At 41.3% G+C, this 57,671-nt stretch carries 42 protein-coding genes (2 of these 42 only partly in view); 26 read left to right on the top strand and 16 right to left on the bottom strand.

The genetic code is table 11. From position 1 onward, the window contains the following. On the bottom strand, positions 1–148 hold the start of the coding sequence (locus AC1DYB_RS17695) for a DUF58 domain-containing protein (protein WP_477436912.1). The gene continues 728 nt to the left of window position 1, outside the view; 148 of the gene's 876 nt are visible here — the first part of the coding sequence; the start codon lies at positions 146–148; its stop codon lies off the left edge, out of view. Positions 149–385: 237 nt separating this feature from the next. Further along, positions 386–1,381 carry an AAA family ATPase gene (locus AC1DYB_RS17700; RefSeq protein ID WP_477436913.1) on the bottom strand — a complete coding sequence of 332 codons (996 nt, stop codon included), beginning with the start codon at positions 1,379–1,381 and terminating at the stop codon, positions 386–388. Between the two features lie 163 nt (positions 1,382–1,544). Here AC1DYB_RS17700 and AC1DYB_RS17705 point away from each other — a divergent pair, with 163 nt between their 5' ends. The 4 genes from AC1DYB_RS17705 (at position 1,545) to AC1DYB_RS17720 (ending at position 5,949) form a co-directional block, all read left to right on the top strand. Next, complete coding sequence (locus AC1DYB_RS17705) at positions 1,545–2,171, top strand: DUF4159 domain-containing protein (RefSeq protein WP_477436914.1); 627 nt, start codon at positions 1,545–1,547, stop codon at positions 2,169–2,171. 63 nt (positions 2,172–2,234) lie between these two features. Then, positions 2,235–2,861 (top strand): RDD family protein, encoded by a 627-nt coding sequence (locus AC1DYB_RS17710; protein WP_477397657.1) that lies wholly within the window; start codon positions 2,235–2,237, stop codon positions 2,859–2,861. A gap of 110 nt (positions 2,862–2,971) precedes the next feature. After that, positions 2,972–4,606, top strand: a complete 1,635-nt coding sequence (locus AC1DYB_RS17715; protein ID WP_477436915.1) for a TldD/PmbA family protein — start codon at positions 2,972–2,974, stop codon at positions 4,604–4,606. Positions 4,607–4,611: 5 nt separating this feature from the next. Then, entirely contained in the window at positions 4,612–5,949 is a 1,338-nt protein-coding gene (locus AC1DYB_RS17720; protein ID WP_477436916.1) for a TldD/PmbA family protein, read from the top strand. A gap of 71 nt (positions 5,950–6,020) precedes the next feature. Here the strand turns inward: AC1DYB_RS17720 and AC1DYB_RS17725 are convergent, their stop codons facing one another. Together AC1DYB_RS17725 and AC1DYB_RS17730 are read right to left on the bottom strand one after the other, a co-directional pair. After that, positions 6,021–7,712 carry a sodium:solute symporter family transporter gene (locus AC1DYB_RS17725; protein ID WP_477436917.1) on the bottom strand — a complete coding sequence of 564 codons (1,692 nt, stop codon included), beginning with the start codon at positions 7,710–7,712 and terminating at the stop codon, positions 6,021–6,023. A gap of 274 nt (positions 7,713–7,986) precedes the next feature. Beyond that, positions 7,987–8,868, bottom strand: a complete 882-nt coding sequence (locus tag AC1DYB_RS17730; RefSeq protein ID WP_477436918.1) for an inositol oxygenase family protein — start codon at positions 8,866–8,868, stop codon at positions 7,987–7,989. Positions 8,869–9,039: 171 nt separating this feature from the next. Between AC1DYB_RS17730 and AC1DYB_RS17735 the strand changes: the two genes are divergently transcribed. Further along, the gene (locus AC1DYB_RS17735; RefSeq protein WP_477436919.1) at positions 9,040–10,071 is read left to right on the top strand and encodes a LacI family DNA-binding transcriptional regulator; all 1,032 of its coding nucleotides are present in this window, start codon (positions 9,040–9,042) and stop codon (positions 10,069–10,071) included. A gap of 89 nt (positions 10,072–10,160) precedes the next feature. Here the strand turns inward: AC1DYB_RS17735 and AC1DYB_RS17740 are convergent, their stop codons facing one another. Further along, the gene (locus tag AC1DYB_RS17740; protein ID WP_477436920.1) at positions 10,161–12,455 is read right to left on the bottom strand and encodes a GH92 family glycosyl hydrolase; all 2,295 of its coding nucleotides are present in this window, start codon (positions 12,453–12,455) and stop codon (positions 10,161–10,163) included. A 222-nt stretch (positions 12,456–12,677) separates the two neighbouring features. Further along, on the bottom strand, positions 12,678–13,736 hold the full coding sequence (locus tag AC1DYB_RS17745) for a proline iminopeptidase-family hydrolase (protein WP_477436921.1): 1,059 nt from the start codon (positions 13,734–13,736) through the stop codon (positions 12,678–12,680). A gap of 161 nt (positions 13,737–13,897) precedes the next feature. On the opposite strand from AC1DYB_RS17745, the gene AC1DYB_RS17750 reads away from it, so the two are divergent. From AC1DYB_RS17750 to AC1DYB_RS17785, 8 genes are all read left to right on the top strand, one after another. Next, entirely contained in the window at positions 13,898–14,380 is a 483-nt protein-coding gene (locus AC1DYB_RS17750) for a VOC family protein (protein ID WP_477436922.1), read from the top strand. 151 nt (positions 14,381–14,531) lie between these two features. After that, positions 14,532–16,406, top strand: coding sequence for a CocE/NonD family hydrolase (locus AC1DYB_RS17755; RefSeq protein ID WP_477436923.1), 1,875 nt, complete (start codon positions 14,532–14,534; stop codon positions 16,404–16,406). Between the two features lie 214 nt (positions 16,407–16,620). Continuing rightward, the gene (locus AC1DYB_RS17760; protein WP_477436924.1) at positions 16,621–17,454 is read left to right on the top strand and encodes an ABC transporter ATP-binding protein; all 834 of its coding nucleotides are present in this window, start codon (positions 16,621–16,623) and stop codon (positions 17,452–17,454) included. A 7-nt stretch (positions 17,455–17,461) separates the two neighbouring features. Continuing rightward, the gene (locus AC1DYB_RS17765) at positions 17,462–18,358 is read left to right on the top strand and encodes a hypothetical protein (RefSeq protein WP_477436925.1); all 897 of its coding nucleotides are present in this window, start codon (positions 17,462–17,464) and stop codon (positions 18,356–18,358) included. A gap of 23 nt (positions 18,359–18,381) precedes the next feature. Then, positions 18,382–18,753: a GntR family transcriptional regulator gene (locus AC1DYB_RS17770; protein WP_477436926.1), complete on the top strand. Its 372-nt coding sequence runs from the start codon at positions 18,382–18,384 to the stop codon at positions 18,751–18,753. 13 nt (positions 18,754–18,766) lie between these two features. Then, positions 18,767–19,543: a GIN domain-containing protein gene (locus AC1DYB_RS17775; protein WP_477436927.1), complete on the top strand. Its 777-nt coding sequence runs from the start codon at positions 18,767–18,769 to the stop codon at positions 19,541–19,543. A gap of 1,000 nt (positions 19,544–20,543) precedes the next feature. Continuing rightward, the gene (locus AC1DYB_RS17780) at positions 20,544–21,050 is read left to right on the top strand and encodes an RICIN domain-containing protein (RefSeq protein ID WP_477436928.1); all 507 of its coding nucleotides are present in this window, start codon (positions 20,544–20,546) and stop codon (positions 21,048–21,050) included. Between the two features lie 252 nt (positions 21,051–21,302). Then, positions 21,303–22,280, top strand: a complete 978-nt coding sequence (locus AC1DYB_RS17785) for a GlxA family transcriptional regulator (protein WP_477436929.1) — start codon at positions 21,303–21,305, stop codon at positions 22,278–22,280. A 129-nt stretch (positions 22,281–22,409) separates the two neighbouring features. Here AC1DYB_RS17785 and AC1DYB_RS17790 read toward each other — a convergent pair whose 3' ends face one another. The 10 genes from AC1DYB_RS17790 to AC1DYB_RS17835 form a co-directional block, all read right to left on the bottom strand. Further along, positions 22,410–24,008 carry a glycoside hydrolase family 43 protein gene (locus AC1DYB_RS17790; protein ID WP_477436930.1) on the bottom strand — a complete coding sequence of 533 codons (1,599 nt, stop codon included), beginning with the start codon at positions 24,006–24,008 and terminating at the stop codon, positions 22,410–22,412. 14 nt (positions 24,009–24,022) lie between these two features. After that, the gene (locus AC1DYB_RS17795) at positions 24,023–26,299 is read right to left on the bottom strand and encodes a glycoside hydrolase family 3 N-terminal domain-containing protein (RefSeq protein WP_477436931.1); all 2,277 of its coding nucleotides are present in this window, start codon (positions 26,297–26,299) and stop codon (positions 24,023–24,025) included. An 81-nt stretch (positions 26,300–26,380) separates the two neighbouring features. Continuing rightward, positions 26,381–29,341, bottom strand: a complete 2,961-nt coding sequence (locus AC1DYB_RS17800) for a discoidin domain-containing protein (protein ID WP_477436932.1) — start codon at positions 29,339–29,341, stop codon at positions 26,381–26,383. A gap of 109 nt (positions 29,342–29,450) precedes the next feature. Then, positions 29,451–30,680, bottom strand: a complete 1,230-nt coding sequence (locus tag AC1DYB_RS17805) for a DUF4998 domain-containing protein (protein ID WP_477436933.1) — start codon at positions 30,678–30,680, stop codon at positions 29,451–29,453. A gap of 19 nt (positions 30,681–30,699) precedes the next feature. Beyond that, complete coding sequence (locus AC1DYB_RS17810; RefSeq protein ID WP_477436934.1) at positions 30,700–31,935, bottom strand: DUF4959 domain-containing protein; 1,236 nt, start codon at positions 31,933–31,935, stop codon at positions 30,700–30,702. Positions 31,936–31,982: 47 nt separating this feature from the next. After that, on the bottom strand, positions 31,983–33,899 hold the full coding sequence (locus AC1DYB_RS17815) for a RagB/SusD family nutrient uptake outer membrane protein (protein WP_477436935.1): 1,917 nt from the start codon (positions 33,897–33,899) through the stop codon (positions 31,983–31,985). A 13-nt stretch (positions 33,900–33,912) separates the two neighbouring features. Then, complete coding sequence (locus AC1DYB_RS17820; protein ID WP_477436936.1) at positions 33,913–37,413, bottom strand: TonB-dependent receptor; 3,501 nt, start codon at positions 37,411–37,413, stop codon at positions 33,913–33,915. Between the two features lie 162 nt (positions 37,414–37,575). Beyond that, positions 37,576–38,769 (bottom strand): FecR family protein, encoded by a 1,194-nt coding sequence (locus AC1DYB_RS17825; RefSeq protein WP_477436937.1) that lies wholly within the window; start codon positions 38,767–38,769, stop codon positions 37,576–37,578. A gap of 98 nt (positions 38,770–38,867) precedes the next feature. Next, a complete protein-coding gene (locus AC1DYB_RS17830; RefSeq protein WP_295713678.1) occupies positions 38,868–39,458 on the bottom strand; it encodes a sigma-70 family RNA polymerase sigma factor in 591 nt (196 codons plus the stop codon). A gap of 315 nt (positions 39,459–39,773) precedes the next feature. Continuing rightward, complete coding sequence (locus AC1DYB_RS17835; RefSeq protein WP_477436938.1) at positions 39,774–40,766, bottom strand: helix-turn-helix transcriptional regulator; 993 nt, start codon at positions 40,764–40,766, stop codon at positions 39,774–39,776. A gap of 95 nt (positions 40,767–40,861) precedes the next feature. Between AC1DYB_RS17835 and AC1DYB_RS17840 the strand changes: the two genes are divergently transcribed. The 13 genes from AC1DYB_RS17840 to AC1DYB_RS17900 all read left to right on the top strand — a co-directional run. Then, entirely contained in the window at positions 40,862–42,961 is a 2,100-nt protein-coding gene (locus AC1DYB_RS17840) for a TonB-dependent receptor plug domain-containing protein (protein WP_477436939.1), read from the top strand. A 36-nt stretch (positions 42,962–42,997) separates the two neighbouring features. After that, positions 42,998–43,606, top strand: coding sequence for an HmuY family protein (locus AC1DYB_RS17845; protein WP_477436940.1), 609 nt, complete (start codon positions 42,998–43,000; stop codon positions 43,604–43,606). Positions 43,607–43,667: 61 nt separating this feature from the next. Further along, positions 43,668–44,507, top strand: a complete 840-nt coding sequence (locus tag AC1DYB_RS17850) for a heme/hemin ABC transporter substrate-binding protein (RefSeq protein WP_477436941.1) — start codon at positions 43,668–43,670, stop codon at positions 44,505–44,507. 2 nt (positions 44,508–44,509) lie between these two features. After that, entirely contained in the window at positions 44,510–45,556 is a 1,047-nt protein-coding gene (locus tag AC1DYB_RS17855) for a FecCD family ABC transporter permease (RefSeq protein ID WP_477436942.1), read from the top strand. Then, positions 45,553–46,335 carry a heme ABC transporter ATP-binding protein gene (locus AC1DYB_RS17860; protein WP_477436943.1) on the top strand — a complete coding sequence of 261 codons (783 nt, stop codon included), beginning with the start codon at positions 45,553–45,555 and terminating at the stop codon, positions 46,333–46,335. The genes AC1DYB_RS17855 and AC1DYB_RS17860 overlap by 4 nt, the downstream gene beginning before the upstream one ends. 18 nt (positions 46,336–46,353) lie before the next feature. Beyond that, complete coding sequence (locus tag AC1DYB_RS17865) at positions 46,354–47,385, top strand: hemin-degrading factor (protein WP_477436944.1); 1,032 nt, start codon at positions 46,354–46,356, stop codon at positions 47,383–47,385. Between the two features lie 77 nt (positions 47,386–47,462). Beyond that, positions 47,463–47,783, top strand: a complete 321-nt coding sequence (locus AC1DYB_RS17870; protein ID WP_477395097.1) for a DUF6686 family protein — start codon at positions 47,463–47,465, stop codon at positions 47,781–47,783. A gap of 141 nt (positions 47,784–47,924) precedes the next feature. Then, on the top strand, positions 47,925–49,418 hold the full coding sequence (locus tag AC1DYB_RS17875) for a hypothetical protein (RefSeq protein ID WP_477436945.1): 1,494 nt from the start codon (positions 47,925–47,927) through the stop codon (positions 49,416–49,418). 43 nt (positions 49,419–49,461) lie between these two features. Beyond that, positions 49,462–50,748 carry an aminotransferase class V-fold PLP-dependent enzyme gene (locus AC1DYB_RS17880; protein WP_477436946.1) on the top strand — a complete coding sequence of 429 codons (1,287 nt, stop codon included), beginning with the start codon at positions 49,462–49,464 and terminating at the stop codon, positions 50,746–50,748. Positions 50,749–51,160: 412 nt separating this feature from the next. Then, on the top strand, positions 51,161–54,094 hold the full coding sequence (locus AC1DYB_RS17885) for a TonB-dependent receptor (RefSeq protein WP_477436947.1): 2,934 nt from the start codon (positions 51,161–51,163) through the stop codon (positions 54,092–54,094). A 41-nt stretch (positions 54,095–54,135) separates the two neighbouring features. After that, positions 54,136–55,578 (top strand): hypothetical protein, encoded by a 1,443-nt coding sequence (locus AC1DYB_RS17890; RefSeq protein WP_477436948.1) that lies wholly within the window; start codon positions 54,136–54,138, stop codon positions 55,576–55,578. Between the two features lie 23 nt (positions 55,579–55,601). Further along, the gene (locus tag AC1DYB_RS17895; protein ID WP_477436949.1) at positions 55,602–56,627 is read left to right on the top strand and encodes a hypothetical protein; all 1,026 of its coding nucleotides are present in this window, start codon (positions 55,602–55,604) and stop codon (positions 56,625–56,627) included. A 12-nt stretch (positions 56,628–56,639) separates the two neighbouring features. Continuing rightward, positions 56,640–57,671 carry the 5' portion of a metallophosphoesterase family protein gene (locus AC1DYB_RS17900; RefSeq protein ID WP_477436950.1) on the top strand. Its footprint extends 183 nt past the window's final position, so 1,032 of the gene's 1,215 nt are visible here — the first part of the coding sequence; it begins with the start codon at positions 56,640–56,642; its stop codon lies beyond the right edge, outside the window.

Raw genomic sequence — 57,671 nt, forward strand, 5'->3', positions numbered from 1 at the left:
CGCCAGGCTGGTAACTGCGATACTGGCTAAATTCCAGACCGGGGCCTTTAACTTTACTTTTATTAAACCCATTCATAAAGCCATCAATAACCGTTTTCGCCAGTAATGGCAAATCCTTAATGGTCATTAATACTTTCGGATCAAGCATTTTGATTTTGGATTTGGGATGTTCGATTTTGGATTTATTTGTCTGAATAATCTGAATAATTATTATCAAGCTTAGGTCGTTGCGTCGCCCTTACCTCTGACGTGTTAAAAAAAACTTTTGTCATCCTGAACGCAGTGAAGGATCTATTATTCGCCATGCTTTTTCGCCCTGCACAGTCTGCGAATAGATCCTTCGTTCCTCAGGATGACAAACCTTTAAAATTCACAACAACGTGTCTTAAAGTGCCTTCGGCCTGACTATCGCCCTTATCAACTCCGCAGTTACTTTATCTGATGTTATATCCTCTGCTTCGGCCTTAAAGTTCATCAATATCCGGTGCCTTAAAACAGCCGGTGCCATAGCATGAATATCTTCCATTAAAACCGCGTATCTTCCTTTTAATAATGCACGTGCCTTTGCGGTTAATATCAGCGCCTGCCCTGCCCGTGGGCCTGCTCCCCAGCGAACCCATTCTTTTATATAGTTCACGCTGGTAGTATCGGGGCGTGTGGCACGGATCATCTGGCTTACATATTTTACAAGATCTTCGCTTATCGTTACCTGCCTAACCAGGGCCTGTGCCTGTATAATTTCTTCGGCGGTAATAACTGCTTTAACATCCGCTTTTTTTGTGCCCGTTGTTCTGTTCAATACTTCAAATTCCTCCTGCTCGGTTGGGTATCCAATTTTTATCAGCAATAAAAAACGATCTAACTGGGCTTCTGGTAAGGGATAAGTACCGGCCTGTTCAATAGGGTTTTGGGTTGCAAGAATAAAAAAGGGTTTATCCAGCGGATAAGTTTGCCCGCCATACGTTACTTCAAACTCCTGCATTGCTTCCAGCAAAGCCGCCTGTGTTTTTGGTGGAGTTCGGTTTATCTCATCAGCTAATATAATATTGGCAAATAAGGGTCCTTTGTTAAATTTAAAGAAACGTTTGCCGGTAGCGTGATCTTCTTCCAATATTTCTGTACCGATGATATCGGTTGGCATCAGATCGGGCGTAAACTGAATGCGCCTAAACGCTAAATGCAGCGCCTGCGACATAGTTTTTACAATGAGTGTTTTGGCCAGGCCAGGTACACCTTCTAATAAACAATGCCCTCCGGCTAAAAATGCTACGAGCAGTTCATCCAATATGGCATCCTGCCCTACAATTACCTTTTGTATTTCGCTTTTTAACTGCGGTAACTTGGCAAGCAGAGCTTTTATCTTAATTTCGGTCAGTTCCAAATTCAATACGTATTTAAAGTACCGTCACAATATATTACCCTTTTAAGTAATTACCATTATTTTTTATTAAAAATCAAATAAAGTATCTAAAACTTTACAAGCTAAGCAAACAAAAGTGATTTCAGCATAAAATATTGTACTACTTTTAAGCTTTTTAAACAAGATGGCATTCAGCGGAAAATTTACGTTTACCAGGTTAAGTTACCATTCCGGCGATTGGGATACCGATCAGCGCATGCCATCAAACCTGCTTAACTCTTTGCTGGAATATACTACCGTTCCCATCGAACAGCAGGAAAAGGTAATCCCTTTAAGCAGCGATGACATATTTCAGTATCCATTTTGCTATTTGAGCGGGCATAAACTGGTACAATTTGACACCCGGGAACGGGCCAATTTTAAAAAATATGCCGAGAACGGTGGTTTTATTTTTGTAGATGATTGCAACCATGATATAGATGGACTGTTTGCTAAATCATTCGAAGCGCAAATGGGATCATTGTTTGGACCGACGGCACTTAAAAAGATTCCCAATAACCATAAAATATATCACTCCTTTTTCTCTTTTGATAAAGGACCGCCAACCACCAGTTTTGAATTAAATGGCTGGGGCGACGACCTTGTGCATGATTACCTGAAAGCAATAGAAATTAATGGTCGTATTGCAGTGTTGTACAGCAGTAAAGATTATGGTTGTGAATGGGATTACGATTTCAGGAATAAACGTTTCCTGGCCGAAGATAATACCAAGTTTGGTGTAAATATTATTATGTACGCCTTAAATTATTAACACCTATAGCTTGCCTTTAATTTGTATTTTCATTAATTTCCCAAAACCTAACCAGGCAGATTAATGATCAATGAATACTATTTATTAAAGCAGGGTGAAAAAGAAGGTCCGTATACCCATATCGAAATAATGGATATGGAAATTGAGGCCTATCAACTTATACTTTCGCCTTTGGCAGATGATTGGCAGAGCGCAATTGATATGCCTGAATTTGAAGAATATTTTAAATCATTAGGGATATTTTTACCTGATAAACGCAACGTAGCTAATTTTGGCTGGCGTTTACTCGCATACATCATTGATTACGTGATATTGATTTTACTGGCTGCCATAATAGGCGGTTTAGTTGGCGTATTAGAAAGCCTTACATCCATATACATCAATTCAGATAATGAAAACGAGATTTGGATAACCAGGTTGATAGGTGTAATAATGTTTATGCTATACCATAGTGCGTTTGAATCAACAAAAATTCAGGGAAGCATTGGCAAAGCACTATGTAAATTAATAGTGGTTGATATAAATGGCCGGCGCATTAAATTTGGCAGGGCTTTGGTTCGTAACCTTAGTAAAATTTTATCCGGTTTATTTTTTGGTTTTGGATTTTTCAATATTTTATGGAGTACGCTAAAACAAGGCTGGCATGATGAATTGGCAAAGACTTATATTGTAAGGAAGATCAATTATTAATTTGCCAGGCAGTTTTTCAATGGCTTTCGTACAAAAAAATCAATTAATCTTAACTAACACTTAATATCCAAACTTCACTCTTTATATTTAGGAACTAATACTGACTGACATTGAAAAGAAAAGATTTCCTTTACCTCACCGGAATGGGCATTAGCGCATCCATGCTTAGCAGGATCCCCGTTTTCGGTTCGCCCGTGTTACCCGGCCACGATATGAGCCCGGTAGATGTGGCCTTAAAAAAACGAATGGCCGATGTGGCTTTAAATGCAGCCCGGTCTAAAGGCGCAACTTATACCGATGTGCGTATAGGTCGTTACCTTAACCAGTTTGTGGTTACCCGCGAAAACAAAGTGGAAAATATTGTTGATACCCAATCATACGGTATGGGGATCCGCGTTATTGCAAACGGTTGCTGGGGATTTGCCGCTACAGACAAGCTGGATAACGATAGCATAGCCAAAGCTACCGAACTGGCCGTATCTATAGCCAAAGAAAATGCCCGCATCCAAACCGACCCTGTACAATTAGTGGCGCAAAAAGGCCATGGTGAAGTAACCTGGAAAACGCCGATTGAAAAAAACGCCTTTGAGGTACCGATGAAAGAAAAAACAGATCTTTTGCTTTCTGTTAATGACGCTGCTATGAAAGGTGGAGCCAATTATGTAAATTCCATACTGTTTTTGGTAAACGAACAAAAATACTTCGCTTCTACAGATGGTTCATACATCGATCAGGATATCCACAGGATCTGGCCAACATTCGCGGTCACCAAAATAGATTCTAAATCCGGTAAGTTTGAAACCCGCCAATCATTAAGTGCGCCGCGTGGTATGGGTTATGAATACATGATCCCCCGCGAAAGCGACAAGATAAAAGGTGTAACTACCCTTTACCGTGATCGTTATGATATGATTGAGGATGCACGGGCTGCAGCTACACAGGCCGAACAAAAATTAAAAGCAAAATCTGTTGAAGCCGGTAAGTATGATCTTGTACTTGATCCCAGTCACCTATGGTTAACTATCCACGAATCAGTTGGTCACCCTACCGAGCTTGACCGCGTTTTGGGCTATGAAGCCAACTTTGCCGGTACAAGCTTCCTTACCCTGGATAAATGGCAATCTGGTAAGTTTAATTTTGGCAGCAAAAATGTAAACATCGTTGCCGATAAAACCCAGCCCGGTTCATTGGGTGCGGTTGGTTATGATGATGAAGGTGTTGAGGCCAAAAAATGGGATGTGATCAAAGATGGTGTGCTGGTTAATTACCAGGCCATTCGCGATCAGGCGCATATCATTGGGCTTAAAGAATCACAGGGATGCTGCTACTCACAAAGCTGGCAGGATGTACAGTTCCAGCGTATGGCAAACATCTCCTTACAGCCGGGCAAAACTCCAATGGGTTTAAATGACATGATCAAAAATGTAGAGAAAGGCATTTATATCATCGGTGATAGTTCATTCTCTATCGATCAGCAGCGTTACAACTTCCAGTTCAGCGGTCAGCTTTATTATGAGATCAAGAATGGTAAAATTGTAGGTATGCTGAATGATGTGGCCTACCAATCAAACACACAGGAGTTTTGGAATTCATGCGCGGCAGTTTGCGATCAGCATGATTACCGTTTAGGCGGCTCATTCTTTGATGGAAAAGGGCAGCCTATGCAGGCCAGCGCCGTATCTCATGGCTCATCAACAGCCCTGTTTAAAGGAGTTAACGTTATTAATACAGCAAGAAAAATTTAAATACTATGGCCATATTAAGTGAAGATGAATGCCGCGCAATATTAAAAAAAGCGCTTAGCTACTCTAAAGCCAATGAATGTGAAATTAATTTTGGCGGATCAGACTCCGGCAATATAAGATATGCCCGTAATACCGTTTCAACCAGCGGTGCCCTTAGTCAAACCAATATGGTTATTTCTTCGGCATTTGGTAAAAAACTGGGTGTAGTTACCACCAATGAATATGATGATGCTTCTGTTGAAAAAGCTGTACGCCTATCAGAGGAGCTGGCACAGCTGGCGCCGGAAAACCCCGAGTTTGTTTCCTTTTTAGGTCCGCAAACTTATGCGCCACGTTCAAAAACATTTGTGCCCGAAACTGCCGCGGTTACCCCTACTCAACGTACAGATATGGTTGATCAGAGTCTTAAAATAGCAAAAGACAATAAACTGATAGCTGCCGGTTTCTTACAGAATAGCGCGGGTTTTAGTTCGATGATGAATTCACATGGGCTATTTGCATACAATACATCTACTGATATCAATTTCTCGGTAACGTTGCGTTCTGAGGATGGTACAGGGTCTGGCTATTCAACTAAAGGATATAATGATGTAAGTAAACTGGATACGTTGGCTTTCACCAAGATAGCAGCTCAAAAAGCAGCTGGCTCAAAAGGCGCAAAGGCAATTGAACCCGGTAAATATACAGTGATACTGGAACCTGCCGCAGGTATAGTATTGCTTGAACAGTTGTATGGAGGCCTGGATGCCCGTAGCGCCGATGAAGGCCGTAGCTTTTTAAGCAAGCCAGGAGGCAAAACCAAACTTGGCGAAAAAATGGTTGATGAAAGGGTGAATATCTATTCAGATCCTTCTCACCCTGACCTACCAACAAGCAGTTGGACAGGCGATGGCAGACCGCAGGAGAAGATCACGTGGATAGAGAAAGGCGTAGTTAAAAATCTAAATTATTCCCGCTACTGGGCTCAAAAACAAGGCGTAAAAGCAACGCCCTATCCCGATAGTATTATTATGGATGGAGGTAATGCCACCTTAGAGGAATTGATAAAAGGAACTGAAAAAGGGATCCTGGTTACCCGGTTATGGTACATCCGTCCGGTTGATCCGCAAACACTATTATTTACCGGGCTTACCCGCGATGGTACTTTTTATATCGAGAACGGGCAGATCAAATTCCCGATCAAAAACCTCCGTTTTAATGAAAGCCCGGTTATCATGCTAAATAACCTGGATGCTTTAGGCAAACCAGAGCGTACGGTGAGCGGAGAATCCTCACAAAATGCGTTGATACCGCCAATGAGAATCCGTGATTTTACTTTTACCTCACTTTCGGATGCGGTTTAAATAAGCATTCCATTTTACACAACAAAGCCCGGTCTTTACTGAAGAACCGGGCTTTGTTGTGTAAAGAACTATTACCAAAATCTCACATAAATAGCTGATAGAAAAAGGAGTATAACAGCAATAAGAACTATTGATGAGGCCTTTAACTTAAACATTCCCTTATCTACGTATATTGCTTTGGCATTGATTAGTGGCCCGGCTAAGCTCATTGTAACCATTACGATGAACGTGATCAGAAACGACCAGCTGAGTGATATGAAAAACGGTATTTCAAATTGGCCGGAAGCATTTGGAAATGCTGAGTAAAGCCAGGTCTCCGGTCCAAAAACTTTAACCGCAAACTGGTTAAAAAACACAGACGCTGCAAAGCCGGTTAATATACCAACGATAGCGGCTTCACCCGTGGTACGTTTCCAGAACATCCCTAAAAGAAAAGTGGCTAAAACACCCGGACTAACAAAGCTTGAATATTTTTGGACAAATGTATATCCTCCTTCACCACTGATACCCAGCATATCGTTCCAGGTAAAGGCTACAGCTATAACTAAACTGCAAACTATAGCAATCCGGCCAACCCACACCATATTACGCTCGGTGGCTTTTGTGCTCATATAGTTTTTATAAACATCCAGCGTAAAAATGGTGGCAATACTATTCACCTTACCGGCAATAGATGCTACAATGGCAGCTGTTAATACTGCTAATGACAAGCCCTTTAATCCCGAAGGTAAGAAGGATAGTATGGCCGAATAAGCGCCATCCTTGCTACCGTTGATCAGCATAGGTAAATGGCCATGTTTGTACAAAACAAAAGCTACTATACCTGGTAACATTACGATAACGGGCATCAGTATCTTCAATAAACTTGCAAACAGAATACCGGTACGGGCCGTGTGTAAATTTGCGCCCAATGCACGTTGTGTGATGTATTGATTACATCCCCAGTAATTAAGATTACTGATCCATTGTCCGCCGGCGTACATGGCAAAACCAGGTAAAATCAAATATTTACTTATGGTTTCTACAGATGAGCCGTGAGCAGGTTTCTTAAATATGAGGTGGAAGTGGTCGGGAGAATCTTTTAAAATTAACTTTAAACCAGTTAACGCATTCTGACCAAACCCGAACTTATCGCTTACTATGGTTAGCGACAGGTAGGTAATAGCAAGCCCACCGATGATGAGCACAGCAACCTGTACTACATCTGTATAACCAACCACCTGCATCCCACCCAAAGCGATAATAACACCGAATATTGCCAGGCCAATCATGATTTGATGAAGATATTCCCCGCCCAATAAACTGTTGATTGCTAATGCGCCGAGGTACAAAATAGCGGTAAGGTTAACGAAAACATATAGGAACAACCAAAATATCGACATTACCAATGCCACGCCACTATTATACCTTGTTTTTAGGAATTGCGGCATGGTGTATATTTTATTTTTTATATACACGGGCATAAAAAATACCGCTACGATGATCAGCGCGGCTGCCCCTACCCATTCGTAAACCGCTACTGCTATCCCGGCGAAAAAGCCGTCGCCACTCATTCCGATAAATTGCTCGGCAGAGATATTGGATGCAATGATGGATGCCCCAATTGCCCACCAGGTTAGTGTGCCTTCGGCCAGGAAAAAACTGTGTGAACTGGAGTTGGTTTCCGTTTGTTTACGACGATAAACCATGTATCCGTAAACTGATACCAATAAAAAATACACAAAAAAGACGATAAGATCGCCTATAGAAATATGATTCAGCATGTTTGTTTTTGTAACAGGGATTAGGTTATGCCCGGTTCATTTTTCAAATCTATAAAATAAAACGGATTGGCAAGGTTTTACATCACATTAAATGTCAACAACACAGCTTTAAGCATTTCGTAAATTGAAACATTTAACGCCACCGGATTATCTAAATAAATAATCCATACAAGGCGCATAAAGTATTATTTACAAATACTTTATGCACTTTGTTTATTGCTATAATAATGCAGATTATATAAACAGGAGTATCTGGTAAAAACTAATGCTTCTGTTAAAATTTGAGGGTTGAAGGTAGATATTTAGCCACCAGATCTTCATAATAAGGGCGCAGTTCTGACCAATTTGGTGGCACCGGGCTTTTAGAATATAGATCATAAGGGTTAAACTGAGCTACTGCCTTAAACAATTGATGATCATGAGCAGTCATCAGGTGACTATAGGCATTTTCCCGGTGTTGCGGGTAAAAGGAATGATAACGCAACATGTACAAAGCCTGCTCTGGCAGGTAAGGCTTCATCATGTGGTAAATATATTCATCGTGTCCCCAGGTCATGTGTACGTTATCTAAACCGCAATTTGGTTCGTAAATTCCATATTTGGTATTATACCGGGGATCGTGATGGTCTTTATTATCTTTAAAGTATTCAGAAAATACAATCTTATCAGAGAAGGCGCAACCTACCGGGTAACTATCGCCTACAACAGCCCATTGGGGCTCCCCAAACAGGCACAGCACTTTACCCAAATCATGAAACAAACCGGTTAACACCATCCAGTCTGGCCGGCCATCGGCACGGATAGCTTCTGAAGTTTGAAGCAGGTGCTGTAACTGGTCAAGATCGGTATCCGGATCTGAGTCATCAACCAGTTGATTCAGGAAATCAAAGGCATCCCAAACCGACATTTCTTTTTTATCGAATTTTAAATACTGCTCCTTTTTTTGCAATACAAAATCATAAGTTTGATTGATATGCTGAAGGCGGTAAAACTCTCTTACGGTATCCTTTAAATTGGCTTCGTAATTACGATAGGCTTCGGTATCCCGCCCTGCGGCAATGGCTTCCGCATCAGGGTAGCGATCTAAAATATCATCTTCCCATTCATCTATTGAACTTAAAGGGCCTTGGTTGGGGGTTTCATTTAGCTTGCTCATAATGTTATAATTTAAAAGGAAATGCAATTGGTAAACAATCCTTTGCGGCTGTGTTATCCAAATTTCTTTATTTTAAACATTACATTTATTAAAAACGGTTAATTTATTTGCTTAAACGTTTAACTAAATTAGCAGTGTTTTCTTTTTTAATTTAATATACCTTTAACATCTATGGCCAGCGAAATCAAAAGCGATAAAGTAAATATGAAGGCACTCGCCAAAGTGTTAAACGTATCTATCGCTACGGTATCCAAAGCCTTGAGGGATAGCCATGACATTGGCCCCGAAACCAAATTGAGGGTAATAGAGGAAGCCCGTAAATTAAACTACGTGCCTAATCCTTATGCCAGCAGTCTGCGTAAAAAGGCCAGCAATACCATCGCCATCATTATCCCCGAAATTGCCGATAGTTTTTTTAGCCAGGCAATTAACGGCATTGAAAGTGTTGTAGCCATAAAAAAATACCACACCTTAATTTATCTTACCCATGATAGCTATGAGCGCGAAGCTTATATGTTTGGTGAGCTTGCCAGCGGGCGGGTTGATGGTGTAATTATGTCTGTTGCCAGCAATACAGAGGATACTAAACATATTAAAACATTACAGGACAGCGGTATTCCGATTGTATTTTTCGACAGAGTTTTTGACGATATTAAATCCGTTAAAATCACCACCGACGATTTTAACAGCGCCTATATAGCCACAAACCACTTGTTAGATGCCGGTTGTAAAAACATATCGCTGATCACCATAAAAGGATATCCATCCATCCTATCAGCCAGGGAAGAAGGATACCAACAGGCATTGGCAGAAAAGGGAATTCACCCCAGGGAATCGAGTGTGGTTACCTGCTCCAATAAATATAACAACGAAAATGTTGAGGTAATTAAAGAGCATCTTGCCCAGGTGAAACCCGATGGCATAATAGCCACCGTTGAGCATTTGGCTACCTCAACCTACCTGGCATGTGATGAAATGAAGCTAAACATTCCAAAAGATGTAAAAGTAGCTTGCTTTACCAACCAGATCACCGCTCCTATTTTGAACCCACCGCTTACTACTATTTTGCAACCAGCCTATGATATGGGTAAACAAGCTGCCCAACTGTTATTTGATCACCTATCTGGCAGGTATGTAGAGACAAATAAAGAAATAGTTTTACCCTCAAAATTGGTAGTAAGGGCATCAACCGCGTTTAATTAGTGAATTGGCGAGTTAGTGAATTAGCGATTGAGAACTTTAAACATCAATTTTAATTCACTAATCCGCCAATTCACTAAATCACTAATTATTTAATCCTTCTGCGGCACACTTGTCATTTTAAAGGCCAAGGTACCTCCATGACTGATCTGCTCATGAGATATCATATGATTTTTAATGGGCTGACCATCAAACGTAACTTCCTTTACATATTTATTTTGTATTGACAGATCTGTGGCTTTGATAATCAATTTATTACCATTTTGCAGCGTTAAAGCAATGTAAGGGAATTGCGGCGCACCAATACTATAATATCCTGATGCGGGTGTAACAGGGTAAAAACCCATAGTGCTAAAGATATACCAGGCCGAGGTTTGGCCGCAATCGTCGTTTCCGTTGATGCCTACCGGGGCATTCCTGTAATTTTGCCATGAAGTATTCTGCCTTACCAACTCCTGTGTTTTCCATGGCATCCCACAGTAGTTAAACAGGTATATATAATGATGACCTGGTTCGTTATCAGCACGGTAATGGCCATCGTTAAAGTTATGTGTTAATTTATCGGCAAACGGTTTTTCGCCGCCCATCAAGGCAATCATGCCCGGTACATCGTGCATGGCTCCAAAAGTATAAGTCCATTTGGTGCCTTCGGTAAAGCCACTATCCGGCTTGGCCGACCATTGTCCGTTTGAGTTACGTGGAGCCATAAAACCGGTGGAATTGTTATATACATTTTTATAATTCCCGCTCCAGGTTATCAATTGATTATAATCTTCTGTTTTCCCTAAAGCTTTGGCCAATTGAGCCACACAATAATCATCGATACCGTATTCAATAGTGCGCGAAACTGATTCCCTAACCTTATCCACCGGAATGAAACCTAATTTATGATAATAAGTAAGCCCTCCCCTCGCTTCAAAGCTTGTCCACAGGTCGCGGTCGCCCCATTTCTTTTGAGTATCGCCATCAGGGGCTTCAAAAGCATCTTTATGCAAAGCTTCATAAGCTAATTTGGTACTATAACCACGGAAACCTTTTACATAGGCATCTGCCACTACCGCATCGGCATGTGTGCCAATCATGATATTAGTATAAGTTGGGTTTGGCCACATGGGCATCCAGCCGCCTTCCTGGTACATCTGCAATAGTGATTTAACCATGCCATTGATACGCTCAGGCTGAGTTAATATCAACAATGGGTGCAAAGCCCGGAAAGTATCCCAAAGGGAATAATCGTTATAAGAAACGCCGTTATGTACCTTGTCATCAAAAGCACTATAATACCTGCCATACTCAGAAAATTGCCTTGGAAATAAAAGTGTATGATAAAGCGCAGTGTAAAAAATAGTCTTTTGCTCGTTTGTGATCCCGTTAACCTGTAATACTTTAAGCTGCTGTTGCCAGTTATCGCGGGTATCCTTAACTACTTTATCAAAATCCCAATTGGGAATTTCCTTTTTAAGATTAGCGCGTGCCTGATCAATACTGATAAAAGAAGTAGCCACAACAGCTTTTATTACGGTATTGGTAATAGTTTTAAAGGAAATAAAAGCACCCATCCGGGTTCCAAATTGCTCTTTACTGCCTTTTTTTATGGTGCTTTTATCCCAGGTACCATATTTTCGGATCTGTTTATCAAATTTAATAATAAAGTAGCCTTTAAAGTTTTTTAGCTCGGGCCCAATTTGTGAAGATTGCCTATCGGGGTTATAGCCGGTTATTTCGTTATTAACGGTATCTACGTGCACATATCCTTTCAATTTTTTGAGCCTTGGCGCATAATCATTTGCCCAATCTTTAAGTTCGGGATTAAGGTTAATGCCCTGAATTATGAGGTGAGCCTTTTCGGCAGCAGGAAATGTAAAACGGAACATACCACAGGTATTGGCACCCGCAATTTCGGCTTTGATCCTGGTGTTGCCATCTGCTTTTAACTTTACCGAATAGTAATACGGTTTGGTTACCTCATCTTTATGATCATATGATAATTTGCGCTCTTTAGGCAAAACACGCAAGTTGCCTATTTGTGGCATAATGGATACATAGCCATAATCGCCCATCCAAACGGTGGGCTGATGCGTTGCCAATAAACCAATTACCGATTTATCTTCATATTGATAGCACATGCGGCCCATTTTACTTTCACCGGTTTGTGCTACAAAATTAGTCATTGCAAAAGGTACATTTACGCATGGCATGGTGCCCCCGCCATCCAAACCCTTTGCAAAGCCGGTAATAGCTGTGCCAATTAATGGATTAACAAAATCCACCTCGTCCTTATGTATTTTTGAGGCTACTTGCTGTGCATTAGCCGCTTCAAAAAGCATTGTAAAGAGCATTAACAGGAGCGTACTTCGTTTTAATTTCATGTAGAATGTAGATATCATATCAATAGAATGTGGTTTACACCTATTTAGGTTTCAAGACAAATCTCTAATTTTTATTTCCATAAACACCCTATTTTCAAATAAAGTTTGGAAGAGATTGACTTTATCATGAACTGTATATAAAATATTAAACCGGACTGGTGCATAATTGCGCACCAGTCCGGTTCAATAATCTATGTTAGTTAACATTAAGCTTTTGGTTGTGTAGGTTATTATTCAACCCTATATTTTAACTTTCTTTTCACCGGCGTCTACTCCTTTTATAAACTTAATTAGTCCTTTCATATAAGTTTGCTGATCGTCATACAAACTCATGTGGCTGCCATTTACGCAGTATAAGTAACTCCCATTTTGAACTTTATTAGCTATCATTTCCATGTGTTTAGGATCCATGGTATCATACTGCCCTCCAATGCTCAGCATCGGAACAGCAATCTTTGGCAAATCGGCCACACGATCCCAGTTTACCAATTTACCGGCAACACCAAATTCACTTGGCCCCTGCATGGTTACATATAACGATTCGTTCATTTTACCTAAAGAGCGATTCACCGGCTCGGGCCATTGATCAAGGGGGATACGGCAAATGTGTTTGGCATAAAAGTTTGGCATCAGCAATTGCATATATTCAGGATTTTTAAAATCACCCTTGGCTTCAATTGCTCTTATACGTGCTAAAACTTTTGGATCGAACTGTTTAGCCAGTACATCATTGGCATATTTACCATAATCGGGGATGCTCATCATCATATTTGATATAATGAGGCCCTTTAAATGCTGCTGGTACTTTTGGGCATATTCCATAGCCAGGATGCCACCCCATGAATGGCCCAGCAGATAAAAGTTATTACTATCCAGCTTTAAAGCCTGGCGTACCTGTTCTACCTCTTCCACATAACGGGGCAGACTCCACATGGATGCATCCTTAGGGTTATCAGAGTTACCGCAACCCAACTGATCATAATAGACCAATTCAATACCTTCGGCTGGCAAAAAGCTTTCCATACATTCAAAATACTCATGTGTAGCGCCGGGGCCGCCGTTTAACAACAGCAGTTTAATTTTAGGATTATTACCTATTTTTTTTGTCCATACATGAAATTTACCTTTGGGGGTATTGATAGTTACAACCTGCACTCCACCTGTTTTTACACCAACTGTAGTGTCTTGAAAATAATTACTTAAGCTGTTATCGTTTTTTGAGGCACTTCCCGGTCCTTTGCAGGCACACAGGCAGGTAAAAGCGATTAGCATAAAGGCTTTAAAATAGCTGCTCATCATACTTGGTTTGATTAGGAAATAAAGCTAATAATTAAATTTCGACTTAAAAACTTGTTTACGTGAATGCCGCATATCGCCCCTCAAATTGTCTCATACGCACCGTATCAGTTTGATGTTGATACAGGTATATTTGTATAAATCAATGATAAACAACAGCTATTATGGAAATTAAACAGAAGATCACCCCGTTTTTATGGTTCGACTACCAGGCAGAAGAAGCCATAAATTTTTACACCTCCATATTTAAAGATTCGGAAGTAGGAAACATTGCCCGTTATGGTAATACCGGCCCCGGTGAAAAAGGAAAAGTACTGACAGGTACATTCACATTGGCAGGCCAACAATTCATGGCCCTAAACGGCGGCCCAATGTTTAAATTCAACGAAGCCATATCGCTGTTTGTTGATTGCAAAGACCAGGATGAAGTAGATTATTTTTGGGATAAATTATCAGACGGCGGCGAAAAATCAAGGTGCGGCTGGCTGAAAGATAAATTTGGCCTGTCATGGCAGGTAGTGCCCAGCGCGTTAGGTGAACTATTATATAATACCGATGCTCAAACATCGGGAAGAGTGATGCAAGCCATGATGAAAATGGATAAGATCATTATTCAGGATTTAAGGGATGCCGCAGAGGGCAAATAGTTTTGGTAATAATCTCCTCATGAAATCAAGCCACCCGAAACATATGCGGGTGGCTTTTTTACAATTTTATCGTGTTCTTGTAACAATAAGGTAACATTTAGCCAAAATTCTGTCAATTTGTTAAATTGCGGGTAAATTAACTGACTGACTTATGAAACAAATGCTACTTCTTTTAGGGCTTTCTATGTGTTTTTCCTTCGCCCGGGCACAATCATCATCTGAAGATTCAACCTACATCAGGCAAAACTATACCAAAGTGGAAAAGTACATTACCATGCGCGACGGTAAAAAACTTTTCACTTCCATTTACACTCCAAAAGATCAATCTAAAAAATATCCTATCATGATGACGCGTACGCCTTACACCGTTGCGCCATATGGCGAAAACGAGTACAGGCGCACTTTAGGTCAAAACATGCTGTTTGCCCGATCAGGCTTTATTTTTGTTTACCAGGATGTTCGCGGAAAGTGGATGAGCGAAGGCGATTACGTAGATGTGCGCCCCATTAACGATAAAAAGAAAAAGAAAACTGATATCGACGAAAGCAGCGATACTTATGATACGATAGACTGGCTGGTAAAAAATGTGCCTAACAACAATGGCAAGGTTGGTATTGAAGGTATTTCTTATCCCGGATTTTATTCAACCGCCTCATTGCCCAATGCGCACCCGGCATTAAAGGCTGTATCGCCCCAGGCGCCGGTAACAGATTGGTTTCTTGGCGATGATTTTCACCATAATGGCGCGTTCATGATGATGGATGCATTTAACTTTTACACTGGCTTTGGCGTACCACGCCCAAAACCAATTACCCCAAAACAGTTTAAAAGCAATATTAAACCCGTATTTAAAGACAATTACAAGTTTTACCTGGAGATGGGCGCTTTGCCAAACTTCAAAAAACATTACATGGGCGACTCTATCAAATTCTGGAACGACCTAATGGCGCATCCAAATTATGATGAGTTTTGGAAGGCCATGAACATCCGTCCACATTTAAAGAACATTACCCCAGCTACCATGACTGTTGGCGGTTTTTTTGATGCCGAAGATTGTTTTGGTGCTTTACATGTTTACGATGCTTTAGAAAAACAAAACCCACAAAACCACAAAAACATGCTGGTTATGGGACCATGGTTTCATGGCGGTTGGGAAAGTAAAGACGGGACTCTTTTTGCCGACCAAAACTTTGGATCAAACACCAGCCAGTGGTTTAGAGAAAATGTAGAATTACCTTTCTTTAATTACTACCTAAAGGATGAAGGTACTATGGATCTACCCGAAGCCACTATATTTATTACAGGTAGCAATCAATGGAAAAAATTTGACACCTGGCCACCAAAAAACACAACAGAAAAAACGCTATACTTTCAGGCCGATGGCAAACTATCGTTCAGCGCCCCGGCTACAACCGATAGCTTTGATGAATATGTGAGCGATCCGAATGCACCGGTTCCTTACCAGGATGGTATTCAAAAAGGCCGTACAAGAGAGTACATGCTGGATGATCAACGCTTTGCCGGCCGTCGTCCTGATGTTAAGGTTTACCAAACAGATACACTTACCGAAGATATGACCCTTACCGGCCCGGTAATGGCCGATCTGTTTGCATCAACCACAGGAACCGATGCCGATTATGTGGTAAAACTAATTGACGTTTTTCCGGATACTTACCCTAACCCTATTCCCAACCCTAAAAATGTAACCCTTGCAGGCTATCAAATGCTAATCCGGGGTGAAGTTTTCAGAGGCCGTTTCCGCAACTCATTTGAGAAACCAGAAGCTTTTGTACCCGGTAAGGTAACCGAAGTGAAATACGCATTGCCTGATGTTGGCCACACTTTCAGGAAAGGCCACAGGATCATGATCCAGGTACAAAACTCATGGTTCCCGTTGGTTGACCGTAACCCCCAAAAGTTTGTTGATATATACCAGGCCACAGATGCTGATTTTCAAAAAGCAACCAACCGTATTTACCATGATGCTCAGAATAAATCATCAGTAAAAATTACAGTGCTTGAGTAATTGATTATAACTCAGTAGTAAAAAGGGTTAGTGAAAATATCTTCACTAACCCTTTTCTATTATAGCTGCTTTCATTCTTTACTCTCCCGGCCATCCCCGCCCCTGTCCACCTATTTTAACCTAATAATAATTCCAGTAAATATTTGGAATTATAAAAAATAGAATCTATTATTGCAGTGTACTAATATAGTAGTACACTAAAACACAAACCATCATGATTAATATTAAAAACCTAACCTTTGGGTACCGTCCAAAACAGATGGTACTAGAAAATTTAAACCTGCAGATTAAGCCGGGCCACATTTATGGTTTGCTTGGTCGCAACGGAGCAGGCAAATCAAGCTTATTGCATAATATATGCGGATTACTTTTCCCTGTTAGCGGTACATGCCAGGTATCCGGCGAAATACCTGCAGGCAGAGATCCTAAATTTTTGCAACAGGTTTACTTACTGCCCGAGGAAATTTACCTCCCAAACGTATCCATAAAAAGCTACCTCGATATTTACGCGCCATTTTATCCTGCATTTGACCGGGATATGTTTTACCGCTTTTTATCAGAGTTTGATATCCCGATGGAACACAAACTTCAGGATATGAGCTATGGTCAAAAAAAGAAGGTGATGATAAGTTTTGCATTGGCAACACAGGCAAAAGTACTACTGATGGATGAGCCAACAAACGGACTGGATATCCCCTCAAAAAAGCAATTTAGAAAGATCATCGCCGGCGTTATTAAAGATGACCAGCTGATCATCATCAGCACACACCAGGTAAAAGATCTGGATAGCTTAATTGATTATGTATTGATACTGGAAGATAAACAGATCATCCTTAATCAACCTGTCGAAAACATCACCGAAAAGCTGGCCTTTAAACAAGTGATCAACCTTGATGAGGTTGCCTCTCCTATTTACAATGAAGGCGCTTTAAAAGGCTATGCGGTTGTAGCTATCAATCATAAAAAGGAGAACTCAAGGCTGGATATGGAAATGTTTTTCAATGCCGTGCTTAGCGAGAAACAACTGGTGCTTTCACAATTTAATTAATATAAACATGCAATTTTCAACACACAGGATATGGTTACTGATCCGTAAACAATGGGCGGAGAACCAACAATTATATATTTTAGGTACACTGGCTACAGCAGGCATTATGGGAGGCATCATTGTATTTGATTTGTCTTCGCCCCAGGGCTTAGAAAAACATACACAGCAATTTATTTTATTTGTAGGTTCAATAGCCGCAGGCGGTGTATTTACATCTACCATCTTAAGCCAGTTTAACGAAAAAGTAAAAGGCATCCAGGCGTTAACGCTACCGGCATCGGCCCTGGAAAAACTCACTGTTGCTGTAGTTTATTGTATGGTAGTATTTCCCATTGTTTACTTTGTGACGGTTTATCCATTGATAATGATTGGGCATTACATTGATAATAGCATTGCCCATCACACTAATGCATTGTATAATCTGGAATGGGATGATAACGCTGATGATCTTTTTGTCACTTATTTTATGCTGCAAACTGTGGCGCTTTTAGGCTCGGTATTGTTTAAGCGCTATGTGTTTATAAAATCGCTGATTATGGTGATAGTGGTATTTTTTGGATTACGCATTATAAACCCAATAGCAGCAAAGTATATAATAGATACTGATGTTAAGACAGGATTTGATGTCAAGGTGCGTGAAACCGTTTACGATGAGGCTAATAAACCTATATATAAGGAAACAGTAAAGGCACATTACATTCAGCCCAACGTTGATGCTTATCCCTACGCAGATATGGTAGTACATTATGGCGGTTACAACAAATATGTAAAGGGGGCTAGCTATTCAACTTCTCAAACAAAGTTGCATCATCAATATAATACCTTGTTTTTGATATTGCTTTACCTGGGAATGCCCTTTTTATGGATAATTACTTGGTTTAAGCTCAAAGAAAAAGAATTGTAAACCTATAACGGTTAAATAAACTCATGGATTTCAATAACACACAAGCCATATACCTGCAAATAGCAGATTATGTGTGCGACAAAATACAATTAAAAGTATGGAAGGAGGATGAAAAGATCCCCTCTGTACGTGAGCTTGCAGTTATGTTGGAGGTAAACCCCAATACTGTAATGCGTTCATACGAATATTTGCAGCACCAGGAAATAATTTATACCAAACGTGGTATGGGTTATTTTGCGCAAGGTAATGCTGCAAAAAGCATTTTAAAAACACGGCAGCAACAATTTATAAACGAGGAGCTGCCCTTGCTATTCAAAAAAATGCAATTACTCAGCATTCCGGTTACCGATTTGCAGAATAGGTATGAACAATTTATAAATCAGAAAAACAACTAAACCTTTTTTACATATGAAAACAAGCACCAAATTACTCATCATATTTTTTTCTTGTATCCCAATATCATTAGTGGCTTACAATGTTTTGCTAAGAAACGAATTTAAAAGAGGCGATTTTACCCGCGACTATTACCTTGACGAATCCAACACGCTGGCAAGACAAAAAATAGCGCCGTTTAAACACATTGTGATTATTGGCTTCGGGGGTACGATACAACGCAGAAGCATTACCTATTGGAGGCCAAGAATATCAATTGGCAATTTTATTAATATCGGGAGTGCAGATCATCAGCCTGGTAACTATGTAAACGTTATCAAACAGTACAAGGAGAATGTGAAGGCGACGGTGAAAAACGATACGCTTTTTATTTCCTTTGAAATAATGACTAAACACAGTAATCTTGGCGATTTTAACGATTATGCACCAAGTGGCAATTTGGTAGAGATAGAAGGCGATCATGTCCTATCTGTAAACGCAAATTCTGCAGATGTAATGATTAGGGATAAGCCATCAAACATTGATTCCCTGAATTTTATAGTTACAGGAGGAGGCCACTATGATATCAATAATTTAGATGTTAACAAACTAAGCCTGGCGGCGAAAGACAGTTCCTATTTTGCCATTTACAAAAATAATAAAATTAAGAGCCTCAACTATTCGCTACTTGACAAAAGCCGCCTCAACCTGGAGGAGCACCCGGTGCAGCAATTTTATGCCGGCAAAGTTGACGGCACAGCTACAATGGAGATAACCGATAAAGCAAGCTATTTACAAAAACAGCTGCATTAAAAATTTACCTAAACCTATAAACAAAAAAAGACGGGTAGCCCAAGTGCTATCCATCTTTTGTTTACAACTGAATGTAATACCCTAATTATTTTGCAACTTTTTTAGCTGGAATTAAAGGCAAAATGATAATTGCCAAAAATGCCGCAACTTCTAATACGATTAACATAGTTTTAATTTTTTAAGTGATTGTTGAATTATTGATGGTTACCTGATACCTTATTTATTTCGCAACTTTTTTAGCTGGAATTAAAGGTAAAATGATAACTGCTAAAAATGCTGCAACTTCTAATACGATTAACATAGTTTTAATTTTTTAAGTGATTTTATATTTTTAATAGCTTGCGGAAGCACTATTATTTACCCTATAATTCCCTTATTTTAATGGGTTTATGTGATAAACATTTTCGGTTTCCTGAACGTAATTCGACTAAAAACATGCCACAAAAAATGCGGAGATATTACCTCTCAAAAGGCTAAAAATTAAATTCGTCAAAAAAAATGTTTCACAAAAATTGTTGTAGGTTTTGAAAAAATTAGCGGTGCTTTTTTTTTATAAAAAAAAATAAAGTCCATTTTTATGAGGTAAAAATTCAGATCCTAAAAAACTTACAAATTAATGATACAAAAACCTGACATATTGAAAAATCAAGGCTTTAATACCCAGAAAATAAAAAAATAGCGGCTTGAAAGCTCTTTTTAGATAAAAATAAAGCTGAAATACGAATTGTAACAGAAAAACAAGCCTTGAATTAAGCAACTTTAATACCCTTAGCCTTTTGCAATTTTTTTTGTCAATTTGTCACCACACATGACACGCAGCAAATAAACTGACAAAAAATCACCATAAAACATGACAAAACACATGACACCCCTTGCTTTACTCAATAAAATCTCCTTAAACAGTTAATAGTGAGCATGCCAAAAACTATATTGCGTTCAATTACGAAACAATTAAAATAAACTAACCGTTTGAATAAAAACTAACCTCATTTAACTACCTATGAAAAAATCACTTCAGTTATTAATTGTGTTTATGTTTCCTTCGCTCCTTGCGTTTTCGCAGGATATTAAAGGAAACTATGCTATTAAAAATGTACAAACAGGGATGCTTTTACGTGTAAAAGATGCAGCATCAGCCAACGGCACGCCATTGGTCATGTATTATCCCGAAAACTGGAAGTGCATGACCTGGAGTTTTAAAAATATAGGGGCAAATACTTACCAATTGCAAAACCTGCTAACCAATAAAACCTTTCAACCCGCGAGCCAGCAAATTAATGCTGATATTCCGTTCGAAGAGCAGCCATTTGTAAAGGGATCGCCCAATCAGCAATATGAATTTATCGGGGTAAAAAAAGACACCTATCTTATTAAATTAAAAGGCACCGAACTTTACGTTACTCCTGCCGATATTAAAGGGAAGGCAAACTCAGCCATTATATTGGCCGCTAAAAGGCCCACACCCGAACAGACATGGTACATCTACGAACAGGCACCCACTATGTAAATACCTCGAAAATTGTGAATTGACTTGTTGTTAATACGTTTACTTATGATGACACAATTGTCGTTATGAATAATATCACGAGCAATAAAACAAATCAAGGGTATGACATCATGGAACGGACATTAATAGCACTGATATTGAAATAATTGCAAATTAATTTTTTATAAAAACGAGGAAAGATGTTAATTATAAATAAGATTGGAGTTAATAATAAATCTTGTTTACAATAGCTCTTTATTTTATTTTTGATATATGAAGCATATATCCATCTTAGTACCCAAAGGTGCCATTTTAGGAAGCCTTGAAGGTTCGCGACAGTTATTTACACAAGTAAACCAATTTTTTCTGGCAATGGGCAAAGATCCTGTTTTTAAGGTTGAATTGGTTGGCCTGGAAAAAGAAACACCTGTTAGCGGCGGCTGCTTTACAGCCAATGCCGATGTTTTATTTGGAGATGTAAAGGAAACCAACCTCATCATCATCCCTGCTCTTGATGGAGAAATAACTACTGCAATTGAAAATAACAAGGCCTTTATTCCATGGATAATTGAGCAATATAACAATGGCGCCGAGGTGGCCAGCTTGTGCATGGGGGCATTTCTATTGGCTTCAACCGGCTTATTGAAGGGCAAAAGGTGTGCTACTCATTGGATGGCCGCTAATCAATTCAGAGCAATGTTCCCGGATGTTAACCTGGTTACTGAAAAAATAATTACCGACGAACAAGGTATTTATTCCAGTGGTGGGGCCTTCTCCTATCTCAATCTTATTTTATACCTGATAGAGAAATTTGCCGGTAGAGACATGGCTATTTTGAGCTCCAAAGTTTTCGCCATTGAAATGGAACGTACCAGCCAGTCATCATTTATAATTTTCCAGGGACAAAAAGATCATGCGGATGATCCCATAAAAAAGGCGCAGGAATTTATTGAAAAGAATTACCAGGAAAAAATAAGTGTAGAACAACTGGCATCCATGTTTGCTTTAGGGAGAAGAAACCTGGAACGCCGCTTTAAAAAAGCCACAGCCAATACTGTTGCTGAATATATTCAGCGGGTAAAGATCGAAGCAGCAAAAGTAAGCCTGGAAACTTCCCGCGATAATGTGAACGAAGTGATGTATAATGTGGGTTATACTGATAATAAAGCTTTTCGTACTACATTTAAACGAATAACGGGCCTCTCACCTATTGATTACAGAAATAAATATCAGCGCGAGTATTTGAACTGATACAACCTTATTACAGAAGTTTCCAGATCCCTAACTTTCCTTAAAAGTTAGAGACCTGGAAACAATTCAATTTATTGAACTAAACATGACTATTTTGTTCAGTAGCCTATTGAAGTGCAAAGCTGTTCATTACAGCCCTCCATTGGGGCCATCGTATTCATAATGAAACCAATCAAACTTCCCGTCGCCTAAATCCTGAACCGTGTTGTAAGAAAACAATCCAGGCCTTACCGCTTTCCAATAATTGTAATCAGACAAACTACACTCATCACCCAACCGGGTAAACACTTTACCATCTGTACTATATTGCAAAAATGTGTGCTTTGTATATAAATCAATAATCACCCGTAAATAAACATGGTTTTGTTTAATAATTGCGCCCATGGTTATTTTCCCATTATTATCTGCGTAAATATTCACAGTACTATCTGTTTTCATCAAACCTATCTCCTGTATATTTCCTCCTAATAAACATAGCCCAGCCTTTTGACCAACAGCCATTTCCTGCGAATTAAGCAGCGTAGTTATTTTGCCTGATTTACCCATTAGCTTTTGGGTAAGCGTATTTTTAGCATGCTTGTTATCAGCCGCTTTCATTGCCGAAAGCGATAAAAACCCTTTAGGGTGATTAACCGACCATTTGTTGTTAACCGGATTATGATTCCATTGCCATTGCAGCCCCAGTTTATTGCTATTGAATTCATCGGAGGTTTGCGGGGTACTTATTATTGCTTGCTTACCAGTATTGGGTTTGGGATATATGCTTACCGGTTCACCTACACCGTTTTTGTCATTGTCTATACCCATTAAAGGCCAATCGTCCACCCATTTAACCGGTTCAAGGTGGCAAACCCTGCCTAATGCACCCACACCCTGGAAGTGTATAAACCATGACTCGCCCGATCTTAATTCTATCAGGCCTCCCTGATGGGGACCATTTATCCCGGTTTTGCCCTGCTCTAATACAATCTTTCTTTCATATGGACCGTAGATGTTTTTTGATCGCAAAGCGGTTTCGTACCCGGTGCCCACACCTCCCTCAGGAATAATAATATAATAATAACCGTTTCGCTTGTAAATCTTGGTACCTTCTGATGTTGGGCCTTCATAAACAGTTTTACCCTCATCAAGCAACTGTTTGCCATCGGCGGTCATTTTATGTATAATAATAGGGCCGGCGCCCAGCTTGCTATGCCCAAGGTAAGCCTGCCCGTCGCTATCCCAAAACGGGCAGGGGTCTTCCCATCCACCTGTTCTTTTAACTTCATGCAAAGGAGCCCATTTACCCGCTGGATCTGTAGCGGTACTCATGTACAAGCCTTCATCCGGCGTACAGAAATAAACATAAAACTTACCCTTGTGGTAACGGATTGATGGCGCCCAGCTGCCGCTGCCGTATTTATCCATCGTGTTATACTTATCATCAATATCCAGCCTATCGTAAACCCGGCCTACAATACTCCAGTTAACCAGGTCTTTTGACATTAAAACTGGCATCCCCATAAAATGAAAATCTGAACAAACCATGTAAAAGCTATCGCCAACCCTGATCACATCGGGGTCGGAGTAGTCGGCATTAAGTATCGGGTTTTTAAAAGTGCCGTTTAACTGATCGCCCCAGGCGCCAGCCTTTGCCGATTTTTCTTGAGCGTAGGTGGTTATCCCGTTAAATAGCAGGATTAAAAAAGTTAAGACCGTAATTAAATATAGTTTTAAGGAAATCAACATCAGGCTACTTTTGATTATTTTACAGTAATGGTTTTATGAAAGTATATATTATCTGCCGCACTACCCACCTGGATATCAAATTCGCCAGGCTCAACCACGTACTGCATTTTATCGTTATATAAGCCTAATTCTGAAACAGGAACTTCAAGCGTTATTTTTGTCCGCTTGCCGGCTTTGATGAGCTCTTTTTTGAATGCCTTAAGTTGTTGCACTGGCGTAGCAACAGAACTCACCTTATCCCTTACATAAAGCTGCACAACTTCTTTACCATCCCGAATCCCCGTATTTTCAACTTCCACATCAACTTTAATTGTACCTGTCGAGCTAAAAACAGAGTCTTTTAAGGTACAACTCTGGTATTTGAATGTAGTATAGCTTAAACCATAGCCGAAATCCCAAAGCGGATCAGGTTTATCAAAAATATAATGCCCTTTCGGCTCTTCAGGGCTACCGGGACGATCAAAAGGTTCATTCCGGTCTGTTATGAAGTGATTATAATAACTGGGGCTGTTGCCTGTACTACGGGGAAACGAAACATTTAACCGGCCCGAAGGATTTATTGAACCTGTCAGAATATCTGCCAGTGTTCTGCCTTGTTTTTCGCCACCATACCATTGAACAAGCACCGCATCGGCATTATCTTTTACCCAGGGCATGGCCAGTGGCTTGCCCGCAATAAATACCACAACCATAGGTTTACCAGTGGCCTTAATTGCTTTTAACAAGTCTTCCTGGGCACCCGGTAGTTCAAGAGAGGAAAGATCGAACCCTTCCCCTGCTGTGGAATTTTGGGGGCTGCGCCCCAGAAATGTACTGCGTGTACCAATGGCAACAATAACCAGGTCACTTGCCTCGGCTGCTTTAACAGCCTCAGGAATACCTGCCTTGTTTTGGCTCCACCAATCACAGCCTTCCGCATGGCGTAATATAATTTTATCACCTACAACCTCTTTAAGGCCCTGCAATAAGCTAACCCCTTCTTTAGTGTCCCGGTTTGTCCATGCGTAATCTCCAAATACAGTTTGATCACTATTGGGACCAATAACTGCAATCGATTGTATTTTTGATAAATTTAAAGGAAGAATATTGTTGTTATTTTTAAGTAAAACGGCGCTTTCGTCGGCCACTTCTTTACTTAGCGCTATATGATCTGCATTGCGAACTACTTTAGCCACTTTAGCCGGATCGCCATATGGGTTATCAAACAGGCCAAGTGTAAATTTCGCGGTTAACACCCGGCGTACGGCCTGGTCAATAAATTTCAGATCAAGCTTACCGTTCCCAACCATTTTTTCCAGTGTTCCGTAGGCACCGTCAACATCGAGGTCAACCCCGGCTATTAAAGACATCCTGGCGGCGTCTTCCTGTGTATCTACCGCATGGTGAAAGGTTTGCAAGCGGTCAACTGAACCCCAGTCTGAATATACATAGCCTTTAAAGCCCAGTTCGCCGCGTAAAATATCAGTCATGTAGTAATGTGAACCGGATAGCGCGACTCCATCATATGAACTGTAGCACGACATTATGGACCAGGGATTGGTTTCGGCAATTACCCTTTTAAAAGGGTACATATACAAGCTCCTCAATTCGCGTTCGCCGCCGCTCACATTGGCGCAGTTCAGTCCGCCCGAGGGAGAGCCATGAGCCATAAAGTGTTTGGGGGTACAAGTGATATTATACTTTTGATAACCATTTACAAAAGCCACACCCATTTGGGCTATCAGGTAAGGATCCTCTCCAAAAGTCTCCTCTACCCTGCCCCAGCGGAGCTCACGGGCAATATCAAGTACAGGAGATAGAATTTGATGTATACCTATCACTTTTGCTTCCTCGCCCGCGGCAGCTGTCATCCTGCCAATCAACGCTGGATTAAACGTGCTGCCCTGTGCCAAAGCCTGCGGAAACAAAGTGCAATTGTTTTGCAATATCCCTTCAATGCCCTCTGCAGCAGTGAGGATAGGGATACCCAACCGTGTTTTTGTAAGCATATAAGCTTGCAGTTTCTGATACATCTCTGCACAATCCGTGGCGTTCATGCTCATTTCATGAGTACACCCATAACTTTCACCTTTAAAAATATTGTCAATCTCATCAGATTTACCCGAAGCCCTGTTTTGCAACTGCGCTATCTTCTCCTTTAAGGTCATCCTTTTGAACAAATCTTCAACACGATCTTTAATGGCCGCTTTTTTTTCCTTGTATAAGGGCTTGTCGGGATCTTTGTTCACAGCACCAAAAGATGCTGTTGTTATCAAAACAATGGATGTAAAACCCAAAAAAAACTTCTTCATAGTATCTATATTATAAATCAACATTTAAAAAGATATACGATAAGGTTAATTGCCCCACCGTATATCAATTAGTTAAAATGCTTAGCGGTTTATATTGTTATTATAAGGATCGGCGGTAAGCTTAATACTATCATCGCCCAAAACATCGGCATCAAATTCAATTTTCACAGTTTTGGTTTCGCCCGGCATCAGGCTGAAATAGTTATCGTTCGCAATAGCCGGTAATATCTGCTCCCCGTTTGACGCCCTTAGGGCTTGCACCCTAATTCCAAATGCTACTGCCTTTGATGTTGCCGGATTGGTAACCTGGCCCGTGATGAAGTATTTGCCATCGGCCTTAACCGTTTTATAGGTAACCTTTAAATCCACTTTAGGTAGCGTGTTTAAAGCGGTATAATCCTTGCGCTTGTTCCCTCTCCAGTAAAAGTTATCTGATACCAGTTTGCCTGCTTTGTCCGTTAATTTTAGCTTGATAAAATGTACACCCGATAACCCATCGCTGGCTACATCGCCCTGGTAAACTTCAAAATTGTAAAGCGAATACCCCCAGTAAGTAGCCCTTTCTACCCCCTGCATTCTTACATACCTCGCGGTTACCTCCGGGAACATGATCTTTTGCTCCCCCTGGCGTCCATCATCCGTGCTGTATACATCATGCCAGTGGTTACCATCAGTAGATACCTGGATTTTGAATGCTTTGGCATAAGCATCTTCCCAGGTAAGACCAACACCGTTAACTACTTCATCTTTACCCAAATCGATAGTAATCCACTCGCCATCCCTGTATTCGCTGGCCCAGCGGGTGCTGATGTTGCCATCATTAACCGCTCCGGCATCACCATTGGTTGATGATGAAGCATACACTTTTTTGCCTTTAGCCAGATCGGCTTTATAGGGATTAAATTTGATATCAAAAACTTCTCCGGCACTATTAGCGGGTGCATCTGCTGTTTTTGAAATGCTATATTGTTTAACCACTTGTCCATCCAGGTTGTATACATCGGCTGTGGCGGTTAAACCTTCCACATCGACACGGGTAGTATTGATGATCTTGATGGCGTTGGTTACCGGGTTCCACTGGATGTGCAATGGCTCACAGGCCTTTTTGGCTCCCCAGAAAGCACCGGTAAGGTCATAGTAATAATCATAAGTTTGCCATACCATTGATGGATATGCCGATTGACTCATCCAGGTCATCAACCCCGAAGCATCCTCGCCCATAGCATCCTGCCAGCCCTCAAACATGGCTTTATTGGTTTCGATGTTTACAAACTGAGCCTTGCGGCAATAATCTTCAATACCCTTTGGCGCACCATAGCTGTTTACGCTTTCATCATACTGATCCGGACCGGCATTAAAAGCAAGTGGGCCAAAAAAGTGCTGGTTCCACATTTCATTACGTGGCCACCATTTATCCTTAGGCATAAATTTTTTAAAGCTGTCAAAGTTGGTAAAAACGGCAGTGCCCAGTTCGGTACGTAAGCCCCAGCCTTTATTGCCACCGAGGCCCGTTGGGGAAGCGGTGAAATAATACCGTGGATCTTTACTTGCCCAGGGACCGCTGCCTGTCAGGTTTTCGGCGTGCGAGTTGGGCTGGTAGTAGCGGTCGCCGCCATCAAAAGTGGCCAGATCTTCCTTGAGCCAGTTACTTAGCGGAGCTTCGGGCCAGCCTTCATTTTCTGCACACCATACCGCAATGGCCGGATGATTGCGGAAACGTTTTATTTTCTCAATGGCATTGGCATTAAACACATTGATGTCGGCCGGCAGGTTTGGATTGGCGTTCAGCCAAAAATCATCCCATACCATGATGCCGTATTTATCGCAGGCATCGTAAAACTCTTCGTCTGTAACAGAACCTATCCAGTTACGGATCATGTTAAAATTCATTTCTTTGTGCAACCTCACACGGGTATCATACGCCGCGCCACGGCAGCGCAGCATATATTCTGACATGCCCCAGTCGCCGCCTTTAATAAATACTTTAACACCATTAATGGCCAGGTGCAACACGTGACCCAGTGTATCATAACTATATCTTTTTATCCCGAATTTGATGTTCTGCAGATCAGAAACCTCATCGCCGACTGATACGCTCAGTTTGCAATTGTATAGATTGGGCTCACCATAGCCGTTTGGCCACCACAGTTTAGGACTGTTGATCATCAGTTGCTCAAAATCGCGTTTGTTCAACTTAACATCTGTGGTTCCGTGGGCATCAATATATACTTTTTTTGAAAATTCAATATTGCCGGGCGTAATCACACCTTTGATGATTGCAGCCTGTGAGGTAGCCGCATTGTTGTTAACCTCTAAAGCGATTGACAAGTCGGCCCGGGCATTGGTTGGTAGTTTGGCCTGGATCCATGGGTCTTTGATTGTTATGTCACCTGTATTGCTCAGGTAAACATTGTCAGTGATCCCCGAATTTAGTCCAGGGACGTAAGGCATCCAATCCCAGCCCGCGCTTGAAACATAGTTGGGACTACCCACGTTTGCCAATGGTTGTTTTGGCAGATATACCAATACAGCCAGCACATTTTTTTCATTGCCTTTTACCAACCTACTGATGTTATATTGTCCGCGTTGCATAAAACCGTCAAGGCTGCCAAGCAGTGTTCCGTTCAGGTAGATATCCGCCTTGCGGTTTACGCCTTTAAAATTTAGCCAGATATTTTTTTTAGAATAAGTGACTGGTATTTTAAATTCGGTACGATACCAAAAGTTGCGGTCGTATTTAGCTTTATCAACTTTGTAAATATTATCGCCAAAATTGGGGTCTTTCTCTAACCCGGCAGCAACATATGAAGCAAAAGTTGTCCCCGGCACTATGGCCGGAACCCAGTTATCGGTAGTATAACCAACTGATTTTATTTTGTCTTCATCACCCGCAGCATCGGCCTGGGGTTTTACTTTCCATAACCGGTCTTTTGAACTATTAAGATAAACAATATTGGATTGGGCAATTAGTTTTTGGCAACTCCCTATAACCATCAATATGATGGCTACGAGTTTTGAATAATACTGGTAAGATTTAATCATAGTTAGGGTTTGTTTCATAAGAAACTTGAAACTGATATTCATTATATAACCCTTCAATACTGTTACATACTGAAGGATTATGAATACAAATAGATATTAAGCTGATATATTATAAAATGCGCAAGGCTACTCCGGTAAACTGCATATAAGTATATGAGCCGGTTGTTATAACCCAGCCTATGCAAATGGTAGTTTTTTGCGTAATTGTAAATGAAAGCGTGTGTTTGCCGCCTAAGTTGTTTTGATTTCCGTTAAATATGGCAAGCACGTTGGCGTTACCTTTTAATTTATCAATATCAGGCAATGTTGATCCCAAAGCAACCATTTCGTTCGCGTCTATAGTACCGCCATAGCCCGCAGTTGAAAAATCAAGTTCATAACTTCCCGGCAGTATGGTGAAACTTTGATAAACTTTGCCGTTAACAACAGGATCGCCACTATAATCTTTAGCTTCAACGTGTACAACGCCGCCATAGTCGCTGGACCATCCACCACCGTTACCGTTGTTGGTTTGATTTACAACGTTAGGCGTCCACTGCCAGTCTTTGGGTGTTCCCCATTTGTTACGACCGTTATCGCCCCTAATAAAAGGATAACCCGGATTTTTAATGTAAGCGCTTGATACATCCCCGTAAAGTCTTACAAATGGATAAGTACCGGCATTGGCTACCGTAAATGTATCTATTGCGCCTTTAAGCGGAAAGTAACTTGACTGGTACGTAATATCGGTTCCAAACTTAAAATCGTTCAGTGTTATGGTATTGCTATCCGGCTTTAATATCACCGTGTTAGTCTTCCCGGCATTGCTAATATATTTGATAACTGTTTTCAAATTGATAGAATCCGGTGCATTGAATTTTAGCTTAACAGAGCCAGCTAAAGGATTTACAAGAAAAGGGGTATCAGCATTATATCCCCTGTTAAAAATCCCGCTGAGATAAATTGGCCCATAAACCCTTACACCGTTTATACTGGTAGATATGGAAACATGGCCTTCGCTATCTATAGAATACACGTTGAAATTATAAGTACCCTCCTTTAAATTAGAAACCAGTGTTTTAACGGTATCTAAAGGATCATGGCTTGTTGCCGAAACTGTAAGTGAATCCTGCTTATTGTTCCAATAAACTACATATTTGGCAATTTTAGGATCGGGACTTGGATTCCATAACAGCATGGTGCGTAAATTTCCGGCCCGGTAATTTGTATTGGCAATTACCCCGGGATAATGGATTTCACCATCTTTTATAAGGGCTTTATAATTCTCATTCTTTTTTGAGCACCCCGATATGATCACCGGTAAAAGCAACCATATTATATTTTTAAAACTGATCTTCATGTCTATTCTGGTTTAAAAATTACTGTGGAATTCCATAAAAAGATAATTCCTGCATATAGGTATATTCAAGGCCAAACCAGGTTTCGTCTACAACCACCCGGATGTATTTCACACTTGGGGCGCTGAAAGGCACATCAAAACTTACACCCTTGTCAATAAATGCCTGGTCTGCATCGTTAGTTTGGCCCTGTGGAAGACCTGATGGCGGATCCGGGAAGCGATAAGTGCCTAAAACAGTCCAATCGCCTATTACCGCGCCGGGTTTATTGCCTTTAACTGTTTCTGCATCCTGGGGATTATCCTTATTTGAGCCCCAAATGGTGAAAACTTTAGCGTTTGCGTAACCGTAACCTCTTGTCCACATTACAAAGTGGCTCAGTTTATAGGTTCGCCCTACCCCAAAAGTGCCTTGCGACCTTTTGTAAGTGGCGCCTACGGTAGTTTGCCACGGTGAAGAACCCGGACCTTCTTTTATTAAGCCATCCCATAAATATGGAAGTATACCGCCGTAGCCAATGTAACCATCACTAAACATGGGGTAGGTAAAAAACTTCTTTTTATCAAGCAACTCTTCATATAATGGCGTAAGGGTAACTATTGAAGTATCAGAAACATTGCCGAACTGATCTGTTACGTACACGCCAAATTTTGTTGGATTTGTAGAATATCCCCTTACCGCATAGTTAATAGTATCCGAAAATGTAAAGTGCTGATCGCTGATCACAAATTTGTTATCCACCGGATCTATAGTCACCAGGTTAATCCCTACTGATCTTTTGTCGCGATTAAAGGCCTGAATATTGATACCTCCAAAATCTGCTGCAAGCTTCAATGATTTACGGATAGACTGATAATATGGCGTATCTGGATGAACGGTGACAGTAACAGGATCTGATTGTATATTGGCCCGGGTTACCGCATGCAATGTAACCGTATATTCCTTACTGAATTGAAAACCGTCAACCCTGATCGTATCCAGGAAAAAACTTGATTTGGTTTGCCTGGACACCTTACCGTTAATCTTATAATCGGCAACTACATATAACAGGTTATCATTAGCCGGCAAAGCATAAGTTAAAACCGCTCCGCCTTTAAAATTCTTCACCTTAACATTGGTAACAATGCCGGGCTTTGTCTTATCTGTTGTTCCGGGAACTTTATAGTTATCGCTCTTTTTACACGAAACCAAACATGTTGCCGAAAGCATAAGCACACAACAAAAAATGTATATATGCTTTATATTAATATCGCTCATGATTTTCTTTTTAATGATTTATACTATTTGAAAACATACACCCGGCTCTACCAGAAAGGATTTTGCACCAGGTTATCATTTACCACAAGAGCAGTACTTGAAATTGGCCACAGGTAATCCCTGGTATTAAAAACAGGTATTTCCACATTGCGGGCACGATAATAATTGATCGCCTGGTCTTCCTGTATGCTCCAGCCTCTTAATGGTGCGCTCAAAACAGATTGAAGCTCTTTCCACCGGCGTAAGTCCCAGCCGCTCTGTCCTTCAAAACAAAGCTCTATTCTCCTTTCCTGGTGAATAATTGCCCTTAAGCCTTCTTTAGATGCAGGTTTTGAGGGAGTTTTAGAATAATTTGCCCATGAGCTAACTACGCCATCTAAGCCCGCCCGTGCACGTACCTGATCAACATATGATATGGCTTCTGATGTAGGTCCGTTTACTTCATTCAATGCTTCTGCATATAACAGGTACAAGCCTCCCATACGCATTACCGGCATTGAATAGGTTACCCAGTTAAAACCATCATCATACACCGTAAGATAATTGGCGAGTTTTTTGGGCCAATAGCCTGTAATATTGGTTTTTTGCGGATTCTTCGGCCCTGCAACAGCGGTTATCCCCCTTGCTGGTACAAAACGAGCTTGTTTAGCATCTAAAACACCATCGCCAAACCAAATACCGCCATCAAAGCCAATACTGCCATAAAATCTTGGCTCTCGATCAAAATGGGCCTTTATAGTTTGATATCCCTGTTTTATATAAAAGAAATTGGCCGCATCGCCTGTTCTTAACTGGTTACGGTTGGCATAATCCCATGTTTTATCTTCATCAATGGGTACTCCCTTATTGGTGTAAAAGAGTTCGGTTGTAGAAATTGGCACAGCAAAATAAGCCGGATTTTGCCCTTCGTTTTGATTAGCCTTTTGCGTTAACCTCGGGATACAATATTCCTGTCCATGCCAGTCGTTACTTAGGGCATAAATTAGTTCGGGGTTGGTATCCCATTTTTCTGTCAGAGCATTCTGGAAAGTCAATACCCTCTTTAAAGAATCCGGGAGATTGGTAACTCCACCAGCAGGTATAAAATTGGTATTCAAATGCAGGCCGGCTGCCTGGCAATCGGCTATAGCTGTTTTACAGGCATCAAGTGCCTTTTGCCATTTGGTGGCATCATAAGCAGCCGGGAACAATGCTTTGCCGCTTTTATCCTTAAAGTTAGCATAGTCGGGATTGCCATTAAAAAGTGGACTGGCAGCAGTCATCAATACTTCGGCTTTAATAGCTTCAGCCGCCGGTTTGGTTATCCTTCCAAGTTCTTTCGCCGGGTTTTCAATCGTCAAAGGGAGATCGGGAATGGCCTGGTCAAATAGTGCAATTATATAATTCACTACCTCATCAACAGATTGACGCTTGTACTTAACCTGGGCAGTTGACGCTTCAACAGGTAAATTCACATCAATAAGCGGGATGGGGCCATACAACCTGAAAAGGCTATAATTGTAATAAGCTTTGAGGAATTTTGTTTCCGCAATCCACCTTTTCTTTTCTGCCGCAGTAAGGTCCAAAGGTTTATCAATGTTCTCCAGCATGGTGTTACATTTCCTGATAGCCTGGAACAGTGCCGTACCATTGCCAGAGCCATCCCAGAAATTCAACCCGGGATTACCAACGTTTTGGGTACCGGTTATTAAGGTATAACCAGTGATATCAATTGGGTTGCTTGGCAGGTTGAGCGGAAAAATAATTTCGGAAGATGTGGTATTACCAGGGCTTCTATTCAAATCATTCAATTGCTGTTGCAATGCCGAATAACAGGTAAAAAGATAATTTTCGGCCTCATTTCTGCTTCTGAAAGCGTAATCAATTGTACCCACATTCGGCGGCACCACATCAAGGTATTTTTTACAGGAAGTGCCTGATAACATCAATACTAAAAGGCAGAAATATTTATAATTAAATTTCATAATCATGTTCATTTTATAAATTAACATTTACACCAATATTGTATACTTTTTGTATCGGATAGTTAAAACCGTTACCACCAAGTTCGGGGTCCCATAGTTTAAATGAGCTCCATGTAATGAGGTTTAAACCGTTGAAGTAAACTCTTAAACTTTTTATACCCAATGCTTTTGATACTGATGCAGGTAAAGAGAAGCCCACTTCTGCCGATTTAAGCCGCATAAAAGACCCATCACGCAGCCACCACGTACTGGCCTGCAGGTTATTTTCAATATCGCTCCTGGTTGTTCCTAACCTTGGGTATGTTGCATACAGGTTCTGGTTACCTTCGGACCAATGATCATCCGCAAATTGTTTTACCAATTGCGTATTACCATACACATAGGGTTCCTGGCTTGGTACAAACGGGCTAACCTGGTTGGGGTCTATAAAAAATGATACCCTTGCCTGTCCCTGGAAAAAAGCGGATAGGTCAAAGTTTTTATATTGTACAGATAGTCCGTAACCATATACAATTTCTGGAACCTGCGGATAACCAAGGAAGGTTTGATCGCGGTTGTCAATAATACCATCGCCGTTAAGATCATGATACTTAATATCACCGCCTCTTGGCGCTTTGCCGCCGGCTGAAAATATTTGCGTAGGCGAACTTTGCGCTTCAGCATCATCCACAAACAATCTATCGGCAATAAGCCCGTACCCTTCTCGGATAGGTTGCCCTACAAAATGCCTGTATGCTTCAGGATAGTTTGGCTCTTCGTAATAAGTATACTTGTCTGTCGCAAGCGTTAAATTGCCCCGACCGGATATCGTCCATGATTTATTGATATTTTGCTTATAATCCATGGAAAGGTCAATACCTTTTGAATTGGCTTTACCTAAATTGGCATATATAGGCGCTTCCAAACCAGAAGTTGTAGGGATATAAGATCGCTGCTGCAGTATGTTATACCTGTTGTAGTTATAAAACTCGGCCGTAATATTTAAATTTTTAAACATGGTTAACTCTAGGGCAATGTTGGCCTGTTTGGATGTTTCCCATGTTACATTAGGATCGGGGTAGTTGTTGATACTTACGCCGCCGTGAGCATAGGCCGCGTTTGTTCCAAAAACCGCATACCCGCCGGCATCAAGGTTTACGTCCGAAGCATAGAAGAAACGACGATCACTAATGGCATCATTACCTACCAGGCCATAGCTTGCCCGTATTTTCATCCTGTCAAAAAAGTTCCTGAATGGCTCAAAGAATTTTTCTTCGGATACCAGCCAGCCCGCTCCAATGGTTGGGAAAAAACCATACCTGTGTTCGGCAGAAAACCGCTCCGAACCGTTGTAACCAAAGTTAAACTCAAGAAAATATTTGCTCAGGTAATTATAACCCGCCCTACCTGCAAGCCCAAGATTACGATGAGGGAGCGCATTAATAAGACTGCCCGCATTGGAGTATACGGTTTGTTGTCGTGTCCAAACCAAGGTTGCCGAAATATTGTGGCTATCCAGTTGCTTGCTATAATCCAAATTTCCCTGCAAATACACCTGGTTGCTTATTACCGGCGTTCCGCCATAATATTGGAGGTATTCAAGAGCATCACCGGGTTTGGGGTTAAGCCAATTTAAAGTATAGGTATCATGGCTTTTATCGTAACTGGCTATGTTATAGTAAAATGGCTTGTACAGATAACTGGCATCAAAGTATGAATACCGGTTGGTACTGAATATACCATGAAAGTTTAACCCACTGGTAATAAAGTTCAGATTTTGGTTTAATTCTATTTGCGCCAATACCCTTGATTCCGAGGATGTTTTATGTCCCCTCAGCAGTTCGGCATAGGGGTTGGTAGCCGGTACGCCAATGTCAGTTGGTTTACCAAATAAAATGTGCTGAGTTCCCCTGTTAGCCGAATCCGCGGGATAGTAAGCGGCAAAATCAACCGGGCTTACATGCAACGCCAGCTTGTAAACATCCGAACTGAATGAACCACTGGTAGTTTGAGGACCTGAGTATTCACTGAAAGTTCCGGAAAAGCGAAGAATGGCTTCCGTTGTTTTAGTAAGATTGAGGTTTACATTTGAACGTAGCTGGTAATTTTGAAACTTAACATTGTTATCATTATTATTTGCCAAATCCTGCTTTAAATTCCCATGATCAAGATTGTATGATCCTCCAACATAATAGCGGGCAAACGGGGTGCCTCCGCTTACACTCAAATTTCCTCTTTGCGTTGATGTGCGGGGTTTTACTAATAAGTCTAACCAATCAACCGCAGGATAAACGTATTGGTTATAACCAGGGGTTTTGTTGATGGTATTTTGCGTATTGATGATCTTATCCTGGTTAAAACGTACAGGCAATAAAGGATCTCTGGATAGCGTGGCCTCATTATACAAATTCATGTAAGTAATCGGGTCAGCAATCTGCAGTGATTGGGTATTTTGAGATATGGAATTTTCTACACGGAAGCTAATGAGCGGCGCCCCTATTTTACCTTGCTTAGTACTAACCAATATAACACCATTCGCTCCCCTGGCACCATATAATGCTGTAGCACTTGCATCTTTCAATATAGAGAAGCTTGCTATATCATCAACCTGCAAACGTGCAAGGTCATTGGTAGTAAGCTCGATATTATCGATCAGGATAAGCGGATCAACCTTGTAGCCGAAAGTAGTAACACCTCGGATAAAGAAGGTAGAATTATCCTGCCCCGGCTGGCCATTCCCCTGGAATGCGATAATACCTGCGGCCTGCCCGGCCAACGCATTAGTTAAATTGCTCGCCGGTATCTTTAGTTCGCCCGGCTTTACAGATGTAACAGAGCCTACTATGGCTTCTTTTCTCTCTTTTTTACCGTAAGCGGTAATCACTACTTCCTCGGCTTGTTTTACATCTTCAACTAAAACAATATTAAACAGCTTATTATCGGGACTGATAGTGAAAGTTTGTGAAACAAAGCCTACAAATGATACCCTGATAGTGGCACCATTCTTTACATCTAAAATGAACTTACCATTATTATCAGTAACCGTACCAACTTTAAGATTGTCTACCACGGAAATACTCACCCCGGGCAAGGTTGCCCCTTTATTATCCCTTACTGTTCCGGTAATGGTAATATCTGCCATTATGGAAGTTATAGGGTCATTGGTGTTATTTACCGATGCATTTTTAATAATTACCGATTTACCTTCAATGGTATAGGTAAGTTGTTGGTTGGTTAAGCAAATTTTAAGTGCATCTTCAAGTGATGTGTTTTGAAAATCCACATCTAACTTATGTGCATTTTTAATGCTTTTTGGCGACCAGAAAATATTGTATCCTGTTTGTTTGTTAATTTCTGTGAACACCTTTTTTAAAGAGACATCATTTTCCTTATAAGTGATTTTTTGAGAAAAAACCGCCGCGCTTGCTTGCATAAAGGCAAGAAAGAGGATAAATGTGGTAATCTTCATGATGAACAGAAATTTCTTGGCGTAGCCCGAAGGCATACAAATGTTTGTAGTAAAATTTTTATACATTTGTTAAGGCTGTTTTAAGTAAGAAATGTTATGACAATTGCATTCCGGTTTAAACAAAGCCATTGAGCAGGGGCATCGCGAGTGCTCCTGTTCTGCTTTATAAACCTTTTTTTGATCTTAGATTAAGGGGGAATATTTGTATTTCTCATATTTAAATTGGGTTTAATTGGTTGGTTTATTATTCTTAATTGAGGGGGACGGTCTTGACTTGCTTATCTTAATAGTTGAGCCTTCAATGGTAAAATGAGCATCACCTGTTTGTTCCATTATTTTAAGAAGCGTTGAAATATTGGCAAAACGGGTGGTTACCGCGCCAAAGGTTTCGTTCTTCAAACTTTCGTCCTGGTAAACAACTGTTACATCATACCATCTGGCAATACTTTTCATCACATTTTCCAGTCGTTCGTCGTCAAAGTTGAAATAGCCATTCTTCCAGGCGATAACTTCTTCTGTATTTACTTTAGAGATTTTGAAGTCGTTGGTCAGTGTAGCCTGCTGACCGGGAACAAGCAGGGTGCTTTTACTGCCAGCAGTTACACGAACCTTACCCTGTAATAGGCTGGTTTTGGTGCTTGCCTCATCGGCATAGGCGTTGATATTAAAATGTGTGCCCAAATCCTCTACTTCCTGCATTTCAGTTTGTACTTTAAAAGGAGATTTTTGATCATGAACAACTTCAAAATACGCCTCCCCTTTTAATTCAACCCGGCGCTCCTTTGCCGCAGCAAAGCTTAACGGAAATTTAATTGAGGAAAATGCGTTGAGCCATACTTTTGATCCATCGGGCAAAATCACCTGGTATTGTCCACCTTTCGGAGTTTCAATGGTGTTATAGGCTATCGGGGCAGTATTTGTCTGATCAGAATCTACCTTAGATTTTACGGGCTCTTTAATCGTATAAATAAGCTGGCCATTTGCCGCCTGTGTTACCCTGATACCGCTTTGACTGGCAATTTTTCCATTACCGGCATCGTTTAACGATATTTTTGAACCATCGGCTAAGGTTAATATCGCTTTATTGCCGCCGGGAGAAACATCATTTACTTTCGATAAAGCGTAATTGTCACTTCTTCCTTTTCCAGAAAACCGTGAGATTAAAACTCCCGTCGCGCCGAGCAATATCAAAATAGCCGCTGCTGCCAGCCAGGTTCTGTTTCTTTTATTTCTGCCGGCCGGCTTAATTTGACTATTAAGACGTGCGCGCATAAAATCGCCCACACTATCTTCGCTTTCGGGGAATTCCGCATCCTGATATGCCTTTTGGCGATACCAATTTAACAATTCTTCTTTCTCAGCTTCTGAGACAGTATTATCCCTGAATTTCTTGATTAAGCTGTAAATATGTTCCTGGTCCAATTGGTTATTGTGTTAGTATATACATGTACCATAAGGCATGGGGTTACCCTATATGGTTCAATAAAAAAAAAATAAAAAAAATTATGAGGCTGAATAATTTACCTGAACAGCATGTAAATGGTATGGAGTGCGATTAAAATGCTGAGGCCGTAATTTTTAAGTTCGCCTCTGATGATCTTTAATGCACGGGTTAGAGTTGCTTCAACTCCTTTTTCGGTAATATTTATTTTATCGGCTATTTCGTTATTTTTCAAACCCATTTCCCGGCTATAACGAAATACCAGGCGGCATTTTTCTGGCATTTCTTCTACAATTCCGTCAATATATTCCTGAAGAAAACGGGCATCTAACTTTTCTTCATCATCAATTAACTCATTAAATTGATAGTTTTGTTTTGCCAGCTCTAAACGCCTACTTTCCCTTTGCTGATATTTATATACACTAAATTTAACAGCAGTGGCCAAAAAAGCCGGCAGGTTTAAAACATCAACCAAATGACGCCGCTCCCAAAGCGAAATAAAAACTTCATGAACAATATCTTTGGCTACTGTTTTATCGTTACTATGGTTCCAGGCTATTAAGAGCATTTTCTTCCAATACCTGTTATAAATTTCATTAACAGCTGTATGGTTATCTTTTTTGAGTAGATCGACTAATTCCGGATCGGTATAGCTACTTAAGTTCAACATCTATTTTATCCCGCCTTAAAATCAGTTGCAAAGCATAAACCTCAGGTGCCTGAGATCACCTGAAAAAGACGAGACTTTAGAATGGCATAAAAATAATTGCTTAAAAATTTTGAATTTGCCCCTAAGTAAATCTTCTTTCATTTTTTAATTGGTTATTGACTGAAACGCGGCAGGACGCTTTCAACTTAAATAATAAGCACGCAAATATGCAATTTATTTTTATTGTAAAAACGTATCACCAGGAAGATTTAAGTTGATTGAGTCTATTTTGCAAAAAATCACAATCGATTGGGAGGTTACAATAATCATCGCTATTCAAAATATCCCGACCGAAAAAAACATAATCACCGTTAGTTTTTTAATTCCACTGGGCAGATAACCAAACTTTTTCTTGAATGCCTTTGTAAAATGATGCGCATTTTTATATCCCACTTCATAAGCAACCTCACGTACAGATCTTCCACCGGTTAAAAGTATTTTAGCTTTTTCCATCCGCAAATCATATAAATAACCAAAAACAGTTGTTCCTAAAACTTCCCTGAAGCCTTTTTTCAATTTAAAATCATTCAAGCCAACTTTATGCGCCAGTTCTATCAATGAGCATGGATTTAGTAAGTTTTTCTCTACTATCATTTTTGCCTGGTGGATCCGCTCAAGGTCATGTTCCTTTAAAAACAAATTCGATGATTGCATAGAGATGGTTTCAAGCTGATCCAGCTCCAGGAAAAGCAGCTCCAACGCTTTTGCTTCAAAATAAATATGATGATTTCCTTTTTTATGGATACAATACATCATACTCTGAATGATATCGCTCATTTGAGGGGTTGTTGGCCTGCTTGACTGAAGTAGGATAAGTCGTTGGCTGGCAATTTCCGAGACTTCAGAGAGTTGCGCAATTACATCGGACACGATTCGTTTTAAACTGCCCTCCAAAAAACAAATACAAACAAACCTAAAATTATCCTGAACACCTACAGTGAATTTTGAATAACCCGAAGAAAAAATGCTGTGGTGTTGCCCCTCTTCAAAGATAAAACGGTCATCTGCTACAGGCAGCGACCTACCGGATAAAGTAAAGTTCATCATCAGGCATAACGAATTGATCTCTACTGTAACTACAAGATCTTCTTTACAGCTGATATCAATATCAAAAATCATGATATCCTTTAATACTACGGATTGTACCTTCAAATCGCCCCAATTGGCTGAATAATTAAATATCGATTCCTCATGTGTACCTAAATCCCAAAGATCGCTTAGGGTATAATCATATGTGCCTGCTAAGGGCGAAGTAATCCTGATCATCATTAATCCGTATCGCGTTTATTATAATCCCGTTGGCGTTATCATGCTATTTATAAATCGTCCAAATTTGCATCATTATTTTTAATTAGTCTAAATAAATGCAAATAAAATATATCCTTTACGTTTTAGCTATACCATACACATTCAATATAGCCTATGCGCAAAGGCGGGATACATTAAAAAAGGACACTGTAAATATTAAGCAGTTGAAAGAAGTGGTAGTTACCGGCACACGCACGCCCAAAAGCCTGCAACAGGTGCCTATACCTATAACACGGATTACGGCGGATGAAATAAAGAAAAAAGGTTTGGTACGATTAAATGAAGTTTTGGCAGAACAAACCGGCATGACCATTTTAGATGACCCGCATGGGCAAGGTATACAAATACAGGGTTTTGATCCGGCCTACACAATGATCCTAATAGACGGACTACCGTTAATTGGCCGCAATACAGGTATCCTGGAGCTTTCCAGAATCACCACTAATAATATTGACCGGATAGAAATTGTAAAAGGCCCCACATCTTCCCTGTATGGCAGCGAAGCGATGGCTGGTGTTGTGAATATTATAACTGCCGATCCGGCAAAAGGGATTTCGGGAGGATTAGCCACGCGGTATGGCACCAACAACACGGCAGACCTCACGTTAAATTCGGCCTATAAGAATGATCGATTTTACATTTCGGGTTTTGCTAACCGATATAGCAGTGGTGGCTATACGTTACAATCTTCGTCTGGCCTGCCTACGGTTTTCCCGTTTGCTGGTTATACGCTGAATGGTAAATCATCTTATAAAATAGACGATAGAACAACGATCAAACTTTCTGTAAGATATTATACCAATGATCAGGATAGCAGGTACCTGGTAGACAACCGTTATGCCGGGGGTACGGGTACCGAAAAAGACTTTAACATAGCACCGGTTATTACCCATCGCTTTACGGATAAGTTGCTTTCTACCTTGCAGCTCTATCGGTCAACTTATAAAACCAATTCGGATGTAAGGTACGAGGATGATAAATCGGTATATGATCAAACCTATTTTAACCAGACCTTTAACCGTGCCGAACTGCAGAACGATTATGCGATAAAGGATAACCTGAAACTAACCGCCGGAGCTGGCGGCCAGTATGAAACAGTTGAAGCAACACGCTACACCAAATTACAATCATTCACTTCTGGCTATGGCTATTTCCAGGCCGACTGGCTGCCGGTAAAAAAGCTGGATGTTATTGCCGGTGGCAGGTATGATGTGCATAGCGTTTACAAATCGCAGTTTAGCCCCAAGTTGGCAGCAAGCTATGCGCTTAGTTCAAAATTCACTGTATTGGGGTCGGCAGGCAAAGGCTATAAGGCGCCCGACTTCCGCCAGCTTTATTTAAACTTCACCAATGCCGAAGTTGGTTACAGTGTTTTTGGTTATGAAGAAGCAAGCGCGGGTATACAGCGCTTACAGCAGGCGGGGCAAATTGAAACCATATTGATAGATCCTGCTACGCTGAAAAGTTTAAATGCCGAAAGTTCTACCGCTTTTAATTTAGGTTACCGCTACAAACCTACAAATAAACTCTATTGGACAGCCAATCTTTTCCGCAACAACATTACAAATCTGATTGAAACAGCGGCCATCGCTATCAAAACTAACGGGCAATCCGTATTTTCCTACTTCAACCTGAATAAGGTTTACACGCAAGGCATAGAAACCGACCTGAGTTACCAGTTATTTAAATCCTTGCAGGTAGCAGCTGGCTTTCAATACCTGGAAGCTTACGATCAGGATGTATTGGACCAGATTGCCGCCGGCAAGGTCTTTACAAAAGATCCGGAAACCAACCTCACTAAGGTTATTAAAAGAAGCGATTACGGCGGCCTGCTTGGCCGGTCCAAATACACCTATAATGTTCGGGTAAACTACCAGGAAGATAAAACCGGCATCAACGCTTCCATAAGGGCGATCTATCGCGGCCGGTATGGTTATAAGGATACCGACGGAAACGGCATTGTAAACCGCAATAATGAATATACCAAAGGATACGTATTGGTTAACGCATCACTATCCAAACCCTTCCTCAAAGATGCCTTCAGGGTGCAGATTACGGCGCAAAACCTGCTGAACTATAAAGATGCCCAGGTTATCCTTAACCTGCCGGGCAGGCTTATCTACGCCGGGATAACCTATAATTTCAATAAAAAATAACACACAAATTAAATAATAATTCAAACAATAGAACACATGAACAAATTCACAACTTTATCATTGGCATTAAGCAGCGCTATCATTTTACTGGCATCATCATGCAGTAAAAACAGCGATGACCCCACTCCTGCAGTAAGTAAGCTTACCACAAAAACCGTTGCCGATCTTGACGGCTCAACAGCCGCTGCTTATTACAGCCTTTCAACCGGCGCGCAAATTACCGGCGCCGATACAGCGTCAACCAAATGGGATATTAAATTTAAAGGAACGAGCATATTTATAAACGGCGGCACATCCGGTACCGGAACCACACAAGCCCAAATAGTGAGCAGCACTTTTGAAACCTTAACTACAGCGCCAACAGCCAATTATAAATCGGATGCTGCAGGTACGCCTGCCATATCAGGATGGTATACTTACACAGCTACCACCGAGCCACAGCATGCTATACTTACCGTTCCGGGTAAAATAATAGTGCTAAAAACATCAGCGGGTAACTATGCTAAGGTTGAAATAATAAGTTACTATAAGGGTAACCCTAACACAACAACAGCCACGTTTGCTGACCTGGCTACAAGACCAGCATCACGCTTTTATACTTTCCGTTTTGCGTATCAAGGCGATGGCACTACAAGTTTTAAATAGGTTTTTTTAGTTGGTTAATGAATGCTCCCCCGAAAGGGGGACTGTTTTTAAATTTTTGAAGATGAAAAAAATAATCATAGTAATGATGCTGGCCGTGTTTGTCACCGGCACAAAAGCCAGTGAACAAGTACCTGATAATCAAAAGATCATATCTCTTAATGGTACGGTTAGTGAAATTTTAGCGGGTTTAGGTTTAGAGCACAATATTATTGGCACCGATGTAACAAGTAACTTCCCCGAAAGCTTAAAAAGCAAACCCAAGGTAGGCCACAACCGCAATATCTCTGCCGAAGGCATTATTGCCTTACAGCCCGATGTGGTAACCGGTCTAACTACCGAAATAAAACCAGAATTGGCCGCTCAGTTAAAAACCGCGGGTATCAAACTGGTTTTATTTACCCAGGAGTTTTCGGCAGATGGCACCCGTAAACTAATTAAAGATGTTGCCGCTTCATTTGGAGGACAGCAGCAAGCCGCGGGCATGATCAAAAAACTCGATACCGATCTGGCCGCAGCAAACAAGGTGAATAAAACAACTACTAAACCCAAAATATTGTTCATCTACGCCCGGGGAACCGGTACCATGATGGTTGCCGGGGATAATACACCTTTGACTAAGATCATCCAATTAGCAGGCGGACAAAACGCTGTAATGGGGTTCAATGATTATAAACCATTAACATCCGAAGCCCTTGTAGCCGCCAACCCGGATGTGATATTATTATTTAGCAGCGGTATGGAAAGTTTAGGTGGCGCAGCTGGTTTACTCAATGTACAAGGCGTAAGCCAAACCAATGCAGGCAAAAACAAAAAATTCATCACCATGGATGGTGAACTGCTGACCGGTTTTGGTCCGCGATTGGGGCAGGCTGTGGCACAATTATCACAAAAACTAAAATAAAAGTGTTTAAAAACCATCAACTGATCCTAACCGGGTTAACCTTGTTTTTGATAGCCGTGATCATTGCTTCGGTTTGTATAGGTGCGGTACACATCAGTCTGCCACAATTCTGGTCTATCCTTACTTATCATTCCGGCCTGAGTAAGGAGGTTTTGTTCAGCTCGCAGCAAACAGCAGTATTGTTCAGCCTGCGGTTACCAAGGGTATTGCTGGGCGTAATCATTGGCGCCGCCCTGGCCATTTCAGGCGCGTCCTTACAGGGTTTGTTTCGTAACCCGCTGGCCGAGCCGGGGTTGATTGGCATATCATCCGGCGCTACTTTGTTTGCCGCATTGATGATTATTTTTGGCGGTCACCTGCTCAGTACCATTGGCAGTATTTACGGTTATTATGCATTGGCCGTTGCCGCATTTATAGGGGCTTTTGTTACCACCCTTACGGTTTACCGCATGGCCATGCACCAGGGAAAAACGGTGATAACCGCTTTACTTTTAACAGGGATAGCTATCAATGCACTCGCTTTCGCTTTTACAGGGCTCCTCACCTACCTTTCAACAGATGAACAGTTGCGTAACATTACCTTCTGGAGCCTGGGCAGTTTAGGCGGCGCCAGTTGGGTATCATTCAGCAGTGTGTTGCCATTTATCGCTCTCCCGCTTGTTGGTTTGCCTTTTATGGCCAAATCGTTGAATGCTATTGCTTTAGGTGAGGTACAGGCCGGGCATATGGGTATCCGTGTTAACCGTACAAAAAGAACAGTAATCATCCTGGCTACAATGGCTGTCGGTGCTTCGGTGGCCGTGGCGGGTATTATCAGCTTTATTGGTTTGGTAATTCCTCATATCCTGCGGATGGCTTTTGGGTCTGATAATCGTTTGGTATTGCCCGGATCGGCGCTGTTAGGAGCAGCAGCCTTAACACTGGCCGATTTAATATCCCGTACCATTGTAGCGCCGGCCGAACTACCCATAGGAATTGTCACCGCTCTTGGCGGCTCTCCTGTATTTATTTATATGATCTTTTCACAGCTTAAAAAACAGCAATTATGATAAGCGTACAAAATATTTCGTATTCGGCGGGGAAAAAGCAGATACTCAATAACGTTAGTTTTGAGGTAACATCCGGAGAAATGCTGGCCGTGATCGGTGCCAACGGCGCAGGAAAAAGCACATTACTAAAACTGCTTTGCAGGGAAATTCACGCGGCTTCTGGTAACATCAGCTTAAATAATAGGGATCTTGTTTTGTATTCCATCAAAGAAATGGCGCAACTCCGGTCGGTACTAACCCAGCATAATACAGTAAGCGTAATGTTTACGGTTAAGGAATTGGTGCTGATGGGGCGTTACCCCCACTTTGAAAATCATCCATCAACAAATGATATCGAAGTGGTGAACAAAGTGATGAATGAAACCGGTATAACACATTTAGCCGGGCGAGATTATAATACCTTATCAGGCGGAGAGCAGCAGCGGGTACACCTGGCCAGGGTTATCGCCCAGATCTACGACCGTCCAAACGCGTTCCTCTTTTTGGATGAGCCTACCAACGGGCTCGATTTGTTATACCAGCAACAGATACTGCAACTGGCACGCAATATGGCCGACAGGGGATATACGGTGATCAGCATTTTGCATGATATCAACTTTGCATCACGCTATGCCGATCAGATCCTGATCCTTAAAAACGGAGAAACAGTAGCTTTCGGGCCACCCCTGGAGGTGATCAATTGCGACAACATTCACCAGGCGTTCAACATTAAAGTAAAGCTAATGGATTGCGAAGACTTTAAATGTCCGCTGGTTATCCTCAGCGGCATATTGATTTAATTTAATAAACAGATAAAAATGGAAAATATAACAGCATCAATAAAAGAACAATGGGCAGCCTTGAAATTACAAGATCCCAAATTGCGCATCCGCGATGCCGCCAAACAATTAGCCGTAACCGAAGCTGAGCTGGTGAATACCGGCGTAGGAGAGCACAATACACTGCTCAATACCGACTTTAAAGAATTACTGAAGGAAACCGCGTCACTAGGGTATGTAATGGCACTTACCCGTAATGATTACTGCGTACACGAGCGTAAAGGCGTTTACAAAAAAGTAGGTTTTAATGGTCATGTGGGTTTAGTGGTTACGCCCGATATCGACCTGCGCCTGTTTATGACGCACTGGCATTTCGGTTTCGCGGTGAATGAAAACGACAGGCTGAGCCTGCAGTTTTTTGACGCCGATGGCAGCGCCGTACATAAAATTTATTTAACAGATCAAAGTGACGTTGAAGCTTATCACCAATTGGTTGCAAAATATGCGGCTGAAGAACAGCATCAGCAGTTGGCTATTCAACCCAGCTTGGAAGCTCCCGCTGAAAAACCCGACAACGAGGTAGATATCAAAACTTTTAAAGATGCCTGGATAGCATTACAGGATACGCATGATTTTCATGGTTTATTAAAAAATCATGGCCTAACCCGCACCCAGGCTTTAAGGCTGGCACCAGACGGTTATGCGCAGCAGATCAGTTTAAATTCCCTGAAACAAATTTTAACCAAAGCTGCTGAAACAGCATTACAGATCATGGTTTTTACCGGGAGTGCCGGTTGCATACAGATCCATACCGGCCCAATAACAAAACTGGCGCAAACCGGACCATGGTTTAATGTGCTTGATCCTGAATTTAATATGCACTTGCGCGAGGACGGCATAGAGGCCATATGGCTGGTTAAAAAGCCAACTGTTGACGGGCTTGTACATAGCCTGGAAGTTTATGATCGTGACGGCAATACCATTGTGCAGTTTTTTGGAAAACGCAAACCCGGAATACCCGAAAGTGAAGGGTGGAGAACTGTTTTAAATGAATTAGCGAACGCAATTTAAAAAAAGCAAGCCCTGTTTACCCGCGATAGCTATCTAGTGGTTATCGTGGGTAAGACAGGCACAAAAAAGATTGTACTATGTGCCAAACTCAAATTCTAAGTCATAAAGGGGCGTCTGTGATCAGTCACTGCCCTGATTGTCAAATGATCAATATTTGGAACAACAACCTGATGTTGTATTTTACCCCTCAGCAGTTTAACAGTTTTAGTGACTTTATTACTAACCTAATTTTCAGCGACCGCTCTTTCCCCTTTCCCGATGGAGAAGAAAGGGTGATACTTTGCACCCCCAACCGGGACATTAACTTCGTTTTTACCTTACAGGAATACAGGGAGTTATCCGAAGCCATGGAAGAAGCGGTTTACCTGCGGGAAGTTTATCACTTGTTAAACCAGTAAACTTATCCACTCAGTACCGGATATTAAACGGATATATAACAATGATTAATCCCGCGATGGGCTTATACACAGTCTCCCGCGGCCTTTAGCCTCAAAGTTGATACAATTTTTCTATCTTGTCGCTCTATATTAAAATAGCTCATGATCAGATTTATGTTGACGGCGGGTATCCTTTTCAGTATCCCTTTTTTTCTGAAAGCACAAAATAAAAGCACCACATTACCTGCTCAACTTGATTATCATCTCAGCTGGGACGGTAAATCACCAATCCTGAAAGTAAGCCTTGAATATAGCCCCGCAACTAAAGACAGTACCGTATTTATTTATGGCGACCTTAATTTTGGCGGACAAAAGGAGATTTTTAAGATACTGCAAAATATCGATACTAAAGACAGAATAAAGCTTACCCCCCTCGAAAGAAAAATAACTGTATACCACACCGGGGCCGGACTAAAGAAGATAAGCTATACCATTAACGGGCAACTGGTTGGCAACCCTAAACGGGCAACGGTTGATGAACTGTTTAGGCCGCTGATTACCCCCGACATATTGTACCTGGTTCCTCAATTTTTCATGATTAACCCGGTGGGGCATTCCGCTGTTACCGCAAGTGTTCAATGGGATTCATTTCCGGCCGGTTTACCCTACTTTATCTCAACCGCAGCCGGGACCGCCCCCTCCTTAAAACAAAGCATCCCTGTAAATAAAGAACAGGATGTGCTGATCCTAATGGGTGCCGGGTTGGTAATTAATACTTATAAAGTACATGGTATCCCCTATTATTCCATTACCTCAAAAAAGGATACCATCAATAACATAAAGGCCGAGCTTGAGCCTTTTTTTGCGCATTATTTCCCCGGTCTGCGGGATTTCTGGAAGGATGATCAGGCGCCTTATTATTACATCAGTATATTACCCTTACTATCAATTGACAAACCCTGGGCTACCGGATATAGCCAGAAACATGGATTTGTAATGAGATACTCCGGAAAATTTGACGACAACAAAAAACGGGTACTGGCACATGAAACTTCACATTCGTGGATTGGAAATAATATGCAGATTGGGAATGATGAGTTTGATAACCAGTGGTTCGGCGAAGGGTTTAATGATTATGTTATGCTGATTAACCTGGTAAAATCGGGCATACAGGATAAAGCTGCCTTCCTTGACTACGTAAATAAAGATAACTTACTGGCTCATTATAGCAGCAGTGTTAAAAACGCGCCAAACGATTCCATCGCCGCTAAGTTTTGGGTGGATAAAAACTATCAAACCCTGCCTTATAAAAGAGGATTCATTTATGCCTTTTACTTTGACAACCAGATTCGCCTTGCTTCTGGCGGAAAGCTATCGATCAGGGATTTCCTCCTCACCTTGTATCAAAGAAACCAGCAAATACACGCGGCAAACCCCACTGCTAATTTAACGCTGGATGATTATATTGCAGCAGCAGCAAAGTTCATCCCCGAAAAACAGGTGAGGGACGAAATAGAAACGAATATGATACAAGGAAAAACGCTGGATTTTAAAACCATTAAACTGATTGATGGCTTTAAAATTGATTACCGGGATAGTATACCTGTATTAGAAATTAGCGAAACGACCAATTTAAAAGAGATTTATACAAGGTAGTTTTTCAGGGCCAATAAAAACGACCGGACTTTACTTGATAAACATGATGAAGAATAAAGACATTTCTGATAAACCAGCGTATAGCCTATCGCGCCGAAACCTGCTTTCTTTTTTGGGCGTGCTCCCGTTTGCGCCCCGCATGTTAACCCACATGAGTGAAAGCCAGTATAGCACGCGGAAAGTCTTATTAAATGAGAATACGCCTCCCTCCAAAAAGCTATTTGCCATTAAAGGAACATTTTTAAACGCGGCCTACACGCATCCCATGAGCATCGGCAGTGCCGAAAGTATAAAAAGCTATCTGAATTTCAGGCTGGCTAATGGAAAGGCAGCAGATACCATTGATGAAGATCGAAATACGGCGCGCACTTTGTTTGCCCGCCTGATTAATGCCGATGCCGATGAAATTTCATGGGTTTCCAGCACCATGGCCGGCGAAAACCTAATTGTAAATGGCCTGGGCTTACCGGGAACAGATGCCCGGATTGTTACTGATGCCTATCATTTCGATGGCTCCTTATACATGTACAACGAACTGGCAAAACAGGGTGCCGATGTTAAGATCGTTATTCCTAAAAACAACAAAATAGATTTGGCCGATATGGACGCGGCCATAAAACCAGGCACAAAACTGGTAGCCATTTCACTGGTATCAATGATCAATGGTTTTCAGCACGATTTAAAGGCCCTTTGCAACATAGCCCATGCCAGGGGAGCGTTGGTGTACGCCGATATTATACAAGCCGCAGGTGCGGTGCCTATAGATGTGCATGACTGTGGTGTTGATTTTTGTGCCTGCGCTACCTATAAATGGCTGATGGGCGATTTTGGTGCCGGTTTTTTATATGTACGAAAAGACAGGCTTCCGTTAATAAAACGCAGCCAATTTGGTTACCGCCAGTTAAAAGACATGAAGTCACACATTTTTCCTTATGATATTGCCGGAAACAGCCCCTTTGAATTTATCCAGGGCGAAAAGACCCGAAACTATTTTGAAGTTGGAACACTGGGCAACGCCGCCGTGCCCGCGCTAATTTTTTCTTTAAATTACCTGCTCCATACAGGTGTGGACAAGATACAAAACTACCGCCAGCCCATGATTGATAAACTTCAGCAGGAGTTAGCCAGGCTGGGCTATCAACCCATGACGCCCCGCGAGTCTACTTCGCCAATTGTGAGTTTCGCCCTGGAAGGCGCTGAAAAAAAGCTTCATCAAAAACTGGCAACTGCCGGGATTAACATACAACTTTATGAAAACAGGTTCCGCATATCGCCATCGGTTTACAATACAATGAGTGATATTGACCGTCTTATCGACGTTCTTTCCTAATTGCGAAAGGGCCAAGAATATGCGGATCTCAATAATATCATTGCTGTTTTCAATGTAATTATCCCCGAGATCCCTGGCATGGCGCTGATGATTACCAGGCCTAACCCGTTCCCGTGGTTTTCACAATTTCCCTTGCTATTAATAGCCGTCAGATCTTTACTTTTTTTTAAAAATCCGATTCAACATCGACCGCGTTGTTTTGGGAATAAAATAGTTCTGCCTCCTGCCATATTATAGTTGAGCTTCATTAAATAAAGGTTAAGTAATCATAAAAATAAAAGCATATAAATGTTATTTTAAAGTGGCTTTGTTACCCGCAGGATAACATTGTATTAAGAAATTGTATTGGACATAAAAATTCAGGATTTAAACAGATTTGAGGTGGCTTATTTGCGCAAAACTGAATATTTGAATGGAACAAGTCCTTACTTTTTTACCTCTTCTTTCTTCCCTTTTATCATCTTCATCAGCGGCCAAAAAGCTATTTCTCGGTATCACATTACTTATTGGCTTTAGCACTGTAAAAGCACAAACTATCAAAGGCAGCGTTACTGATGCCAAAACCGGTGAGGCGCTTATTGGGGCTACCGTCCATATTGAAAAGGATAATTTTAAACTCAACTCAACAGTAAAGCTCGATGGTGCCTACCTGTTTAAAAATGTAACCGCCGGTACCTATAAGCTACATGTAAGTTATGTGGGATACAAAACAACTAAGGAATATACAATAGAAGCTTCGGAAACACGCCCTGCCGTGTTGAACATAGCAATGGTTGATAATGCCAACGGAATTAACGAGGTGACAATCAGAGAGCACGCCAGCAGGGAAACAGATAGATCTGCAAGAAGCGATGAAAAGAACGCCGTTACCACCATGAATGTGGTTTCTGCCCATTCAATTGCCATTTCGCCCGATGTGTTGGTTGCAAATGTACTTAGCCGGGTATCGGGTGTTTCTGTAGACAGAGGCAATAGCGGCGACGCACAGCACGTGATCATCCGCGGTATGGATAAACAATATAATACCGTATTAATAAATGGAATAAAAATACCCAGCCCTGATAACAAGAACAGGTATGTGCCACTGGATATTTTCCCAGCCGATCTGATTGAGAAAATTGAAGTTTCTAAAACACTTACACCAAACATGGAGGGTGATGCATCCGGTGGGGTTGTAAACCTCATCATGAAAAGTGCACCCGACAAACTGAGGATTGATGGTTATGTAGGAACGGGTTACAGCCAATTATTTTTTGACAGGGGCTTCAGCAGCTTTAACTCAAGCACTGTTAGCAGCAAGGCCCCCGGCGAAAAATTACCTCCTTTGGGACTGGCTTCGATAAGTGATTTCCCATACCAGAATCTCATAACCAAAACACAGAATCCGCCTCCAAACACTGACGTGAGCTTAACAATAGGCAACCGCTTTTTAAACAACAAGTTAGGCCTTTTGCTATCGGGTACTTTTCAAAACAGGTATGAAGGTAATAACACTTTTGTAGTAGTACAGGAAAGTACTGTAGGACCAGCTCCGGATATCAATTCGCAAAACCAGGAAACTAATTTTCAAAGCTCATACAACCGCCAGTATTCTGCACATATTGACAGGTTGGGAACCGTAGCTTCAATTGATTATAAGTTTGACGCTAATAATACGATCAGTTTATTTGGCACCTATTTACAGTTAGACGATCATCGGGTACGTAATACGCAGAACTTTGTTTATGGCGGTTACTCTTACCAGGGGTATCATTATACCAATGGTATTGATAATTTAATAGAAACACGCACCGATCTGCAGCGGATATATAATTTTACTTTAAAAGGCAAACACAACATCAGTAAGTCATTTAACCTGGATTGGATACTTGCCGATTCAAAGGCATCACACCAGGTACCTGATATTGCAGAATTTAAAACTTCATATAACACCAGCCCGGGCCCGGGTGGTACTAATGCACCTACACCGGGTAATCCAGGAAGCTCTACCTATGTGGCACCGACTATTGTTAACGGCCCAACACTGTTAGGCGATGAATCAAGAGTATGGACACATAATACTGATAAAGATATTTCCGGGTATTTAAACCTGAATTATGACGCCAGCATTTTCGGGCACAAAGCTACCTTGTCTGCCGGCGGAATGTTAAGGCATAAAACCAGGGATAATTTTGAAGACAGTTACAATTTAAACCACGGTTCTGACCCGGGATCACCCACCTCAGATGAGGTATTCGTTTCTATTCCCGCGTCAACCTTTCAGTTCAACTCTCCTGAGTATGCCCGTGGCAGTTCCTTTAGTTCAGCGGGTGTATATAGTTTCACAGAAAATATTCATGCGGAATATGGCATGGTTAAATACTTTATTAACAACAAATTCGACGTAACATTTGGTTTAAGGGCCGAACATACAGATCAAAGTTATTTATCAAGCCTGCCTGCAACCTTCCCGGGAAAATCGGGAAGCATTACATATGATGATTTCCTGCCCAGCATCAATGCTAAATACGCATTGACCGATAACCAGGCAGTAAGAGCTTCTTATTTCAGGTCGGTTCTGCGCCCTGCATTTGCAGACTTGATCCCTTATCCAGATCAAACTCCCGATCAACCTTACGCAACGTTAGGGAACCCATATTTACAGCATACTACCATTGATAACTATGATTTACGATATGAGTTTTTCCCGGCCGCTTTTGACGAGTTTATGGTTGGCGGATTCTATAAAAACCTAATGAACCCGATCGAAACAGTGCTGGGGCCAGGCCCATCAGGAGCCAGTTTATACCTGGAGCCGCAAAACCTGGGCAATGCCAGTAATTTCGGAGCTGAGTTTTTAGTGAAAAAGTTTTTTGGAGATGTAGGATTATCAGCCAATTACACTTACACCCAATCTAAAATTACCACCTCTAAAATTATTGATGTTCAAAACGTTGGTATAACCCACCGCGATCAAACCAGGCCTTTACAGGACCAGGCCGCGCACATTGGCAATGTTTCCTTATTATATAAAAACTCCAGGAATGGTATCGACGCCCAGTTAGCCCTGGCATATACCGGCGAAAGAATTGCTTATGTATCGGGATACTACAATTTGGATACATGGGAGAAAGCCTCGACTTCGCTTGATTTCTCCGCTCAGAAAACTATCGGAAACCATTTTATAGTTTTTGTAAAGGTTAATAACATCTTAAACACCCCTTACGAGCTATACATCAAACAAAATAATACCAACAACTATACAGGCATACTTAAATACCCTCACCAGGAAAGCGCTAATCATACCACTGTAGAGTATGACCGATACTATTCACGGTATAACCTGGGCTGCAGGTTTAAATTTTAAAACCCAAAAACAAAATCAAATAAAATAACAATTAATTAATCATGAAAAAGCTAAAACTAATTTCTTTAGGCTTATCCCTTTTTGCGCTTGCAGCTTGCAGCAAAAAAGGCGACAAGGCAGTTATCTCAATACCCCTGGTACAAATTGGGAAACCCATCCCAAATACTGGTACCCTACCCGCAGGTACTTATAAAGGTACCATGCTTACAAACCAAACTTATACCATAGGCGGAGATATTACCATTAACGCCGGAGATACACTATTGATTCAAAAAGGTGTAAAACTAAATATGACAAATGGTGCCAACATTATTAATAATGGTACTTTCATAAGCCTGGGAACAAGTGATGCGCCTATAACCATCACAGACCCTCGTCGTTCCAAATTAACAGGAGCATCAACAGTAGCTACCGATTCTGCTTATGTAGGTGGTTGGGGTGGTATTTACAGCAGCAGCACTGCCAAGCTGGTTGTTTTGAAATGGACACACCTTGACTTTGGCGGCGCAGCTTTAAAAGCGCTTCCTTTTCCTAATGGTAACTCATTAAAAGCCGGCGCTCAGTATATTTTATATTTCCAGAACCCTACCGGCGTATTTATTATGGAGGATTCATGGATGTATGGCTCACCTGATGATGCTACCCGTTTTTATGGTGGTTATTATAACATCATGAGAAATACGATGGAAAAATGCGGCAGCACAGGTGGTGATGGTTTTAATGCTAAAGGCAGCTCGATGGGCAACATGGCTTATAACCTTATTATAGGTGGTGCAACCAACGGTACAAAAACTGCAAGCGACGGTACAACAGCTGGTGAGTGCCAGTTTACCATGTACAATAATACCTATGTGAATGATGGTTTTAGAAACAGTGGAGTTTATGGCGCACGAAGTGGCTCTGTTGAAATTGAAAACAACTCAAGAGCGTTGGTATACAATAACCTGATTGTAGACTGTAATTTCGGCGTACGTATTGCAGGCGGTCCGGGTGGTGCTAAAGTTTACCTGGCTGATACAACATCTAACCCATCAAGCGTAATCCCTAAAACAGCTTATGGTTACAATTTTTATTATGCCGACAACGCTGCTATGGCTGGCCAATTTGTACCAACCAGTGTTGCACAGCCAGTAGTTACTCGTCCTCAGGCTACTGACATTCCTAATATGGCCGCATTCTTAGGCGCATCATATACTTTCGGGTTTGTTTATAATGGCAGTTCACTGGTAGGTAAAAACAATCCAATGTTTGTGAACTATCCATTGCCTGCAGCTACCAATTTCTGGATCACCCAAGCATCTGTTGATAGCTATAACTTCCATTTACAGGGTGGTTCTCCAGCAATTGGCAAAGGAACAACTACGGCTTTTGTGCCTATCACAGCAGGTATCCCTATTGATCCAACGTTTGGTTCAAGCGGCATTACACTTCCGGGTAAAGATATGGGTTGCTACCAGGTTGACGGAACGGGTAATCACCACTAATTTTTAATAATTATAGTCACCATATGATTTTTAATTTAACAGCTACCTTTAACAGAAGCACTGATGCTTCTGTTAAAGGTAGCTTGTTTTGCTTTTTAGCATTTGCTATACTTTCCTGCAATAAATCTGGCAATAAGGTTTTACCTGCTAAAGATACAACCGTTGCCATAGTCACTAAACCTGTTGTTTTCCCGAAAACAACGTACGATCCGGCTGCGCTGGATACTACTAAATTGTTTAATCGAATACCGGTTACAAATAATCTTGCCCGCAAAGATCTGTTTGAAATTTCAGGCATAGCTGCGAGCAAGGTCAATCCGGGGATATTATATATTCATAATGATAGCGGTAACTCCAACCAGGTTTATCTCACTGATGCCAGCGGGGCAGATAAGGGAACACTTACATTAACACCAGTTAATAACCGCGACTGGGAAGATATTGCTGTTGGGCCAGGCCCCATTGCAGGTAAAAGCTATGTTTATGTAGCCAATATAGGCGACAACGATGCTAAATACAGCTCGGTCTTTATCTATCGTTTCCCGGAACCTGATCTGACAGGGAAGACTACGCCTTTTGTTGCAGACATTACTTCAGTGGATATCATCGAACTAAAATATCCCGATGGCCCTCACAATGCGGAAACATTGATGATTGATCCCTTAACCAGGGATATTTTTATTGCCAGCAAGCAGAGCAATATATCTTTTGTATATACCGCTGCTTATCCGCAAAGTACAACATCAGCTACCATAATGAGCCCGGTAGTTCAACTGTATTTTAACAAAGCCACCAGTGGTGATATATCGCCCGATGGGTCGGAGATTTTACTCAGGAGTAATGAGTTAATCTGGTATTGGAAATTACCTGCCGGAACCAGCATAGCGGCAGGTTTAAAAACTCAGCCACAGATAGCACCCTATGCCAATAATGAACCCCAAGGCGAAGGTGTAGGGTTTGCGGCTGATGGTACGGGGTATTATACTGATACTGAAATTAAAGACCACCCCGGTCATTTAGCAACAATTTCCTTTTATAAAAGAAAATAATTTGATTTGAATATGCGTCTTGCACTTTTTATACGCCAGCCTAAAATATCAGTCATTATCATCAATTTTTTGCTGACGGTTCTCATTGGTACATTTTATATACAAAAAGGTTACTGCCAGGGCAAATCACCTGCTGTTATCAACATGGTTTTTACTTCAGATGCGCATTATGGCATCACCCGAAAAAATTTCAGAGGTGATACCAATGTGACCGGTCACCAGGTTAATGCAGCAATGATCCGCGAGATAAATAGTGTGCCCAATTTGATGCTGCCTGCAGACGGTGGCGTTGGAGGCGGAAACAAAGTGACCGCCGTTGATTATCTTATCCAAACCGGGGACATTGCTAACCGGATGGAAATTCCCATTCAAAGTGCTGCCATATCATGGGCTCAATTTGAAACTGATTATATGCAGAGCGTAAAGTTAACCGGGCATAATGGGCAACCCGCTAAACTGCTCCTTGCGCCTGGTAACCATGATATCTCAAACGCCATTGGGTTTGCTAAGCCCATGAAGCCGTTAACAGATCCTACATCCATGGTTGAAATTTATAACCTGATGCTGAAGCCTAAAATACCTTTGACCAATGCTACTTATAATTACGCTGCAGATAAAATTAACTATGCCTTTAATTTGAAAGGGATACACATCATGTTTATCACCCTATGGCCAGATTCTGCCGAGCGGATATGGATGCAGAAAGATCTGGATACAGTTAATTCAAAAACTCCTGTAATTATTTTTACTCATGATCAGCCAACCTCCGAGTCAAAGCATTTTACCAATCCATTGCCGCCTTATAATATGACGGCACTTAATGAGTTTCAAAATCTTGTTGCTGAACATTATAAAGAAGGCCCAGTTGCGGAAAAGGGAAGCGGGGCTACCGATATAGAACAGCGGGGGTTTGTGCGTTTTTTAAAAGCACATCCAAACATCAAAGCCTATTTTCATGGCAACAGCAACTGGAACGAATTTTATGTTTACCAGGGACCTGATAAGGATGTTAAGTTGAATACATTCAGGGTGGATTCGCCTATG

The organism is Mucilaginibacter sp. P2_A4, assembly GCF_056405015.1.

Bases quoted from the DNA above. Each gene is read 5' to 3' on its own strand.
- AC1DYB_RS17895 (WP_477436949.1), top strand. From the start codon at position 55,602: ATGATTTTTAATTTAACAGCTACCTTTAACAGAAGCACTGATGCTTCT.
- AC1DYB_RS17710 (WP_477397657.1), top strand. From the start codon at position 2,235: ATGATCAATGAATACTATTTATTAAAGCAGGGTGAAAAAGAAGGTCCG.
- AC1DYB_RS17885 (WP_477436947.1), top strand. From the start codon at position 51,161: ATGGAACAAGTCCTTACTTTTTTACCTCTTCTTTCTTCCCTTTTATCA.
- AC1DYB_RS17740 (WP_477436920.1), bottom strand. From the start codon at position 12,455: ATGATATCTACATTCTACATGAAATTAAAACGAAGTACGCTCCTGTTA.
- AC1DYB_RS17765 (WP_477436925.1), top strand. From the start codon at position 17,462: ATGCAATTTTCAACACACAGGATATGGTTACTGATCCGTAAACAATGG.
- AC1DYB_RS17820 (WP_477436936.1), bottom strand. From the start codon at position 37,413: ATGTATAAAAATTTTACTACAAACATTTGTATGCCTTCGGGCTACGCC.
- AC1DYB_RS17815 (WP_477436935.1), bottom strand. From the start codon at position 33,899: ATGAAATTTAATTATAAATATTTCTGCCTTTTAGTATTGATGTTATCA.
- AC1DYB_RS17840 (WP_477436939.1), top strand. From the start codon at position 40,862: ATGCAAATAAAATATATCCTTTACGTTTTAGCTATACCATACACATTC.
- AC1DYB_RS17755 (WP_477436923.1), top strand. From the start codon at position 14,532: ATGAAACAAATGCTACTTCTTTTAGGGCTTTCTATGTGTTTTTCCTTC.
- AC1DYB_RS17870 (WP_477395097.1), top strand. From the start codon at position 47,463: ATGTGCCAAACTCAAATTCTAAGTCATAAAGGGGCGTCTGTGATCAGT.
- AC1DYB_RS17770 (WP_477436926.1), top strand. From the start codon at position 18,382: ATGGATTTCAATAACACACAAGCCATATACCTGCAAATAGCAGATTAT.
- AC1DYB_RS17750 (WP_477436922.1), top strand. From the start codon at position 13,898: ATGGAAATTAAACAGAAGATCACCCCGTTTTTATGGTTCGACTACCAG.
- AC1DYB_RS17865 (WP_477436944.1), top strand. From the start codon at position 46,354: ATGGAAAATATAACAGCATCAATAAAAGAACAATGGGCAGCCTTGAAA.
- AC1DYB_RS17725 (WP_477436917.1), bottom strand. From the start codon at position 7,712: ATGCTGAATCATATTTCTATAGGCGATCTTATCGTCTTTTTTGTGTAT.
- AC1DYB_RS17850 (WP_477436941.1), top strand. From the start codon at position 43,668: ATGAAAAAAATAATCATAGTAATGATGCTGGCCGTGTTTGTCACCGGC.
- AC1DYB_RS17890 (WP_477436948.1), top strand. From the start codon at position 54,136: ATGAAAAAGCTAAAACTAATTTCTTTAGGCTTATCCCTTTTTGCGCTT.
- AC1DYB_RS17745 (WP_477436921.1), bottom strand. From the start codon at position 13,736: ATGATGAGCAGCTATTTTAAAGCCTTTATGCTAATCGCTTTTACCTGC.
- AC1DYB_RS17830 (WP_295713678.1), bottom strand. From the start codon at position 39,458: ATGTTGAACTTAAGTAGCTATACCGATCCGGAATTAGTCGATCTACTC.
- AC1DYB_RS17705 (WP_477436914.1), top strand. From the start codon at position 1,545: ATGGCATTCAGCGGAAAATTTACGTTTACCAGGTTAAGTTACCATTCC.
- AC1DYB_RS17835 (WP_477436938.1), bottom strand. From the start codon at position 40,766: ATGATGATCAGGATTACTTCGCCCTTAGCAGGCACATATGATTATACC.
- AC1DYB_RS17730 (WP_477436918.1), bottom strand. From the start codon at position 8,868: ATGAGCAAGCTAAATGAAACCCCCAACCAAGGCCCTTTAAGTTCAATA.
- AC1DYB_RS17780 (WP_477436928.1), top strand. From the start codon at position 20,544: ATGAAAAAATCACTTCAGTTATTAATTGTGTTTATGTTTCCTTCGCTC.
- AC1DYB_RS17795 (WP_477436931.1), bottom strand. From the start codon at position 26,299: ATGAAGAAGTTTTTTTTGGGTTTTACATCCATTGTTTTGATAACAACA.
- AC1DYB_RS17880 (WP_477436946.1), top strand. From the start codon at position 49,462: ATGATGAAGAATAAAGACATTTCTGATAAACCAGCGTATAGCCTATCG.
- AC1DYB_RS17810 (WP_477436934.1), bottom strand. From the start codon at position 31,935: ATGAGCGATATTAATATAAAGCATATATACATTTTTTGTTGTGTGCTT.
- AC1DYB_RS17875 (WP_477436945.1), top strand. From the start codon at position 47,925: ATGATCAGATTTATGTTGACGGCGGGTATCCTTTTCAGTATCCCTTTT.
- AC1DYB_RS17775 (WP_477436927.1), top strand. From the start codon at position 18,767: ATGAAAACAAGCACCAAATTACTCATCATATTTTTTTCTTGTATCCCA.
- AC1DYB_RS17845 (WP_477436940.1), top strand. From the start codon at position 42,998: ATGAACAAATTCACAACTTTATCATTGGCATTAAGCAGCGCTATCATT.
- AC1DYB_RS17760 (WP_477436924.1), top strand. From the start codon at position 16,621: ATGATTAATATTAAAAACCTAACCTTTGGGTACCGTCCAAAACAGATG.
- AC1DYB_RS17860 (WP_477436943.1), top strand. From the start codon at position 45,553: ATGATAAGCGTACAAAATATTTCGTATTCGGCGGGGAAAAAGCAGATA.
- AC1DYB_RS17805 (WP_477436933.1), bottom strand. From the start codon at position 30,680: ATGAAGATCAGTTTTAAAAATATAATATGGTTGCTTTTACCGGTGATC.
- AC1DYB_RS17720 (WP_477436916.1), top strand. From the start codon at position 4,612: ATGGCCATATTAAGTGAAGATGAATGCCGCGCAATATTAAAAAAAGCG.
- AC1DYB_RS17735 (WP_477436919.1), top strand. From the start codon at position 9,040: ATGGCCAGCGAAATCAAAAGCGATAAAGTAAATATGAAGGCACTCGCC.
- AC1DYB_RS17785 (WP_477436929.1), top strand. From the start codon at position 21,303: ATGAAGCATATATCCATCTTAGTACCCAAAGGTGCCATTTTAGGAAGC.
- AC1DYB_RS17790 (WP_477436930.1), bottom strand. From the start codon at position 24,008: ATGTTGATTTCCTTAAAACTATATTTAATTACGGTCTTAACTTTTTTA.
- AC1DYB_RS17800 (WP_477436932.1), bottom strand. From the start codon at position 29,341: ATGATTAAATCTTACCAGTATTATTCAAAACTCGTAGCCATCATATTG.